General features: G+C 51.9%; 60 protein-coding genes. 18 read left to right on the forward strand and 42 right to left on the reverse strand.

What is annotated here, in order from left to right:
* Positions 1–543: 543 nt before the first annotated feature.
* Both A9165_RS09340 and A9165_RS09345 read left to right on the forward strand, forming a co-directional pair.
* A complete protein-coding gene (locus A9165_RS09340; protein ID WP_039925378.1) occupies positions 544–876 on the forward strand; it encodes a type II toxin-antitoxin system RelE/ParE family toxin in 333 nt (110 codons plus the stop codon).
* Entirely contained in the window at positions 863–1,177 is a 315-nt protein-coding gene (locus A9165_RS09345; RefSeq protein ID WP_039925379.1) for a DNA-binding transcriptional regulator, read from the forward strand. The genes A9165_RS09340 and A9165_RS09345 overlap by 14 nt, the downstream gene beginning before the upstream one ends.
* 142 nt (positions 1,178–1,319) lie before the next feature.
* Here the strand turns inward: A9165_RS09345 and A9165_RS09350 are convergent, their stop codons facing one another.
* Entirely contained in the window at positions 1,320–2,249 is a 930-nt protein-coding gene (locus A9165_RS09350; RefSeq protein WP_065955677.1) for a S41 family peptidase, read from the reverse strand.
* Between the two features lie 283 nt (positions 2,250–2,532).
* Between A9165_RS09350 and A9165_RS09355 the strand changes: the two genes are divergently transcribed.
* On the forward strand, positions 2,533–2,997 hold the full coding sequence (locus A9165_RS09355) for a CreA family protein (protein ID WP_039925382.1): 465 nt from the start codon (positions 2,533–2,535) through the stop codon (positions 2,995–2,997).
* A 303-nt stretch (positions 2,998–3,300) separates the two neighbouring features.
* The gene (locus A9165_RS09360) at positions 3,301–3,936 is read left to right on the forward strand and encodes an NAD(P)H-dependent oxidoreductase (RefSeq protein WP_008608933.1); all 636 of its coding nucleotides are present in this window, start codon (positions 3,301–3,303) and stop codon (positions 3,934–3,936) included.
* Between the two features lie 236 nt (positions 3,937–4,172).
* On the opposite strand, the gene A9165_RS09365 is transcribed toward A9165_RS09360, so the two are convergent.
* From A9165_RS09365 to xerD, 7 genes are all read right to left on the reverse strand, one after another.
* Entirely contained in the window at positions 4,173–5,144 is a 972-nt protein-coding gene (locus A9165_RS09365; protein WP_065955678.1) for a PA2778 family cysteine peptidase, read from the reverse strand.
* On the reverse strand, positions 5,144–5,527 hold the full coding sequence (locus tag A9165_RS09370) for a PA2779 family protein (RefSeq protein WP_040292143.1): 384 nt from the start codon (positions 5,525–5,527) through the stop codon (positions 5,144–5,146). The genes A9165_RS09365 and A9165_RS09370 overlap by 1 nt, the downstream gene beginning before the upstream one ends.
* Before the next feature lie 176 nt (positions 5,528–5,703).
* Positions 5,704–7,224 (reverse strand): lysine--tRNA ligase, encoded by a 1,521-nt coding sequence (gene lysS, locus A9165_RS09375; RefSeq protein ID WP_008608940.1) that lies wholly within the window; start codon positions 7,222–7,224, stop codon positions 5,704–5,706.
* 27 nt (positions 7,225–7,251) lie between these two features.
* A protein-coding gene (gene prfB / locus A9165_RS09380; protein WP_176714608.1) for a peptide chain release factor 2 occupies positions 7,252–8,350 on the reverse strand; the annotation gives its coding sequence in 2 pieces (ribosomal slippage) (positions 7,252–8,274 and positions 8,276–8,350; 1,098 coding nt in all).
* 113 nt (positions 8,351–8,463) lie between these two features.
* A complete protein-coding gene (gene recJ / locus A9165_RS09385) occupies positions 8,464–10,197 on the reverse strand; it encodes a single-stranded-DNA-specific exonuclease RecJ (RefSeq protein WP_065955679.1) in 1,734 nt (577 codons plus the stop codon).
* A 3-nt stretch (positions 10,198–10,200) separates the two neighbouring features.
* The gene (dsbC, locus tag A9165_RS09390; RefSeq protein WP_065955680.1) at positions 10,201–10,932 is read right to left on the reverse strand and encodes a bifunctional protein-disulfide isomerase/oxidoreductase DsbC; all 732 of its coding nucleotides are present in this window, start codon (positions 10,930–10,932) and stop codon (positions 10,201–10,203) included.
* A gap of 16 nt (positions 10,933–10,948) precedes the next feature.
* The gene (gene xerD / locus A9165_RS09395) at positions 10,949–11,845 is read right to left on the reverse strand and encodes a site-specific tyrosine recombinase XerD (RefSeq protein ID WP_369799955.1); all 897 of its coding nucleotides are present in this window, start codon (positions 11,843–11,845) and stop codon (positions 10,949–10,951) included.
* 197 nt (positions 11,846–12,042) lie between these two features.
* Between xerD and fldB the strand changes: the two genes are divergently transcribed.
* Entirely contained in the window at positions 12,043–12,564 is a 522-nt protein-coding gene (gene fldB / locus A9165_RS09400; protein WP_065955681.1) for a flavodoxin FldB, read from the forward strand.
* Here fldB and A9165_RS09405 read toward each other — a convergent pair.
* Entirely contained in the window at positions 12,553–13,278 is a 726-nt protein-coding gene (locus A9165_RS09405; RefSeq protein WP_065955682.1) for a tRNA1(Val) (adenine(37)-N6)-methyltransferase, read from the reverse strand. The two genes, fldB and A9165_RS09405, sit on opposite strands and share 12 nt — an antisense overlap.
* Before the next feature lie 68 nt (positions 13,279–13,346).
* Here A9165_RS09405 and srmB point away from each other — a divergent pair, with 68 nt between their 5' ends.
* Both srmB and A9165_RS09415 read left to right on the forward strand, forming a co-directional pair.
* Positions 13,347–14,567, forward strand: coding sequence for an ATP-dependent RNA helicase SrmB (srmB, locus tag A9165_RS09410; RefSeq protein WP_065955683.1), 1,221 nt, complete (start codon positions 13,347–13,349; stop codon positions 14,565–14,567).
* A gap of 151 nt (positions 14,568–14,718) precedes the next feature.
* Positions 14,719–15,777, forward strand: a complete 1,059-nt coding sequence (locus A9165_RS09415; RefSeq protein WP_255365687.1) for an LD-carboxypeptidase — start codon at positions 14,719–14,721, stop codon at positions 15,775–15,777.
* Here A9165_RS09415 and A9165_RS09420 read toward each other — a convergent pair.
* The 4 genes from A9165_RS09420 to A9165_RS09435 all read right to left on the reverse strand — a co-directional run bounded on the left by A9165_RS09420 (position 15,774) and on the right by A9165_RS09435 (position 17,737).
* Entirely contained in the window at positions 15,774–16,190 is a 417-nt protein-coding gene (locus tag A9165_RS09420; protein ID WP_369799956.1) for a GNAT family N-acetyltransferase, read from the reverse strand. The two genes, A9165_RS09415 and A9165_RS09420, sit on opposite strands and share 4 nt — an antisense overlap.
* A gap of 106 nt (positions 16,191–16,296) precedes the next feature.
* On the reverse strand, positions 16,297–16,743 hold the full coding sequence (locus tag A9165_RS09425) for an SRPBCC domain-containing protein (protein ID WP_065955685.1): 447 nt from the start codon (positions 16,741–16,743) through the stop codon (positions 16,297–16,299).
* 468 nt (positions 16,744–17,211) lie between these two features.
* Complete coding sequence (locus A9165_RS09430) at positions 17,212–17,484, reverse strand: Txe/YoeB family addiction module toxin (RefSeq protein WP_065955686.1); 273 nt, start codon at positions 17,482–17,484, stop codon at positions 17,212–17,214.
* Positions 17,465–17,737 (reverse strand): type II toxin-antitoxin system Phd/YefM family antitoxin, encoded by a 273-nt coding sequence (locus tag A9165_RS09435; RefSeq protein ID WP_065955687.1) that lies wholly within the window; start codon positions 17,735–17,737, stop codon positions 17,465–17,467. Before A9165_RS09435 ends, A9165_RS09430 begins: the two co-directional genes overlap by 20 nt.
* Positions 17,738–18,028: 291 nt before the next feature.
* On the opposite strand from A9165_RS09435, the gene A9165_RS09440 reads away from it, so the two are divergent.
* From A9165_RS09440 to A9165_RS09450, 3 genes are all read left to right on the forward strand, one after another.
* Complete coding sequence (locus A9165_RS09440; RefSeq protein WP_176714609.1) at positions 18,029–18,598, forward strand: hypothetical protein; 570 nt, start codon at positions 18,029–18,031, stop codon at positions 18,596–18,598.
* Between the two features lie 182 nt (positions 18,599–18,780).
* A complete protein-coding gene (locus A9165_RS09445; RefSeq protein WP_065955688.1) occupies positions 18,781–19,038 on the forward strand; it encodes a type II toxin-antitoxin system Phd/YefM family antitoxin in 258 nt (85 codons plus the stop codon).
* The gene (locus A9165_RS09450; RefSeq protein WP_065955689.1) at positions 19,026–19,328 is read left to right on the forward strand and encodes a type II toxin-antitoxin system RelE/ParE family toxin; all 303 of its coding nucleotides are present in this window, start codon (positions 19,026–19,028) and stop codon (positions 19,326–19,328) included. Before A9165_RS09445 ends, A9165_RS09450 begins: the two co-directional genes overlap by 13 nt.
* Before the next feature lie 400 nt (positions 19,329–19,728).
* Here the strand turns inward: A9165_RS09450 and guaA are convergent, their stop codons facing one another.
* Complete coding sequence (gene guaA, locus A9165_RS09455; protein ID WP_065955690.1) at positions 19,729–21,306, reverse strand: glutamine-hydrolyzing GMP synthase; 1,578 nt, start codon at positions 21,304–21,306, stop codon at positions 19,729–19,731.
* Positions 21,307–21,412: 106 nt separating this feature from the next.
* Positions 21,413–22,882, reverse strand: coding sequence for an IMP dehydrogenase (gene guaB, locus A9165_RS09460; protein ID WP_065955691.1), 1,470 nt, complete (start codon positions 22,880–22,882; stop codon positions 21,413–21,415).
* A 152-nt stretch (positions 22,883–23,034) separates the two neighbouring features.
* Between guaB and xseA the strand changes: the two genes are divergently transcribed.
* Genes xseA through A9165_RS09475 form a run of 3 tightly spaced genes read left to right on the forward strand, consistent with a single transcriptional unit; the run spans position 23,035 to position 26,244 of the window.
* Positions 23,035–24,372 (forward strand): exodeoxyribonuclease VII large subunit, encoded by a 1,338-nt coding sequence (gene xseA, locus A9165_RS09465; protein WP_065955692.1) that lies wholly within the window; start codon positions 23,035–23,037, stop codon positions 24,370–24,372.
* Positions 24,373–24,425: 53 nt separating this feature from the next.
* Positions 24,426–25,070 carry a DsbA family protein gene (locus A9165_RS09470; protein ID WP_065955693.1) on the forward strand — a complete coding sequence of 215 codons (645 nt, stop codon included), beginning with the start codon at positions 24,426–24,428 and terminating at the stop codon, positions 25,068–25,070.
* A 1-nt stretch (position 25,071) separates the two neighbouring features.
* The gene (locus A9165_RS09475) at positions 25,072–26,244 is read left to right on the forward strand and encodes a GGDEF domain-containing protein (RefSeq protein ID WP_065955694.1); all 1,173 of its coding nucleotides are present in this window, start codon (positions 25,072–25,074) and stop codon (positions 26,242–26,244) included.
* A gap of 42 nt (positions 26,245–26,286) precedes the next feature.
* Here A9165_RS09475 and A9165_RS09480 read toward each other — a convergent pair whose 3' ends face one another.
* Positions 26,287–26,577 (reverse strand): type II toxin-antitoxin system RelE/ParE family toxin, encoded by a 291-nt coding sequence (locus A9165_RS09480; RefSeq protein WP_065955695.1) that lies wholly within the window; start codon positions 26,575–26,577, stop codon positions 26,287–26,289.
* 17 nt (positions 26,578–26,594) lie between these two features.
* The gene (locus A9165_RS09485) at positions 26,595–26,837 is read right to left on the reverse strand and encodes a type II toxin-antitoxin system Phd/YefM family antitoxin (RefSeq protein ID WP_065955729.1); all 243 of its coding nucleotides are present in this window, start codon (positions 26,835–26,837) and stop codon (positions 26,595–26,597) included.
* A 139-nt stretch (positions 26,838–26,976) separates the two neighbouring features.
* On the opposite strand from A9165_RS09485, the gene A9165_RS09490 reads away from it, so the two are divergent.
* Positions 26,977–27,585, forward strand: a complete 609-nt coding sequence (locus tag A9165_RS09490; protein WP_065955696.1) for a gamma-glutamylcyclotransferase — start codon at positions 26,977–26,979, stop codon at positions 27,583–27,585.
* Here the strand turns inward: A9165_RS09490 and A9165_RS09495 are convergent.
* From A9165_RS09495 to trmJ, 21 genes are all read right to left on the reverse strand, one after another.
* Entirely contained in the window at positions 27,582–28,478 is an 897-nt protein-coding gene (locus A9165_RS09495; RefSeq protein WP_065955697.1) for a DUF4824 family protein, read from the reverse strand. The genes A9165_RS09490 and A9165_RS09495 overlap by 4 nt on opposite strands.
* A complete protein-coding gene (locus A9165_RS09500) occupies positions 28,471–29,565 on the reverse strand; it encodes a DUF2157 domain-containing protein (RefSeq protein ID WP_065955730.1) in 1,095 nt (364 codons plus the stop codon). The genes A9165_RS09495 and A9165_RS09500 overlap by 8 nt, the downstream gene beginning before the upstream one ends.
* A 98-nt stretch (positions 29,566–29,663) precedes the next feature.
* A complete protein-coding gene (locus tag A9165_RS09505) occupies positions 29,664–31,919 on the reverse strand; it encodes an arginine/lysine/ornithine decarboxylase (RefSeq protein WP_008950034.1) in 2,256 nt (751 codons plus the stop codon).
* Positions 31,920–31,929: 10 nt separating this feature from the next.
* The gene (gene der / locus A9165_RS09510) at positions 31,930–33,426 is read right to left on the reverse strand and encodes a ribosome biogenesis GTPase Der (RefSeq protein WP_065955698.1); all 1,497 of its coding nucleotides are present in this window, start codon (positions 33,424–33,426) and stop codon (positions 31,930–31,932) included.
* A 75-nt stretch (positions 33,427–33,501) separates the two neighbouring features.
* Positions 33,502–34,689, reverse strand: coding sequence for an outer membrane protein assembly factor BamB (gene bamB / locus A9165_RS09515; RefSeq protein WP_065955699.1), 1,188 nt, complete (start codon positions 34,687–34,689; stop codon positions 33,502–33,504).
* A 9-nt stretch (positions 34,690–34,698) separates the two neighbouring features.
* On the reverse strand, positions 34,699–35,328 hold the full coding sequence (locus tag A9165_RS09520; RefSeq protein ID WP_065955700.1) for a tetratricopeptide repeat protein: 630 nt from the start codon (positions 35,326–35,328) through the stop codon (positions 34,699–34,701).
* Positions 35,329–35,347: 19 nt separating this feature from the next.
* The gene (gene hisS, locus A9165_RS09525) at positions 35,348–36,613 is read right to left on the reverse strand and encodes a histidine--tRNA ligase (protein WP_065955731.1); all 1,266 of its coding nucleotides are present in this window, start codon (positions 36,611–36,613) and stop codon (positions 35,348–35,350) included.
* 92 nt (positions 36,614–36,705) lie between these two features.
* A complete protein-coding gene (ispG, locus tag A9165_RS09530; RefSeq protein WP_008608972.1) occupies positions 36,706–37,806 on the reverse strand; it encodes a flavodoxin-dependent (E)-4-hydroxy-3-methylbut-2-enyl-diphosphate synthase in 1,101 nt (366 codons plus the stop codon).
* Positions 37,806–38,744, reverse strand: a complete 939-nt coding sequence (locus tag A9165_RS09535) for a RodZ domain-containing protein (RefSeq protein ID WP_065955701.1) — start codon at positions 38,742–38,744, stop codon at positions 37,806–37,808. Before A9165_RS09535 ends, ispG begins: the two co-directional genes overlap by 1 nt.
* Complete coding sequence (gene pilW / locus A9165_RS09540; protein WP_065955702.1) at positions 38,731–40,449, reverse strand: type IV pilus biogenesis/stability protein PilW; 1,719 nt, start codon at positions 40,447–40,449, stop codon at positions 38,731–38,733. The genes A9165_RS09535 and pilW overlap by 14 nt, the downstream gene beginning before the upstream one ends.
* A 23-nt stretch (positions 40,450–40,472) precedes the next feature.
* On the reverse strand, positions 40,473–41,600 hold the full coding sequence (locus tag A9165_RS09545) for a bifunctional tRNA (adenosine(37)-C2)-methyltransferase TrmG/ribosomal RNA large subunit methyltransferase RlmN (protein ID WP_065955703.1): 1,128 nt from the start codon (positions 41,598–41,600) through the stop codon (positions 40,473–40,475).
* Between the two features lie 108 nt (positions 41,601–41,708).
* Positions 41,709–42,140 carry a nucleoside-diphosphate kinase gene (gene ndk, locus A9165_RS09550; RefSeq protein ID WP_008608976.1) on the reverse strand — a complete coding sequence of 144 codons (432 nt, stop codon included), beginning with the start codon at positions 42,138–42,140 and terminating at the stop codon, positions 41,709–41,711.
* A gap of 70 nt (positions 42,141–42,210) precedes the next feature.
* On the reverse strand, positions 42,211–42,549 hold the full coding sequence (gene fdx, locus A9165_RS09555; RefSeq protein ID WP_008608977.1) for an ISC system 2Fe-2S type ferredoxin: 339 nt from the start codon (positions 42,547–42,549) through the stop codon (positions 42,211–42,213).
* Between the two features lies 1 nt (position 42,550).
* A complete protein-coding gene (hscA, locus tag A9165_RS09560; protein ID WP_065955704.1) occupies positions 42,551–44,407 on the reverse strand; it encodes a Fe-S protein assembly chaperone HscA in 1,857 nt (618 codons plus the stop codon).
* A gap of 7 nt (positions 44,408–44,414) precedes the next feature.
* Positions 44,415–44,939 carry a co-chaperone HscB gene (gene hscB / locus A9165_RS09565; RefSeq protein ID WP_065955705.1) on the reverse strand — a complete coding sequence of 175 codons (525 nt, stop codon included), beginning with the start codon at positions 44,937–44,939 and terminating at the stop codon, positions 44,415–44,417.
* 18 nt (positions 44,940–44,957) lie between these two features.
* Entirely contained in the window at positions 44,958–45,281 is a 324-nt protein-coding gene (gene iscA, locus A9165_RS09570) for an iron-sulfur cluster assembly protein IscA (protein WP_008608980.1), read from the reverse strand.
* A 6-nt stretch (positions 45,282–45,287) separates the two neighbouring features.
* Positions 45,288–45,671 (reverse strand): Fe-S cluster assembly scaffold IscU, encoded by a 384-nt coding sequence (gene iscU, locus A9165_RS09575; protein WP_008608981.1) that lies wholly within the window; start codon positions 45,669–45,671, stop codon positions 45,288–45,290.
* Between the two features lie 27 nt (positions 45,672–45,698).
* Positions 45,699–46,913 (reverse strand): IscS subfamily cysteine desulfurase, encoded by a 1,215-nt coding sequence (locus tag A9165_RS09580; RefSeq protein WP_065955706.1) that lies wholly within the window; start codon positions 46,911–46,913, stop codon positions 45,699–45,701.
* Positions 46,914–46,932: 19 nt separating this feature from the next.
* The gene (gene iscR / locus A9165_RS09585) at positions 46,933–47,412 is read right to left on the reverse strand and encodes a Fe-S cluster assembly transcriptional regulator IscR (protein WP_065955732.1); all 480 of its coding nucleotides are present in this window, start codon (positions 47,410–47,412) and stop codon (positions 46,933–46,935) included.
* Between the two features lie 83 nt (positions 47,413–47,495).
* On the reverse strand, positions 47,496–48,299 hold the full coding sequence (gene cysE / locus A9165_RS09590) for a serine O-acetyltransferase (protein ID WP_008608985.1): 804 nt from the start codon (positions 48,297–48,299) through the stop codon (positions 47,496–47,498).
* 5 nt (positions 48,300–48,304) lie between these two features.
* A complete protein-coding gene (gene trmJ, locus A9165_RS09595; protein ID WP_065955707.1) occupies positions 48,305–49,048 on the reverse strand; it encodes a tRNA (cytosine(32)/uridine(32)-2'-O)-methyltransferase TrmJ in 744 nt (247 codons plus the stop codon).
* Positions 49,049–49,218: 170 nt separating this feature from the next.
* Between trmJ and A9165_RS09600 the strand changes: the two genes are divergently transcribed.
* From A9165_RS09600 to A9165_RS09610, 3 genes are read left to right on the forward strand one after another with little or no spacing between them, the layout of a single operon-like run.
* Positions 49,219–50,061 carry a class I SAM-dependent methyltransferase gene (locus A9165_RS09600; protein ID WP_065955708.1) on the forward strand — a complete coding sequence of 281 codons (843 nt, stop codon included), beginning with the start codon at positions 49,219–49,221 and terminating at the stop codon, positions 50,059–50,061.
* A 33-nt stretch (positions 50,062–50,094) separates the two neighbouring features.
* Positions 50,095–51,384 carry a phosphoribosylamine--glycine ligase gene (purD, locus tag A9165_RS09605; RefSeq protein ID WP_065955709.1) on the forward strand — a complete coding sequence of 430 codons (1,290 nt, stop codon included), beginning with the start codon at positions 50,095–50,097 and terminating at the stop codon, positions 51,382–51,384.
* A 55-nt stretch (positions 51,385–51,439) separates the two neighbouring features.
* Entirely contained in the window at positions 51,440–53,218 is a 1,779-nt protein-coding gene (locus A9165_RS09610; RefSeq protein WP_065955710.1) for an ExeM/NucH family extracellular endonuclease, read from the forward strand.
* Here A9165_RS09610 and A9165_RS09615 read toward each other — a convergent pair.
* Complete coding sequence (locus tag A9165_RS09615; RefSeq protein WP_065955711.1) at positions 53,215–53,607, reverse strand: MAPEG family protein; 393 nt, start codon at positions 53,605–53,607, stop codon at positions 53,215–53,217. The genes A9165_RS09610 and A9165_RS09615 overlap by 4 nt on opposite strands.
* Positions 53,608–53,742: 135 nt before the next feature.
* Between A9165_RS09615 and A9165_RS09620 the strand changes: the two genes are divergently transcribed.
* The gene (locus A9165_RS09620; RefSeq protein ID WP_008608991.1) at positions 53,743–54,639 is read left to right on the forward strand and encodes a phosphoribulokinase; all 897 of its coding nucleotides are present in this window, start codon (positions 53,743–53,745) and stop codon (positions 54,637–54,639) included.
* Between the two features lie 78 nt (positions 54,640–54,717).
* Here A9165_RS09620 and speD read toward each other — a convergent pair whose 3' ends face one another.
* The 3 genes from speD to A9165_RS09635 all read right to left on the reverse strand — a co-directional run bounded on the left by speD (position 54,718) and on the right by A9165_RS09635 (position 56,505).
* Entirely contained in the window at positions 54,718–55,524 is an 807-nt protein-coding gene (gene speD, locus A9165_RS09625) for an adenosylmethionine decarboxylase (RefSeq protein ID WP_065955712.1), read from the reverse strand.
* 72 nt (positions 55,525–55,596) lie between these two features.
* Positions 55,597–56,007: an OsmC family protein gene (locus tag A9165_RS09630; RefSeq protein WP_008950052.1), complete on the reverse strand. Its 411-nt coding sequence runs from the start codon at positions 56,005–56,007 to the stop codon at positions 55,597–55,599.
* A gap of 147 nt (positions 56,008–56,154) precedes the next feature.
* Positions 56,155–56,505 carry a DUF3802 family protein gene (locus A9165_RS09635; RefSeq protein WP_065955713.1) on the reverse strand — a complete coding sequence of 117 codons (351 nt, stop codon included), beginning with the start codon at positions 56,503–56,505 and terminating at the stop codon, positions 56,155–56,157.
* Between the last annotated feature and the right edge of the window lie 58 nt (positions 56,506–56,563).

A 56,563-nucleotide genomic window follows, 5' to 3' on the forward strand; every position in this document is an offset into this window, starting at 1 on the left:
ATCCTAATTGTCGCCGAACAGCCATCGGCGATATCGGGATAAGCACCTTTAGTATATGCCATGCCAGGTTTGCTGCAGAAAATGACGGGCTCTGAGCAATAAACCAAGCCCTCGAAGATTTAGCCTGACTTCGACTCCGGTATGCTTGCCGTACCGGAGTCGCCATCTGCGTTAGTGGGATATGCATCTTTAGTTGATATCGTGCCAGGTCTGTAGCAGGAAATGACGGGCGTTGAGCAATAAATCAAGCCGCGCAGATTGAGCCTGATCTCGACTCCGGTATGCTTGCCGTACCGGAGTCGCAACCTGCGATAGTAGAGTTGGCACTTTTCGTTGATGTGGAGCCTAGCTTGTGGCGGAGAAACGCCGCTTTGAGTTTGGAGCGGAAATTGCCCCCGCAACAGAATTTACATACGGAAGTCTGCGTTATACAGCATAACTGGACATATTTCTGGTTTTTTCTAATCCTGATTTAGATGCTATTGCCGGGATAAAGTAGAACTAATTCTTGTCATCTGTACGTTATTTGCGTACACTTTCTCTATGAAAAGTGTATTTGTCGAATCAACAATTTTTGAAAAGCACCGAGATGAATACCTCAGTGATGATGAGTACAGGCTCTTTCAAGCTGAATTAATGTTAAACCCACACTTGGGTGATGTGATTCAAGGTACTGGCGGTTTACGCAAAATTCGAGTTGCCAGCAAAGGTAAAGGAAAACGTGGTGGTTCACGGATTATCTATTACTTTCTCGATGAAAAAAGGCGTTTCTATTTGCTAACCATTTACGGCAAAAATGAAATGTCCGATTTAAATGCAATTCAAAGAAAACAATTAATGGCTTTTATGGAGGCGTGGCGCAATGAGCACTCGTGATTTATTTGCAGAGTTAAGCTCAGCTCTTGTTGAGGCTAAACAGCATTCAGAAGGTAAGCTGACCCTAAAAACACATCATGTGAATGATACGGGTGAATTGAATATCTCACCAGATGAAATCGTGAGCATTCGAGAGCAGTTTAATATGTCCCGTGGCGTCTTCGCAAGGTTACTTCATACGTCTTCACGCACATTAGAAAACTGGGAACAAGGTCGTAGTGTGCCAAATGGTCAAGCTGTTACCCTTTTAAAGTTAGTACAGCGTCATCCTGAAACGCTGTCATACATAGCCGAGCTATAACAAACGGCTGTTGTCGCTACTACGGGCTTGGGCTCCTGCTGATAACTAAAAGCTGACCTTTATGCCAACGTAGTGAAATGTCTGCAATTGGCACATACCAAAAAAATCGCGACTCTCTGTACGACCAAGCCTATACCAAGCCTCACTCCCCCCCAAAAGGCAGATGTGTATTAAGCGCTCCCCCACTCTGGCATTGCCGCATCACCCAATTTGCTGCAGTTTCCAATGGCCTTAAGGTTTCCTCGTCTGGCATAAGGCGAGTCTCAACTATCTCCCCATGCCTATCGACGGTAAGTGCTGTAGTAATATTGACCGAACCGCCGTTCGGCAAAGAAAAGGACGTATTTGCTGTGGCCACACCAGCAGTGGGCTGACCAAATACCCGCACATTCTGCTGACCTTGTAACAGAATAGGAACAATCTCACCCGAACTGGCACTAAAAGGCCCCACAATGATGGCGATGCGCCGAGCTGGATACGTCGGTTGCTCCGTTATCGCACTGTTAAGGTTATGACTTTCACCACGGTAGAAAATCTTGTTCTGCCACTTTTCAATTAACCGGGCTTCATCTTGTGCGCTCTTAAAGGAGCCCAGTAAGCCCTCCGTTAACAGCGGGCTCAGACCAACGAGGGTCGGCCACATATTACCGCCTCGATTATTTGAAAAATCCAGAATAATGCCGCAACGCGGTACCGATAATACACTGTTTAATTGCTCCCTCAGTGACCGGGTTACCGCCATAGCCTGCTGCGAAGTGCCCGACCAGGCGAGGATCCGGATGACTGGAATGCCAGCGACGGGCGTCCTGGTCTCAGACAATAGCTTCTCTGATTTCTGGTTCGAATTTTTTACGGTATCCGCAGTTTCACCTGTTGGCGGTATATAGCTGGAATGTCTGTCACCCAACGCTTCAAGGACAAAGCGGATCGCCGCCGGCTCTCCCCGACTTGTTAATAGCAGCTTAGCTTTAGTTTCAATCTGTGGCCAGTCGACCCGATCAGCATAGTAGCCATGCTGCTTTGCCAATTGCAGGGTAACGTCAAGGCTTGAACCCCGCTCAACAGCGGCCATTGTAAGTGAAGTGAACAAATAACAACAAACCAATAGCAGTCGCACTGTTGTCTCAAAATCAGTATTTAATTAAAAACTGATAAGTTAAACCATAAAAGGTCCCTCGTCTTTATTTAATGCGTTGTTAAATTTAAACGACGCGTCCAGACACGCTATCCAAAGCAAATTCAGTAGTTTTTTACCTGCTTTAAACTGCGGTCTGCTGCAAAACCACCAATTGCGCTATTATTGCCACTAACCACTGGGCTGGCAGCGGCCAGCAAAGCACACTAAGGAGTCTGGAATGCGGATACTAGGTTGCGTTTTATTGCTACTAACACTTACCGGCTGCAATAGAAATGAAGTAGGAGATGTGTCGTTGGGGCTCTTTACTACCAAAGATATCAAACTGGATGCCTTTACTGATCCTATCGTCAGCGGCGTAACCTGCCACGTATCCAGTATTGAGGCTAATCTGGATTTTTCAGATCCCTCTGACAGCGCCATCTCTTGCCGGCAAACCGGCCCCATTACCGCTGAGATGATTGCTAAAATCGATAAAAGCAAAAACGGTGAAGTGCTGTTCACTAAATCGAAAAGCGTATTTTTTAAAAGTATGAAAATCCGCCGCATCTACGATGCGCAGAATCAAACCCTGATGTATCTGTCTTACTCAACCAAGGAAACCTCGGGCAGCTTTAAGCATGGCCTGTCAACGGTACCACTGTGGGGGACAGAGGCTTATACCGCTTCGGGTGTTGCCCCTTAGGTTTGGTGTTCCTGTCACTATCGCAGCACCGACTCCGGTACGACAAGCATACCGGAGTCGTGATGCGGTGTAGCCTTGCGTTTGGTGTTTTTCTCACTATCGCAGGATCGACTCCGGTACGGCAAGCATACCGGAGTCGTGATGCGGTGTAGCCTTGCGTTTGGTGTTTTGACCCGACTCTGTTATAGCAAGCGTAGCGGAGTTGTGCTGATATTGGCGGCAAAAATCTTTTGGCGCTCACCTTGAAAGCGATTGCTGCTGTACCAATTTCAGCCAAACTGCGTAAGCTATCACGGAGATACCATGTCAAATATTGTTGAGTTATTAAACTGGCGCTATGCCACTAAGAAAATGAATGCTGCCGAGCAAGTGCCGGCAGATAAACTGGAGATTATCCTGGAGGCGATTCGCCTTAGCGCAAGCTCCAGCGGCCTGCAGCCCTATCAGGTGTTAGTTATAACGGATCCGGCAATCAAGCAGCAAATCCGTGCGGTGGCCTGGGATCAGTCACAGGTAACCGATTGCTCGCATTTGTTGGTATTTGCCGCCTGGGATAACTATACCGCTGAACGGATCAATATGATGTTTGATCTGGTTAATGAGCAGCGTGGCTTTAAAAACGAAGGCTGGGAAGCCTACCGGCAGAAACTGCTGGCGTACTATCCGCAGCGTCCGGCAGAGCAAAATTTTGAGCATGCTGCCCGTCAGGCTTATATTGGCCTGGGTTCAGCGCTGCTTGCTGCGGCAGAGCAGCAAGTCGATGCGACACCGATGGAAGGCTTTGAACCGGAAAAAGTGGACCAGATCCTTGGCTTGGCAGCCTCAGGTTTAAAATCGGTGCTGTTATTACCGCTGGGTTATCGCGCCGCCGAGGGTGACTGGCTGGTTAACCTGAAAAAGGTGCGACGCGCTAAAGACGAGTTTGTTTCCTACCGTTAATTTATCTATCACTATCGCAGGACCGACTCCGGTACGGCAAGCATACCGGAGTCGTGGTGCGGTGTAGTCTTAAGCTCAGTGTTCTTCTCACTATCGCAGCAGCGACTCCGGTACGGCTAGCGTACCGGAGTCGTGGTGCTGGGCTAGGTTTTTAGATAGCGGGCAAACCAATCCAGGGGGCGTTGCCAGGCCAGTTTGGTAGCGGCTGATGACAATTGACCGCGATGATGTGGTAGCTAGTGAGTCACACTACAGCTCGCTGTTGTCGCCTGAGCGGTAATTTGTTGCTCACTATCTATAATATTGGCATCGTCAGGCGCCAGCTGCCGCGCAGTTTGAATCAGTTCCAGCGCCTGCGCTTTGCAGCCCAGCTCGCTCAATACCAAAGCATAATTATTTAAATAGGCTGGTTGCTGTTTGGCCAGCGGCAGACCCTGAGCAAACCAGGTCGCAGCCTCGGCCGGTGCTAGTGCTAAAAAATGATTACCGAGTAAAAAATACGGTAGCCAGTAATCCGGCCACTGCTGGGTGGCGCTGATTAGCGCTGTTACACCAGCTGCAGTTTGCCGGGTTTGCAATAGATCCTGACAGGCTCGGGTATAAAGAAAGGGGTCGAGCAGCGCACTGGTGCGCCCGGGCGGCAACATCGCCAGTAGCCAATAGTTAGCTCTTTGCCAGGTGCGCTCAAAGGTAGTCAGCGGAAGCCGGTATTCGGCGGTGACACCGCTATGCAAAATCATCTCGCGCCGATCCAAATCATAGCCAATGACGACTGCGTAGTGCCATTGCGGCAACCAGCTAAGACCATTGTTTTGCAGCACAATTACCGGGATTTTCTCGTCAATTAGCTGCAGTAACAGGCTTAAACTGCCACGCTGTTCATAAGCGACAAAGCCCAGTTGGCGGCTGGCAGCGGCCATTTCAATTTGCAGGCTGCCCTGCAGCTCTGGCGTAAAGGTAAGACTGGCAATACTATCGGCGTTGTGCTCTACCCCATAATAGGCAGCCACTTCTGAGAGCGTGGTTGGGCCACAAAAATAGTCTTGCTGTGGATAAAAGGGCACTGCGCTCAGCAAGGCCTGACGGCTGATAGCCGGTGGCTCAGCCAGCAGTTGCCGGCTTTGCGGTGGGCTTTGACACCCTGATAACAGCAGCAGTAATAGCAAGAAGCCAGCCTTTAGGCTGGCCGCTGCGATTTGTGCCGACATTACCTGGAGCGGATAGGACGGATAAAGGGATAAACGTCGGTCAGACCCATAAGATCCAACACCGCCACAACCACCAGCACGGTGACGATAGTACCCACGACACCACCCGCCGGCATTTCATGTAACTGGCTATTCAGCGCTGCCAACTCCGCATCGGTCATATTGGCGATACGTTGCTCTGCGTCTTGCTGGCTAACACCCAGCTGCACCAGTTTTTGCTGCACTTCGGCCGTATCCAAAAACGACAATACCTGCTGCTTGTTGTAGTGGTGTTGCTGGCTGGCAAGCATTTGCTCAGAGCTGACCACACCTGCCGATACCTGACCCAAACCCAACGTCAGGCTGCTGGCGAGTAACGCCGCTGTAATTAGCTTATTTTGCATTTCGATATCCTTGTAGTTAATAACAGAATCTGCAACAGCAAAAACTAACATTACACTAAGCTGCTGAACGCTAACTGACTGAGATTAGACTAATTAAAACTAAGCTGCAAGGAAGGAGAACGGTCTTCGACAGCCACTGTGCCGAAGACCGGATAGCGCGCCTGGGCGCCTAAGGCTTACTTATCGTGATGCAAACGCATATGTGGGAACAGGATCACATCGCGGATCGAGGCCGCGTCGGCCAGCAACATCACTAAGCGGTCGATACCGATACCCTGACCTGCTGTTGGCGGTAAACCGTGCTCCAGCGCGGTAACAAAGTCTTCATCGTAGAACATGGCTTCATCATCACCAGCGTCTTTTTGCGCGACCTGCTCGCGGAAACGCTCGGCCTGATCTTCGGCATCGTTCAGCTCGCTAAAGCCGTTACCCAGCTCACGGCCACCGATAAAGAATTCAAAGCGGTCGGTGATCTCCGGGTTATCGTCGTTACGCCGCGCCAGCGGGGATACCTCAGCCGGGTACTCGGTAATAAAGGTCGGATGGCGCAGCTTGGTTTCTACCAGCTCGTCAAACACTTCCATTAAAATACGACCATGGCCATAGTTGGCTTTTACTTCAATGCCCAGCGATTTCGCCAGCTCAGCCACCGACTCACGGGTCGCCAACTGCTCTTTGGTAATTGACGGGTTGTAATGCAGGATCGACTCTGTCACCGACATCCGCGCAAACGGCTTACCAAAGTCAAACACCTCGCCCTGATACGGCACTTCAGTGCTGCCCAGTACGTCCAGCGCTAAGCCACGGAATAACTTTTCAGTTAAATCCATTAAGTCGTTATAGTCGGCATAGGCCCAGTAGAATTCCAGCATAGTGAATTCCGGGTTATGCCGGGTCGACACGCCTTCGTTACGGAAGTTACGGTTTAACTCAAATACCTTCTCAAAACCGCCAACCACCAGCCGCTTTAAATACAGCTCAGGGGCAATACGCAGGAACATTTGCATATCCAGCGCATTATGGTGGGTTTCAAACGGCCGTGCCGAGGCACCGCCCGGAATGGCTTGCAGCATTGGCGTTTCGACTTCTAAAAAGCCATGCTCGTTAAAGAAACGGCGGATATAGGCCACAGTTTTGCTGCGTACCAAAAAGGTTTTGCGAGATTGCTCGTTTGAGATCAGATCCAGATAACGCTGGCGGTAACGCGCTTCGTTATCAGTTAAACCGTGGAATTTGTCTGGCAGTGGGCGCAGTGCTTTGGTTAATAAGCGGATTTCCGTCGCCCATACCGTCAGCTCACCGGTTTGGGTTTTAAATAAGTAACCCTTTACGCCAAGGATATCGCCCAGGTCCCATTTTTTAAACTGGTCGTTATACAGGCCTTCCGGCAGGCTGTCGCGCGCCACATACACCTGAAACTTGCCGCCCATATCCTGCAGCGTACAGAAGCTGGCTTTACCCATAATACGGCGGGTCATCATCCGGCCACCCAGGCTCACTTCTACCTTGTTGGCTTCCAGCTCTTCTTTGCTTAACGCATCGTACTTGGCATGAATTTCATCAGAGATATGCGCCCGGCGAAAATCATTCGGAAAGGCAATGCCCTGCTCGCGAATCGCCGCCAGCTTATGTTTTCGCTCAGCAATCAGTTTGTTAACATCCTGAATTTCTTCATGTTGGTTATGCTGTTCAGACATTTGTTGATTCCTGAGTGAGTTAAAAAATTACAAACCGGCTTTTAAGCTGGCTTCGATAAATTTGTCCAGATCGCCATCCAGCACCGACTGGGTATTGCGGGTTTCTACCCCGGTACGCAAGTCTTTAATGCGCGAGTCGTCCAGTACATAAGAGCGGATCTGGCTGCCCCAACCGATATCCGACTTGGTATCTTCCAGCGCCTGCTTTTCGGCATTTTGCTTTTGCCGCTCAAACTCGTACAGCTTGGCGCGCAGTTGCTTATAGGCATTGTCGCGGTTTTTATGTTGCGAGCGGTCATTTTGACACTGCACTACGATGTTGGTTGGTAAGTGGGTGATCCGCACCGCTGAATCGGTCCGGTTAACGTGCTGACCACCGGCACCTGAAGCGCGGTAGGTATCAATACGTAAGTCTGCCGGGTTAATTTCGATTTCGATATCGTCATCGATTTCCGGCGACACAAATACCGAGGCAAAAGACGTATGGCGGCGGTTACCGGAGTCAAACGGGCTCTTACGTACCAGGCGGTGTACGCCGGTTTCGGTGCGTAGCCAACCGTAGGCGTATTCGCCGGTAAATTTAATGGTACAGCCTTTAATGCCCGCAACGTCACCATCGGTCACTTCGTATAGCTCGGGTTTAAAGCCTTTATCTTCACCCCAACGCAGATACATCCGCATCAGCATGCTGGCCCAGTCTTGGGCTTCGGTACCGCCGGAGCCAGCCTGAATATCCAGATAACAGTCGTTCTGATCATGTTTGCCAGAGAACATGCGGCGGAATTCCAGCAGCGCCAGTTGTTTCTCCAGATCGGCCAGCTCAGCTTTGGCTTCTTCAAAGGTCGCTTCGTCTTCGGCTTCGATCGCCAGTTCCAGCAAGCCCTGCACATCTTCCAGGCCCTGGTCCAGCTTGTCGATAGTACCCACCACCTGCTCCAGCGCCGAGCGCTCTTTACCCAGCGCCTGGGCTTTGTCAGGAGTATTCCAGATAGCGGCGTCTTCTAACTCGCGCGAGACTTCTTCTAAGCGTTCTTTTTTGCCATCGTAGTCAAAGATACCCCCGAAGCACATTGGTGCGTTCAGTAACATCTTTGATGCTGTTATATACCGGATTCACTTCAAACATGGGATAAACCGACCTGTAGGACGATAAAAAAATTGGCGCGGATTATAACAAAAAAACTGCCGCTACGGGCAGTTTTTAACAGCAATCTTCAACCAGGGCTTGTTGAGGTTTGCTTACAGGCCTTCCATATACCGCACGATCAACTGCAAACTTTGTTGTTCGCGATATTCGTTAATATCCAGCTGATAGGCCAGCCGCACCCGCTGAATATTCACATTGGGCCAGGCTTTGTTATCGGCATTAAACCAGATCGCATCAACCAGCTTGCCGCCGGGGCCTTTAAGCAGCATTTTTAAATGCCGATCGGCCAGCATTTTCTGGCTTAGAACCTGAAACTCGCCATCAAACACCGGCTCCGGAAAGGCCTGGCCCCAGGGCCCGGCATTTTGCAGCAGCTGGGCAAAACTGAGCTCAAAACACTCCGCCTCCAGCTCGCCGTCGGTTAACACCATGGCGGTCAGTTGCTCCGCTGTCAGGTATTTTTTTGCCGTCAGGTTAAATACCAGCGCAAAGGTATCGAGCTTGTCTGCGCTAATCGTTAAACCAGCTGCCATCGCATGGCCGCCAAATTTTTTAATCAGCCCCGGATACTGGGTTGCCATCTCTTCCAGCACATCACGGATATGTAAGCCAGTAATTGAACGCGCCGAGCCTTTTAACTCGCCGTTATCCCCCTCGGCAAAAGCGATGGTTGGCCGGTGAAATTGCTCTTTAATACGGCCGGCCAGAATACCAATTACGCCCTGATGCCAGTCGTGCCGGTATAAACACAGGGTTTCCGGTAAATTGCTGCCATCAAAGGAGAGCTGGCTCAGCAGTGCCTGCGCTTCCTGCTGCATACTTTGCTCGATACTGCGCCGCTCGGCGTTCAGGTTATCCAGCTCGGCGGCATACTGGCGCGCTAAACCTAAGTTTGGCGCCAGTAAACAACTGATGCCAAGCGACATATCATCCAAACGGCCCGCGGCATTCAGTCGCGGCCCCAGTGCAAAGCCAAAATCACTGGCAGTCAGTTTGGCCGCATCCCGATTGGCGACATCAATCAGCGCCTGAATACCGGGCCGGCATTTACCGGCGCGAATGCGCATTAAGCCCTGATGTACCAGGATGCGGTTATTGGCATCCAGCGGCACCACATCGGCGACGGTACCCAGTGCTACCAGGTCGAGCAATTCCGCCACATTAGGCTCGGTTAGCCCCTGTGCAGCAAAATAACCCTGGTCACGTAAGGTCGCACGTAATGCAAGCAATAAATAAAACGCCACACCAACACCGGCCAGCGCCTTACTTGGGAAGTTACAGCCGGGCTGATTCGGGTTAACGATAGCATCGGCATCCGGCAGCGTATTGCCCGGTAAGTGATGGTCAGTAACCAGTACTTTGACACCGGCACGTTTTGCCAGTGCCACGCCTTCGATAGCGGAAATGCCGTTATCAACGGTAATAATCAGCTCAGCGCCCTGCGCTACGACAATTTCGGCCAGCTCCGGCGTTAAGCCGTAGCCGTATTCAAAGCGGTTCGGTACCAGATATTCCAGATACTTAAAGCCAAAGGCTTTTAAGCCACTCATCAGCACAGCAGTGCTGGTGGCGCCATCGGCGTCGAAGTCGCCAACAATCACAATACGTTGCTGGCTGGTCAGCGCCTGCACCAGTAGGGCGCTGGCGCGGTCGATATCTTTTAGTTGCGTAAAAGGCAATAACGCTGAAGCCTGACGTTGTAGCTCACTGGCACAGCTGACGCCACGGCTCAGATACAAACGGTGTAATACCGGGTGCAGTGCCGGATCCAGTGCACTTTCAGCTTGCGCCGGTAATGGCCGGCGGCTGATCTGTTTTAGCTGCAAAGCTTAGCCTCCGCTACTTAGCTGTTGCAGTAAGGCTGCGGCTGGCATATAGCCAGGGATAATATTGCCATCCGGCAGGATCATCGCCGGGGTACCATTAATGCCAAAGAACTGGCCCAGCGCATACTGGCTGGCCACCGGGTTCTGACACATGGCTTTGGCAACGGCCTTATCGGCTTTTGCATTGTCCATGGCAGCGTTTTTATTCTTCGCGCACCAGACATGTTGCATTTGCAAGCCGGTTTCGGAGCCGACACCGGCCCGCGGATAGGCCAGGTAGCGCACCGTAATGCCGGCATTATGGTAGTCTTTCATTTCCTGATGTAGCTTGCGGCAATAGCCACAGCTTGGATCGGTAAACACATGCACCACATACTTCTCTTTTGGTGCCTTATATTCAATAACCTGATCTTTTTGCTCCAGCAGTTTTTGCTGGATTAGCGGTGCCATCAGCTGATCTTTCAGGTTAGTCGGTACCCGCTGCCCACGCACCGTTTGCCATTGCTGCAGATCCAGCACATTACCGGCAATCAGATAGCGGCCATCTTCTGACATAAAAAACAGCCCCTGATCGGTCAGCACCTGAGCAACCCCCGGCATCGGCGACGCTTTGACTTCCTGCACATTTAGGCCAACTTCTGATAACGCCTGGCTGATTTTCTCATTGGCAACCGCCGTTAGTGGCAGCATGGCGGCAACAAGTACCGATAACAGGGTTTTAACTGACTTTTTCATAATGCTTCCCACTCCGCTAACCGCGCGGATGATGTTGTTGATGCAATTGCTGTAAGCGCGCCTGCGCGACATGGGTGTAAATTTGTGTGGTAGAGAGATCACTGTGCCCCAGCAACATCTGCACCACCCGTAAATCCGCACCGTGATTCAGCAAATGCGTGGCAAAGGCATGCCGAACCGTATGGGGCGACAAGGTAGCCCGGATACCGGCTACTTTCGCATAAAACTTAATCCGATGCCAGAAGGTTTGCCGTGTCATCAGCTGTTGCCGGCTACTGGGAAACACCACATCACTAAGCTGACTTTGCAGCGCCGGCCGTGCTTCTTTTAAATAGCGGCTAAGCCAGTACTGCGCTTCTTCGCCCATGGGCACTAAGCGCTCTTTGCGCCCTTTGCCGAGCACCCGCACTATGCCCTGCTGCAAATACAGTTGTTGCATCGATAGTGTCACCAGCTCGGTTACCCGGATGCCAGTGGCATATAACAGCTCCAACATGGCTTTATCGCGAAACTGGATCAGTTCACTGATATCCGGCGCGGCCAGCAGGGCTTCAACATCCTGCTCCGACAGCGTTTTCGGTAAGCTGCTACCAATTTTCGGGTTAATCAGCTCAGTGGTTGGGTCTTGCGCAAGCTGCTGTTGTTGCACCAGATAACGATAAAAACGGCGCAGGCTGCTTAGTAGCCGCGAAGTGCTGCGCGGGTTAAAACCCTCGTCATAGCGTTTCGCCAGATAGCGGTTAATCAGATCACTGCTCACTGCCGTAAGATGCGGTTGCCCCTGTTGCTGGCAAAAACGGGCGAAATGTTTCAGATCCGTGCCATAAGCACTTAGCGTATGCACGCTGGCGGCCTGCTCCAGTTCCAGTTGTTCCTGAAACTGTTGGATCAGGTGCAGATTTTCGGCGGACAGCGGTGGTGTTGGCATGGCACGTCTTTTTAAATTCAGTGCCGCTAGTGTAACGGAGGCCCCCCTTAGGGAACAAGGGTTCTGATCTGCCAGCGAGCGGCAGCTACCCCAGCTTGCTGATGGGCGCAAGGCACATATTATGCTAAACTGCCGCCCGTTTTTAGCTTGTCATAACACTCTCGATAAAAAAGGTCCGCCAGATGAAGATTGGCTTGTTTTACGGCTCAACCACCTGTTACACCGAAATGGTGGCAGAAAAAATCCAGGCGCTGATTGGCCCGGAATATGTGGCGCTGCATAACTTAAAAGATACGCCGTTAACTGCGATGGCCGACTATGACATCCTGATCCTCGGCTTGTCGACCTGGGACTTTGGTGAAATTCAGGAAGACTGGGAAGCGCACTGGCCCGAGATTAATCAGGTGGATCTGAGCGGTAAAACCATCGCGCTGTATGGCATGGGCGATCAGCTGGGCTATGCCGAATGGTTTCAGGATGCGCTCGGTATGCTGCATCATGAAATCGCCAAACAACAGGTAAAACGGGTTGGCTTTTGGCCAAACCAAGGCTACGACTTTATCGCCTCAAAAGCGGTCACACCGGATGGCGAGTGGTTTTATGGCTTGGCGCTGGATGACGAAAACCAATACGAGCAAACCGATGCGCGGCTGGCGCAGTGGGTAGAGCAGTTATTGCTGGAAATTGCCGATTCAGAAGTTTAGGTAAAATGCCTGCAGCAGTTGCCGGTACGCTGCAGAATAGCCGCCGCTGCTATCATGGATCAGCAGCTGACTGATCTCAGTGTCAAGTTCAGTGTCAGCTTTAACCCAGCTTTGTAAATAGCGACTCACCGGCTTGCCGGCCTTGCTTTGTACAGCGCAGCGAGCCCGACACTGCCAACCTTGCTCTAGCGCAGCTTGCGCAAAAGCCGCCTGACTGCTGGCCGGTAAAATTAAACAAAACTCTCCGCCAGGCGCCAAACATTGCGCCGCTTTCTTTAACAACGCCGCAAAGGGCAAGCTATCGGTATGCCTGGCCTGTTGCCGCGTGGCATCCTGACTTGGCAGCGCATGCTGAAAAAAAGGCGGGTTAGAAATAATTAAAGCATAACGCTCGGCGGTGCTATAGGTTAGAATATCGCCCTTTATCACGCGAATAGCGTCAGGCCACGGGCTTAATGCCACATTAGCGGCAGCCTGGGTAGCAGCGCGGGCATCCAGCTCCACTGCCGTGATCGGAATTTGGCCCCCGGTGCGCTGTGCCAGCATTAAACTTAAAATGCCACTGCCACAGCCAATATCCAGCATGGCGGGTGTCGTCTGTAACGCGGTGGGCAAAGTTGCCCAGGCGCCCAATAACAGCGCATCGGTGCCGACTTTCATCGCGCAGTGCTGATGGCCGATATAAAATTGTTTACACTGAAAACCTGCTGACATAAGCCCTCCGGCGCGGAGTGTAACGCGCCAGCCGCTAATGTCACAATATAACAGCTTAAGGAAATAACATGAGTTTTGCCGAGTTCCAACTGGATGACGCCTTAAATCAGGCGCTGGAAAGTGCCGGTTTTGATCAGCCTACCCAAATACAGCAACTGGCGATCCCGCCGGCGCTGGAAGGCCGTGATCTGTTAGCCAGTGCCCCCACCGGTACCGGCAAAACCCTGGCTTTTGTGTTACCGGCGATTCAGTATCTGCTGGATTTCCCGCGCCGCGATCCGGGCTTTGCCCGGGTACTGGTGATGACACCAACCCGCGAGCTGGCGTATCAGGTTTACGATACCTTTAAACAATTCAGCCAGTTCACCACGCTCAATGTCGGTTTGATCACCGGCGGTATCAATTACGGCAGCCATAAAGATACGCTGGAAAAGAACAACGATATTCTGGTTGCCACCCCGGGCCGCTTAATTGAATATCTGGATGCCGAGAGCTTTCAGGCCGATGAAGTAGAACTGCTGATCCTCGATGAAGCTGACCGCATGCTGGATATGGGCTTTATCGGTGAGATGAACCGTATTGTGCTGGAAGCGCGCCGTCGCCGCCAGACATTCCTGTTCTCTGCCACGCTGGAAGGCGCTTCGTTAGAGCGCTTTGCCGAAAAGGCACTCAAAGAGCCGGAGCATGTCGAAGCCAACCCATCGCGCAAAGAAAAAGCCAAAATTTTGCAGTGGTGCCATCTGGCCGATGATGCCAACCATAAGCTGGCGCTGCTCACCCATATTCTGAAGCAGCCCGACGTGAATAAAGCCATTGTGTTTGTCAAAACCCGCGAGCGCCTGGCAACGCTAACTGGTCAGCTGGAAACTGCCGGTATTAAATGCAGCTGGCTGCAGGGCGAAATGCCGCAGGATAAACGCTTGCAGGCGCTGGCACGTTTTACCAATAATCAGGTACGGATTTTGGTAGCTACCGACGTGGCCGCCCGCGGGCTGGATATCGACGATATCAGCCATGTGATTAACTATGATATGCCGCGCAGCGCCGATGTGTATGTGCACCGCATTGGCCGCACCGGCCGCGCTGGTAAAAAAGGTACCGCGATTTCGCTGGTCGAAGCCCATGATATGGCGGTGGTTGGCAAGGTTGAGCGTTATACCGAGCAGCCGCTAAAGCGCCGGGTTATCGACGAGCTGCGACCAAAACATAAAGAAGCCAAGGTCACCAAGAAAAAGAAAAAACCGGGCCGGGTTGCCGCGAAAAAGCTGGCACCGAAAGCCAAAAAGTAAGCTTTGTCACTTGCCATTATGCAGCCCGGCCGCGCCCTGCGCCGGGCTTCCCTTCGAAAAAACGCCTGATTTTCCGCCATAGCTGCTGCATTTATTCCAAAGTTATGCTACCAATAGGAATAAATTATTACTAATAAGCATGGTGCCGCTGATGGACAAACGACAATTTCTAAAACACAGTGCGCTGGCATTAAGCCTGCTTCCGCTTACCGCCTGCGCTGTACCGGCTGGCGCAGCCACGGCCAGGCCGCAAGCTACTGGCCGCATTCTGCCAAAACCGCTGCGCAGGGGCGATACCGTGGGCTTAATCGCCTCATCTGCTGCCGTCGCGGATCTTGAAGATCTGGTGATCGCGCGCGAAACCCTGCAAGCCCTGGGTTTTAAAGTAAAAAGCGGCCGCTTTTATAACGAACGCCGTGGCCATTTAGCCGGCAGAGATGAAGACCGCGCCGCGGATCTGAACGCGATGTTCGCCGATCCGGAGGTTAAAGCCGTGATCTGTGCCCGGGGTGGCTCTGGCGCAGCCCGAATTTTACCGCTGCTGGATTATCAGATGATCCGCCGTAATCCTAAGCCATTGCTCGGTTATTCCGATATCACCGCCCTGCATAATGCCTTGCTGGCACAGTGCGGTCTGGTCAGTTTTCATGGCCCGAATGGCATTGGCAGCTGGAATGCCTTTAATGTCGATCAGTTTGAGCGGCTGTTCTTTAACCAAGAGCTGATGCAATACCAGAACGAGCAGGATCTGAAAGGCGAGCTGGTGCAACGCGAAAACCGTACCCGGGTCATTACCGGCGGCAAAGCACAGGGCCAGCTGATTGGCGGCAATCTGACGGTATTAACGGCACTGGCTGGCACGCCTTATCTGCCGGATTTTCAGGATAAGATTTTATTCCTCGAAGATATTGAAGAGCAGCCATACCGTATCGACCGCATGATGAGCACCTTAAAGCTAATGGGCGCGCTGGATAAAATTAAAGGCTTTATTTTTGGCGACTGTAACCGCTGTACTCCGGGCAACGGCTGGGGCAGTTTAACCTTAGATGAAATCTTTGCGGACTTTATAAAACCGCTTGGTATTCCAGCTTACCGCGGCGCCATGATTGGCCATATTCCAAAGCAGTTTATTGTGCCGGTTGGCGCTATGGCAGAAATGGATGCCGACGCCGGTACCTTCCGCCTGCTGGAGCCAGTGTTTCAAAGCTAACCGGCGATGGCCTCAGCTTGAGCTGGTACTGCCTGACAGCACCAGCTCATAATGGTCACCGCCTTGCCCTGATACAGCTCCTGCTTGAGTACCTGCCAGCCCAGGCGTTGATAAAACGCTGCCTGATCTTCGGTAAATAAATACAGTTGCATCAGCCCCAGCTGCCGGGCTTCTGTCATCACTTGCTGCACCAGCCATTTGCCAAGCCCTTTACCTCTTACCGAAGGTGCCAGATAAATATTGGCCAGCCAGGGCGATAACTCACGATTGGTTTGCATATCGTGCAGTAACAGCGAGGCGGTGCCTACCACCTGATGTTCATACACCACCACCCAACTGATCGGCAATTGCTGTTCATTTAAACTGGCGGCCAGATCGGCAGCAAAGTCGGCTTCGGTTTTTTCCGGAAACAGCGCGCCTCACTCCAGATAATGCCAATGCGCCAGCTCAGGGATCAGCTCAGGCTGTTGCTTAAGCAGGATTAACTTAGTTTGATTCATATCGTTGATTACAGCGCGATTAACGTTCAGCTAGAGTCTTTAGTTTTTGTAAGGCGTTAGGCCAGGCTTGCTGCATAAAGTCTTCGTATACTGGCGCAATTTCCTGTTCAACCCGCAACTCGGTACTGTCACCGCGAGAGGTAAAATAGAAGTTTTCATAGGCTGGCGCCCAACTTGTTACTTCGGCACTATCCAAATCATCCTGGCCGGCATAAACAAAACCCAAATGGCTGACCGAGATAAACTCCAACGGCCGGTACTCGACAATCTTTGCCACCATACCATTGCCATTTGGATCCAGAAAGCGGATGGTTTCACCCTGCTGCCAGTGCCCCTGATAGTAAGAGCCTTCGCAGAAAGCCGCAATCCACTCGCGATAAAGCTGCGGGTCAAACATCCGTTGCCAAAGCTGCGCTACCGGCGCCTGGATCACAATACTATGCTGTATAACTTTGACGTTACGCATGGCCGAAAGCTTCCCATTGTTATTATTGTCAGCAGTAAAAGTAGCATACCGCTACCGGCATGGGAATCTAAGGGCAAGATTAACGGCGCAACCACAGAGTACTCTGCGAAACGGTAGGCTTACGCCCCCCGCTACTGCGCCTGACTCCGGTATGCTTGCCGTACCGGAGTCACAATCTGCGATCTGGAGCAAAAAACCAATGTTGTCGTTTTGCTGTTGCTGCTATGTGGAACGCGGATCTGCTTTGGGTGAAATAGCAGCAAGCCTTTGCAACAGCCCTCGCTACTGCACCTGACTCCGGTATGCTTGCCGTACCGGAGTCACACCTGCGATCTGGAGCAGAAAACCAATGTCGTCGTTTTACCGGTGCCGCACTATGGAACATGGATTTGGTTTAGAGGGATATGGCACCAAGCCTTTGCAACAGCCCTGGCTACTGCGCCTGACTCCGGTATGCTTGCCGTTAGGCTAGGTCTGATCGTAGTGACCACCAATAGCGAAGATATAAATAGCTTTTTCGTCGAACCGATATACCAAACGATCTTTCTGAGATAACCGTTTTGACCAGAGGCCGGAGAGATTATGCTTGAGTGGTTCTGGCTTTCCTAAACCTGCAGCGGGATTGTTTGAACGCAGCATTTCCCTCAGTAATTTGCACAATGCCTTGTGCAATTGTTTATCTTTCTCGCGCATAGCTTCATACGCTTCCCAAGTGTTGCCTTCAAAGACCAGTGATCTCATTCATTTGCTCTTCGGTCGGAATATAGCCTTTACCACTGTCGTGAGTTTCAAGGGACCTAGCAATCTGTTGCATCAGATTTTGGTTCTGCAGTATATAAAGCGTTTCTTGCTCGCGCTCCCAGTCATCGGCACTAATCACAACGAACGCATCTCCGGCCCTTCTTGTTACCTTGAGCGGTTCGTGTCTGTTAATCACTTCTTCTACAACGCTTTTCATGTTGTCTCTAAATTTGTTTACGCTTATCGTATCCATAACGGCACCTTGATGTACGGAGTTACCGTACAAGTATATGTCAAGAACCTTAACAAAACCAAGGATAGCGACAGCTTTTTCGTTTCGGCTTTGCCGCTACTGCGCCTGACTCCGGTATGCTTGCCGTACCGGAGTCACAACCTGCGATCTGGAGCAGAAAGATACTGTAGTCGTAAAAGCGGATATTGGAGCTGTAACGCCGTTATATCGATTAGTCCCAGCCTTTGGTGGGACGAGGCAGTGATAGTCGCAGATTACAAAAAGAATCACACCACCAGCATAGCAAAACCAATGAGATGGTTTATTAGCATGGCGAGCGAGCCAAATGAAATGCCAGAAGCTTTTGAACGTATGCTATTAGCTTTAAAACATCATTCAAAGTCAGGGCTTTATCACAGTTACGCAAGATTTCCTGATGAAACTCACGATAGCACTCCTTTGATTGGCTTGGCAAAAGGGTTACGAGCTATTTTTTCCGGTTGGAATGCGGTACCTGGGGCTGATGTTATGCCTATGTCAGCACTGACAACATTCTATGAGAATAAAACTAAGGAATTCGGCTATAAATTTCCTTTGTCAGTTCACCAATTTAATGTGTATGGACTAAAAGCTGCATATGAAGACAAACCAGCATGGGGAATTGAGATTTTAGCAAAAGGTACTGAGGCTTTTCCTGACTCTGAAATACTATGGGATAGTTTAGCTACGGCTTACAGTTTGAACAAAAACTTACCTGCTGCGCTCATTGCATCTGAGCGAGCACTAGACCTGGCTATTGCAAATGATTCAATTTTTATTGGTGAAATCAAGGCGCAGAATTCGGGCTTGAAAGCTGAAAAAATGAAAACAGATAAAAATTAACGTGCGGTGTGGTCCTTCTAACTAAGAAAGCTAACAATAGAATTTTATCGCTAGCAAAAAGCGCTGGTTGCGACGTGAACCTGCTGCGCGGTTTTCCGCGCTAAATTTGGGCGTTAGCCGGGATTGCCTCACTCGAAAAATGATACTATAGTGTCACTTTGCACTTAGGACAGGTTGAAATTATGAAAGTTGAGTTAGTTACGAATCTGAAGCGCCAAGCTACCAAGATTCTGGCAGAGCTGCAACTGTCGAAAGAGCCTGTATTGATTACGGAGCATGGTCAGCCATCTGCATACCTTGTTGATGTGCAGGATTATGAATTTATGCAGCGGCGGCTTGAGCTGCTTGAGGGGCTTTCTCGGGGAGAGCGTGCGGTACTTGAAGGAAGAACGTATAGCCAAAGTGAGGCCAAAGAAAAAATGAGTAAATGGCTGAAGTAATCTGGACAGAGCCAGCACTCCAGGAACTCGATGCCATTGCAGAGTATATTGCTTTGGACAATCCTGCTGCCGCAAGCCACCTGGTGAAGGCTGTTTTCGACAAGGTAGAGCGTTTGGCGAATTTCCCCAAATCCGGACGAATTCCTCCTGAACTCCCAGATTCGGTTTACAGGGAAGTAGTGGTTCCACCTTGTCGCATTTTTTATCGTGAGGATGAGCAGCGGGTTTTTGTGCTCTTTGTCATGCGAGAGGAACGACACCTTCGTGCATTTATGCTGGAACACAGCTAAAAATCCGCGTCATTCGTGGCCTAAGGCCACGGCGACGCACACAAGTTAGCCACTACTTCACTCCAATCCCAATATCGCAGGATGGACTCCGGTACGGCAAGCATACCGGAGTCCCAGATCGGGGTTGCATTGAGATTGGTGCTGCTATCACTATCGCAGGATGGACTCCGGTACGACTAGCGTACCGGAGTCCTAGGTTTGCGGTAGCGTTGAGATTGGCGCTGTTATTACTATCGCAGAATGGACTCCGGTACGGCGAGCATACCGGAGTCCCGGATCGGGGTAGCGTTGAGATTGGTGCTGTTATTACTATCGCAGGATGGACTCCGGTACGGCTAGCGTACCGGAGTCCTGGATAGGTGTAGCGCTTAATGGCGCTAGGATTTTGACAACGCCAAAATCATTCCCATTCGATGGTTGCTGGTGGCTTGCCTGAGATATCGTAGACTACGCGGCTAATACCATTAATCTCGTTAATAATCCGGTTTGACACCTTACCCAGTAACTCATACGGCAGGTGTGCCCAGTGTGCGGTCATAAAGTCGATGGTTTCTACTGCACGTAGCGAAATTACCCAGTCGTACTTACGGGCATCGCCCATTACACCCACTGATTTAACCGGCAGGAACACCGCGAACGCCTGGCTGACTTTATTGTACAGATCGGCTTTATGCAGCTCTTCGATAAAGATCGCATCGGCACGGCGCAGTAAGTCGCAGTATTCTTTTTTGATTTCGCCCAGTACCCGCACCCCTAAACCTGGTCCCGGGAACGGGTGACGGTATAGCATATCGTACGGTAAGCCCAGCTCTAAACCAACTTTGCGCACTTCGTCTTTAAACAGTTCGCGCAGTGGCTCGACTAAGCCCAGCTTCATATGCTCCGGCAAGCCGCCGACGTTATGGTGCGATTTAATCACATGGGCTTTACCGGTTGCTGAACCTGCGGATTCAATCACATCCGGATAGATAGTGCCCTGTGCCAGCCATTTGGCATTGCTCAGCTTTTGCGCTTGTTCGTCGAACACTTCAACAAAGACGCGGCCGATAATTTTCCGCTTCGCTTCAGGCTCATCCACGCCGGCTAAGGCCGACAGGAAACGCTGTTCGGCATCGACTTTGATAATATTTAAACCAAAGTGATCGCCAAACATATCCATGACCTGCTTGCCTTCGTTGAGGCGCAGCAGGCCGTTATCAACAAAGACACAGGTCAGGTTTTTACCGATAGCGCGGTGCAGCAGCATGGCAACCACAGAGCTGTCGACGCCACCGGATAAGCCCAGGATCACCTGATCATCACCGATTTGCTGTTTTAAGCGCACCACCGCATCTTCAATAATCGAAGCTGGCGTCCACAGCTTGTCACAGCCACAGATATCCACCACAAAATGCTCCAGCATCCGCAGCCCCTGGCGGGTATGGGTGACTTCCGGGTGGAACTGTACACCGTAGAACTGCCGCGCTTCGTCCGCCATGGCGGCATGCGGGCAGGTTGGGGTTTGGGCAATAGTGGTAAAACCGGCCGGGATCTGTACCACTTTATCGCCGTGGCTCATCCACACATCTAACAAGGCATTGCCGTTAGCGCCGATATGATCTTCAATTTTGGCGAACAGTTCATTTGGCGCCAGCACTTCAACCTGGGCATAACCAAACTCACGCTCCTCTGAGCCCTGTACCTTACCGCCCAGCTGTTCTGCCATGGTTTGCATACCGTAGCACACGCCCAGTACCGGCACGCCCGCTTCAAACACATAAGCCGGTGCCCGTGGTGAGCCGGCTTCGGTAACGCTTTCCGGGCCGCCGGATAAGATAATACCGGTTGGATTAAAATCGCGGATTTGGGCTTCGGTCACATCCCAGGCCCACAGCTCGCAGTAAACGCCGATTTCGCGCACCCGGCGGGCAATCAGCTGGGTATATTGCGAACCAAAGTCGAGGATCAGAATACGATGATGATGAATATTTTTGTTCATAGTAACCTTGTATGCTCAGGCGGCTGGCTTGCGCCAGCCGGATTCGGGTATTGGCTTAACGAAAACGCCAAGCTAACCTAAACGCTAAATTTACCTAACCGCCAACTTAACCCAAACGGTAGTTCGGTGCTTCTTTGGTGATCTGCACATCATGCACATGCGATTCGCCCATGCCGGCGGCTGTCACTTTGACAAAGCTGGGCTTGGTACGCAGGGTATCGATATCCGGTGAACCGGTTAAGCCCATCGCAGAGCGCAGGCCACCCATTTGCTGATGGATAATGGTTTCAATCGGGCCTTTGTAGGCAACACGGCCTTCGATGCCTTCCGGTACCAGTTTTTCCGCGTTGTTGCTGCCCTGGAAATAGCGGTCAGAGGAACCGTTACGCTGCGCCATCGCACCTAAGGAGCCCATACCGCGGTAAGATTTGTAGTAGCGGCCCTGATAGAGTTCAACTTCGCCCGGCGCTTCTTCAGTACCGGCAAACATCGAGCCCACCATTACACAGTTAGCACCGGCCACTAAGGCTTTGGCAATGTCACCGGAGAAACGGATACCGCCATCGGCGATAATGCAAACGTTGGTGCCTTTTACCCCTTCTACTGCATCAGAAATGGCCGTAATTTGCGGTACACCACAGCCGGTAACAATACGGGTGGTACAGATTGAACCCGGGCCGATACCCACTTTAACCGCATTGGCACCGGCTTCGGCCAGCGCCTTCGCGCCTTCTGCCGTTGCCACATTACCGGCAACAATTTGCAAATCCGGATACTGGGCGCGGGTTTGTTTAACGCGGTCAATGACACCTTGCGAGTGGCCATGTGAGGTATCAATCAGCAGGATATCAACACCGGCCTCTACCAGGGCGGCGATGCGCTCGTCAGTGCCAGGGCCGACGCCCACTGCCGCACCGACCCGTAGCCGGCCTAATTCATCTTTACAGGCATTTGGCTTACTGGCGGCTTTGTAGTAGTCACGCACGGTGATCAAGCCTTTCAGTTTAAAGTGATCATCCACCACCAGTACCTTCTCGATACGGTGTTGGTGCATCAGCTTCAGCGCCTGTTCGCGTGGGGCATTTTCGTTTACGGTAACCAGACGCTCACGCGGCGTCATTACCTCGGTCACTTTCGCCTGCAGATTGGCTTCAAAGCTCATATCCCGGCCGGTAACGATACCGACTAATTCACCCTGTTTATCCAGTACCGGAAAGCCGGAGAAACCATGCTGCTGCGCCAGTGCCTGCACTTCGCGTACCGTCATCTCAGCAGAGGCCGTTACCGGATCAGATACCACACCGCTTTCGTACTTTTTCACTTTGCGTACGTTGGCAGCCTGCTCTTCAATGGTCATATTTTTATGAATAAAACCGATACCGCCTTCCTGCGCCAGCGCAATGGCCAGCCGGGCTTCGGTAACCGTATCCATAGAAGCAGATACCATTGGGATATTCAGCGTGATTGAGGCGGTAAGTTTAGTGCGTAAATCCGCAGTGTGGGGTAAAACACTAGAGTCTGCCGGTACTAATAACACGTCGTCAAAAGTAAGGGCTTCTTTGATGATCCTGAGCATTGCAACAATCTCGCTTTCTGGGTGAAATGATAGGGAATGTTGCGGTGCAATTTTAGCGCAAAGCGGGCTTTAGGACAAAGGCTTTTTTTCTTTTTGTCAGGTAGCCCCACTCTGGGTACACTAGGGGCCTGATTGCTCAACCGAATAACGCTATGCAAAACCCGGATATTTATACGGTATCACGCCTGAATTCTGAAGTACGACTGACGCTGGAGCTGCAGTTTCAGCAGCTATGGCTGGTTGGCGAAGTGTCAAACTTTGTCGCAGCCGCCTCCGGCCATTGGTATTTTAGCCTCAAAGATCAGGCGGCACAGGTTAAGGTAGCGATGTTTAAGCAAGCCAACCGCTATGCCACTGTCAGGCCGCAAAATGGTCAGCAAGTGCTGATCCGGGCCCGAATTAGTGTCTATGAGCCGCGTGGTGAATATCAGTTGCTGGCCGAATTTATTGAACCGGCCGGTGCTGGCCTGTTAAAACAACAGTTTGAGCAACTTAAAGCCAAACTGGCAGCCGAGGGCTTATTTGCCCCTGAACGCAAACAGCCGTTACCCGCCAATCCGCGGCGTGTAGGGGTGATTACCTCGCCTACCGGTGCTGCCGTTCGCGATATTATTACCGTGCTGGCGCGCCGGGCGCCGGGCATTGAGCTGATTATTTATCCTTGTCAGGTGCAGGGGGAAACCGCCGCCGCTCAGCTTCGAAATATGCTCAGCACCGCGATAAGACGCAACGAAGTCGATGTGCTGATTATCGGCCGCGGCGGCGGCTCGATTGAAGATCTCTGGTGTTTTAATGATGAAGCCCTGGCCCGTGCCGTGGCAGAGTGTCCGATCCCGATTGTCAGTGCGGTGGGCCACGAAATTGATTTTGCGCTAACCGATTTTGTCGCCGATGTGCGGGCCGCCACGCCCTCAGCCGCGGCAGAGCTGGTATCACCGGACCAAAGCCAGTATCTGGTGGCGTTAACACAGCTGCAGCAACGCCTTAGCCGCGCCATGCGCCGGCAACTGGCACAGCAGCAACCACGTTTAATGCAACTGCAACAACGGCTGCAGCAACTGCATCCACAGCGGCGGCTGGAGCAACAGCAGCAGCGGCTGGATGAATTGCAGCTACGTTTGCAACGGCGGATGCAGCAACACCTGCAAACCGCGCGGCGGCAACACAGTTATTTACAACAAAGCCTGCAGCACTTATCGCCGGCCAAAGCCATTAAGCAACAGCAACTGCAGTTACAGCAGCTGGCAAAACGTCTGCAGCAGGCGCAACAGCAACAGTTAAAATACAGCAGTCAGCAACTGGCCCGACTCAGTGCCCAGCTGCATACCGTTAGCCCACTGGCGACGCTGGCACGGGGTTATAGCATCAGTTTTGACAGCCAGCAGCAGGCGCTGACCAGTAGCGCGCACCTTAAGGTTGGCGATGCCATAAGTACCCGACTGGCGCGAGGGAGCTTTAGCGCAGTGGTGACACAGGTGGTAAAAGACTGAGCGAGCGGCGGCGGGTGTAAACCGGCCATGGTAACTATTTAAGAGGACACTGCATGACCACCCTGAAAATTGATCTGGTTTCTGATATCGCCTGCCCCTGGTGCGCCGTTGGCTATGCCCGCTTAGAGCGTGCGCTGGCCAGCCTGCCTGAACTTAAGATTGAACTGGAATGGCATGCCTTTGAGCTCAACCCGGATAAAAACGCGCCGCAAGAGCCGATCCTGCCAGCGCTAAGCCGTAAATACGGTAAATCCGAAGCCGAGATGCGGCAAAGTCAGGCTTACATTATGGAAGTGGCGGCAGAGCTTGGCTTAAATTTCAGCAAAATGCAGCAGCGCTTTACCTGCAATACCTTTGATGCACACCGGCTGGTGAAATGGGCAGAGTCGCAAGGCCAGGCGACAGCAATGAAAATGGCCTTATTCACCGCCTATTTTGGTGAGGCTGCCGATGTCTCCAGGCATCAGGTGCTGCTCGACTGTGTGGCTAAACTGGGGTTAGATGTGACAACGGCAGCGCAAATTCTGGCCTCAGATGCCCACAGCGAGCAGGTACAACAGGATATCGCCCGCTATCAGCATGCTGGCATTTCTTCCGTGCCGGCCTTTATTATCAATAATAAATACCTGATTTCCGGCGCCCAGGAGCCGCAACAACTGGCGGCAGCGCTGCGGCAGATCGCCGCTCAGGTAAGCTAGTATGCATCTGCCGACAGTTATCACGCTGGCGTTAACCACCAATTTAACTGTCGGTCTTTATCTTTATTTGCTGTACCGCCGCAAACCCAAGGATCGCTGTTTTAAGCTTTGGGCCTATTCGTGCGGCAGTTTTGTGTTGGGCTCGGCGTTAGTTGTGCTTCGGCCCTACCCGCTACCGTCTTGGCTTAGCTTCTTTATTGCCGATAGCCTGTTACTGTTGGCACCGGTTTATATACTCGCTGGCTTAGTGCAATTTTCCCGTTTCCGCTACACCAGAAAACGCCGCCAACAAGCAATTTGGCTGCTTACTCTGGCGCTGTTGCTGTTGTTACTCAGTTATCAGCATCCCGGCTTGCTTAGCCTGGTCGCCGCGACCTCGATCGGCATCACATTCTGCCTATGTGCGGGTTTGCTGCAAAAATCAGTGATCTCCGAACCGACTTTTACCCGTACCCTGCAATGCGTCTTTGTTAGCCATGCGATTGTGATGTTTATCCAGGCCACGCTGGTGCTGATTAATTGGCAGCAACTGAATCTGCATGGCTTGCCGGAGGCGTCAATTTACACCTTACTTAGCCATATTCTGCTGACAACGCTAACTGCTTTACTGCTGCCCTGGTTAAGCTTTTTAAAGTTGGAACGCAAACTGACGCTAAAATCGCAACGCGATGGTTTAACCCGGCTGGCCAACCGCGAGCATTTTTTCTATCAACTTGAGCGTTACTGGCGACAGTATCCGACAACCCCCGCTGCCGTTATGATGATCGATATCGATTTTTTTAAGCGTATTAATGATACTTTTGGTCATGCGGTGGGAGACAAGGCCATTGCAGCGGTTGCCAGGCTGTTGTCAAAGCAATTACGCAGCAACGATATTATTGGCAGGATTGGCGGTGAGGAATATGCCGCGCTACTTATTGATATCGATGAACAAACGGCGTTAAAAGTCGGGCAGCGCTTATGCCAACAAGTGGCACAACAACTGGTATGGCTTGACGAGGATCAGGTTAACCTGACCATCAGTATTGGTATGGTGCATGTTATCCCCGTGCAACATGATCGCAACGAGGCATTTAAACTAGCCGACAAAGCACTCTATGCCAGTAAGCAAGCCGGCAGAAACACGGCCACACTCGCACACTTTACCCCCTGCACCTTTGTCAAAAGATTATGACTATGGTTGCTATAAGTTGTGGCTACTGCTGTAACATTGCCGTTATTTCAAGTGATTTTGCGGCAGCTGTGGTTGTCCCAGGATCGCAACAATCAAAATAAAATCAGCTTCCTTTGTGAAATATGCTACATGTTTTCCAACTGGGAAATAGTAACCATCTGGGTAAATATCGGCACAATTTAACCCCAAATCGGGATTATCGGCCAGCATTTGCAAAGCGGTTAGTAGGGTTGCTTTGTATTTTTGCCATTGAGCGGCAGAATAGTTTTCAACGGTATAGGTTTTGATGCCCTGCAGATGCGCTTGGGCTAAGCTGCTGAGCTTATAACGCATAGGCTGCCTGAAAGTTTTTATAACGCACGAAGAAAGGTTTCGCCATCGACAGCTTTGCCTTGCGCCAGATCGTCTTGTGCAGCTTTAAAACAATGCTTAAGGTAATCTGCTTTCATCAGCTCAAGGGCTTCGAAGTCCCGGATAGACATAACGACAACGGTATCTTTGCTGTTTTTGCTGATCTTTATTGGCTCGCGCTGCGCGTTAAGCAGTAACTCACCGAAGTTTCTTTTGGCGTCATTAGCGGTTAAGGTTTGCATGGCAAAGAACCCGATTAGAAAACACAACCAAAGTATAGCAAATAACACGGAACAGGCTAAATAATCAAATCGTGCGATCTGCATTTACTCTACTTGAGCCTGCTAATGCAGCATTGTAACCATCTCAATCATGAGCGCTATGTCATATAACACCATTGCCTTAAACCAACAACGCCAACCCTTAGATCATCTGAATACGGTATGGCTGTTCGGTTATGGTTCTTTAATCTATAAAGCGGATTTTCCCTATCTCGCTTGCCGGCCGGCCTGTATTTATGGCTGGCAGCGCCGCTTCTGGCAAGGTTCGCACGATCACCGTGGTACGCCAGAGGCACCGGGCCGGGTTGTTACCCTGGTGAAAGCGGCCGCTAAGCGCTGTGTTGGTATGGCGTATCAGGTAACACCGGATACCTTTGCCCATTTAGATCAACGGGAGAAAAACGGCTATCTGCGCTTTTTTACCGAACTACACTGGCTGGATAACGCAGGTCCCCACTCCACAGCGGATAGCTCAGGCATCGAGCAAGGCGTGGTCTATATTGCCAATCCGGATAATGCCGCCTATTTGGGGCCGGCACCGGAAGCGGTGATTGCCCGGCAAATCGCCAAAAGCCATGGCCCAAGCGGCGCCAATAGCGAGTATTTGCTACAGCTGGCACAGGCACTGCGCCAGCTTAACGAACAGGATGAACATGTGTTTAAGCTGGAGCAGCTGCTGTTAGACTTACGGCAGCAACCAAGGGTTTAAAGCTCAGTCCCGCTGAGCGTCAACGCACCTAGCCAGGGCTCGGCAAAACGGCCATAGCGCACCTGAGCCTGAAAGCGGATTTTCTGTTGACGATTGGTATCCCGTGGCAAGTGTTGCGCATAAGGCTTGGCCACATATAACGACTCCACCGCCAAGCGGTTTACCAGCACCTCGGGCTGTTTTGGTGTTTTATCGTCCTGACACCAGGTATAGCTAAGCTGAATATCTGCCGGCACTATCAATAGCTGACCGGCCGTAGGCCCGCTATGTTTTGCCAGTGCTTGCTGTAATAAGTTGCGGTCGGCGGCCGCATCAATCACAAACAGCCGGGTTGCCTCCTCGCGGGCAACCCGCCATTGCTCTTCAGCACGTTGTTGCTGCTCCTGCCGGCGTTTTGCTGCTTCCTGCAGCCTGTCCTGTACCATGCTGGTATTTAACTCAGCAGCCGCTTCTGCTGCCAGCCGTTGCTGTAACGCAGCATAATATTGTTCTGCTTGTCTCAGGTAATCCTGATAACTCTGACCATTAAACTCCAGCAGTACCCAACCTGAGCGCTGTTGCCGCTGATAGCCATCCGCGCAGCTACCGAAATGAAAACTGGCAAACTGCGGCTGCTGCAACCTTAGGATACGTTGTTGCTGCCGAGACAAATATTGCCATTCATCCTCGCTTGGCATTGGCCCGGGTGTGGTCCAGATCAGATTAAAGCGTAATGATGAATCTTCTTTAGCCATACCCCAGTGGTATGGCAAGCCAAGCTCCCGCTCACTCAGCGTCAGCTCAGCCACAACCACACTGCGGTTTAGCCAGACTTTGCTAAGGATAAAGGCGTTGACGCCCAGTATGGTTATCACAGCCAACAGTAACAGCTTTTTTGCCCCTGGCTTAGACATGGGCCACCTCATCTGGCTTGGCTGCGGTTTGTACCGCCAGGCGTAACCGGTTAAAGATTAACAGTGCCAGAATGGCCGTCAGCCCCAACAGGAAAAAGAACAGGTACTTCGGTAACCAGTCCCACCACCAGTCAAAAAACTTGGTATACAGGAACAACGCGAAGAACACATTACCGGTGAGCATTAACTTTGCGGCCTGTTGCCGGATACCGTACAGCACCAGCAAGGCGCTGCAGACAAAACCCAGCACCTGATACAGCCCTTCAATGACGCTATGCGACCAGGGTAAATAACTGACACTACCCCAGTTCGCCAGGATCAGTATCGCGATAAAGAACACTACCGCCGCGAGGATCTGATAGATGGCAGCAAAACCATCGTAGCGCTGCTGCTTAAATTTAAGGGGTAATAAAAAGAATAACAGACTGGTTAACAGAAAATGTTCCGGATATTCGCCGGTCGACACCCAGTAACTGCCCATCCAGCTGCCAAAGCGGGCGCCAAGAAAAATATAACTGCAGAGCATACCCACAGCTAACAGTAACCGCAGGTTTAGTAAATACGCCAGCGTAAAGGCATAGAGCGCAAAGACGGCAAAGGCATTCGGCGATGCCGGTAAATTAAAAATACTGCCCAGCATGACGATATTCAGCACCCAGGCGGCGAAGGACACCAGAGCTGCCAGCTTGGCATAGTAACCGCTGGCATCGATACGCATGAGCCAGACCACCAGACCCAGGCTTAACAGCGGCGCACTGATTAAAAGTCCGACCTGGGCTGCGGTACCAAAGAAACCCCAATACTGATAGAACAGAAAAAACAAACTGGCAGCCAGCGCCAGTGCACCTAAGAAAGAAACGATTTGCATACCCAGCGAAAGATGCCGGGCCTTAATATTCAGATCGATATTCAGGCTATGCTGAAACTGCTGTAACAACGCATCGTGATAGTCGCGCACCTTGCCGGCCTGCAGCTCGGGCGGTAATAAGCCTTGTTCGGCCAGCAGTTGTTGCTCGGCGCGAAACGCCAGAATTTGGTCGACACGCTCTTGTGCCTGGGTTTTATTCAGCGGGGGTGAGCTACTCAATGCATCTGTCCCTGTTAGCGATGGCCGGGCAAAATTGCCACTGTTGCGTCCTTGCAGCATAGGCGAACTGTTGCCGGATGCAACAGTTCGCCACGACTTTACTCTAGCACCACATCAATAAAATACTTCACTTCACCGTCAACCGTTTCCCGTACTAAACCGTGCACGTCGGTTTCAAAGCCCGGGAACTCGCTGTTAAAGGCGCGGGTGAATTTCAGATAGTTGATAATGGTTTTATTAAAGCGCTCGCCTGGTACCATCAGTGGGATCCCAGGTGGATAAGGCGTTACCAGCATAGCAGTAACCCGGCCTTCGATATCATCAATCGACACCCGTTCAATTTCACGGTGTGCCATCTTGGCCCAGGCATCGGCTGGCGTCATCGCGGTTTCGATATTCGACAGATACATCTCAGTCGTGACCTTAGCCACATCGTACTTACGGTACATATTGTGGATGCGCTGACACAGATCACGCAGGCCAACTTTCTCATAGCGCGGGTTCTTGGCGGCGAATTCCGGCATCACCCGCCACATCGGCAGGTTCTGGTCATAGTCGTCTTTAAACTGCTGCAGCTCGGTCACCATCGAGTTCCAGCGCCCCTTGGTAATACCGATAGTAAACATAATAAAGAACGAATAGAGGCCGGTTTTCTCAATAATAATACCGTGTTCGGCCAGGTACTTGCTGACGATAGCGGCCGGAATACCGGTTTCATCAAACTGACCATGCAGGTTCATGCCCGGCGTAATGATGGTGGCCTTGATCGGATCCAGCATATTAAAGCCCGATTCAATCTCGCCAAAGCCGTGCCAGCTGTCCTGCGCGTGCAGCACCCACTTCTCGCGGTTACCGATGCCCTCTTCCGGCAAACGATCCGGGCCCCAGACTTTAAACCACCAGTCATCCTCACCAAACTCGGCATCCACTTTGCGCATGGCACGGCGAAAATCGATCGCTTCCAGTAAGCTCTCTTCTACCAGCGCCGTACCACCCGGTGGCTCCATCATCGCTGCGGCTACGTCACAGCTGGCAATAATTGCATATTGCGGGCTGGTAGAGCTGTGCATCAGGTAAGACTCGTTAAAGCGATGGGTATCTAAGCTGCGCTTTTCGGCATTTTGCACCAGAATTTGTGATGCCTGCGATAAACCGGCCAGCAGTTTATGCGTCGACTGGGTAGCAAACACCAGCGTATCTTCTGACCGCGGCCGATCTTTACCGATGGCATGCATATTGTGGTAGAACTCGTGGAAGCTGGCATGTGGCAGCCAGGCTTCATCAAAATGCAGCGTATCGATGGTCGAGCCCAGCTCCTGCTTAATCTCTTCCACGTTATACAGAATACCGTCATAGGTACTCTGGGTAATAGTTAGAATGCGTGGCTTTTTATTTTTCGCATTGCGGGCAAAGGGATTAGCCTCAATCTTCTTTGCAATGGCTTCGGGCGAGAACTCACTTTTCGGGATCGGCCCGATAATGCCGTAATGGTTGCGGGTCGGCATTAAAAATACCGGGATCGCACCGGTCATAATAATCGAGTGCAGAATGGATTTATGACAGTTACGGTCAACCACTACGATATCACCCGGCGCCACCACGGAGTGCCAGACCATCTTATTCGAGGTGGAGGTACCGTTGGTGACAAAGAACAGGTGATCGGCATTAAAGATCCGCGCCGCATTGGCTTCGCTCTCTGCTACCGGGCCAGTATGGTCCAACAGCTGCCCCAGCTCATCCACCGAGTTACAGACATCGGCGCGCAGCATATTCTCACCAAAGAACTGGTGGAACATTTGCCCCACCGGGCTCTTTAAAAAGGCCACGCCACCGGAGTGTCCCGGGCAGTGCCAGGAGTAAGAGCTATCCTGGGCATAATCCATCAGCGCAGTAAAAAACGGTGGCGCTAATGCATCCAGATATTTACGCGCTTCGCGGATAATATGCCGTGCCACAAACTCCGGCGTGTCTTCAAACATATGAATAAAGCCGTGCAGTTCACGCAAAATATCGTTCGGGATATGCCGGCTGGTGCGGGTTTCGCCATACAGGAAGATTGGAATATCGGCATTGCGTTTGCGCACTTCCTTCACAAAGGCGCGTAGCTCAGCCAGTGCCACATTCACTTCCTGCTCACTGCCGCTGCCAAACTCTTCATCATCAATCGACAAAATAAAACACGAGGCCCGGCTGGCTTGCTGGGCAAAGGCGGTCAGATCGACATAGCTGGTGTAGCCTATGACTTCAAAGCCATGGCTGCCGATGGCTTCTGCCAGATCACGGATCCCTGAGCCAGAGATATTTTCAGAGCGGAAGTCTTCATCTATTACAATGACCGGAAAACGAAATTTCATCGGGTGATCCTTAGTTCTTCTGTGCCAGTTTTTGCCGCGCTTTTAACAGCCGCTCACGCTTATACTTCTGCAGAGCCGTTTCCGTATTTTTCTTGGTTGGCGTAAAGGGGTTTTCGCCTTCGCGGAATTCGATACGAATTGGCGTACCCATCATCTGCAACGCCTTGCGATAATAGTTCATCAGATAGCGCTTGTAGGAATCCGGCAGATCTTTTACCTGGTTACCGTGAATCACGATAATAGGCGGGTTATAACCACCGGCATGGGCATACTTTAACTTCACCCGCCGTCCGGCAACCATTGGTGGCTGGTGATCTTCCTGCGCCATTTTCATAATCCGCGTCAGCAGCGAGGTACTGACCCGCTTGGTGGCAGAATCAAACGCCTCTTCCACCGACTCAAACAGATTGCCGACACCCGAACCATGCAAGGCCGAGATAAAGTGCAGCCGGGCAAAGTCGATAAAGCCCAGGCGACGGTCCAGCTCACGTTTAATTTCATCTTTCACGCTGTCGTTCAGGCCATCCCATTTATTGACCGCCAACACTAAGGAACGACCGGCATTAAGCACAAAGCCGAGGATGCTTAAATCCTGATCGGAAATGCCCTGCCGCGCATCCAGCACTAATACCACCACATTGGCATCTTCAATCGCCTGCAGGGTTTTCACCACGGAGAATTTTTCTACCATATCATCGATCTTGCCGCGACGACGTACGCCAGCAGTATCAATCAAGGTGTAGTTGCGGTCATTGCGCTGCATCGGAATATAAATCGAATCGCGGGTGGTGCCGGGCATATCATAGACCACGACCCGCTCTTCACCGAGGATGCGGTTGGTCAGCGTCGATTTGCCGACATTAGGCCGGCCCACAATCGCCAGTTTAATATGCTCGGAACGCAAGCGCGCCGCTTCGGCCTCGGCCTCTTCCTCCGTCATCTCTTTAAAATCGGCCGATTCTGCAAACTCAGCGTCTTCATCGGCTTCGCCCTCAACTGCCGCGGGCAGTTGCTGCTGTAAGAACGGCAGTAACGCCAGTTGCAGTAACGAGGTGACACCGCGACCGTGCGCCGCCGCAATTGGATAGACCTCACCCATACCCAAACTATAAAAATCTGCTATTGCGGTGTCGGCATCCAGGCCATCGGTTTTATTGGCGACCAGAAATACCGGCTTTTCGACTTTACGAATATGCGCCGCGATAGCCGTATCACCAACAGTGGCACCGGCACGGGCGTCAACCATAAACAGCACCACATCCGCTTCGGCAATGGCTTTTAATGACTGCTCAGCCATCTCCACTTCGATGCCTTGCTCATTGCCATCGATACCACCGGTATCGACCACGATAAACTCCATGCCTTCAAACTTTACCGAACCGTATTTACGATCGCGGGTCAGCCCCGGAAAATCCGCCACCAGGGCATCCCGGGTACGGGTCAGGCGGTTAAATAACGTCGATTTGCCAACATTGGCGCGCCCTACCAGGGCCACTACAGGTAACATGGTGTCAACCTCAAAAAATAACAAAACAGGCCTGACTCAGGCCTGTTTTCAGTTTAAAAGCGCAACCCGCCTGTTTTAAGGCGTTTGCAGTACGGTCAGCTCGCCATCGCGGGTACTGATCACCAGCACCTCGTTATTGCTGACCGGCTCACGGAAAAAGCCGGAGCTGTCAAAACTCTGCCTGGCAACAAAATCACCGCTGTTACGATCCAGCCAATGTAAGTTACCTTTATTGTCACCCACCACCAGGTAGTCTTTGTACACGGCCGGTCCGGTCAGGAAATGGCGGTGTAAACCGGTTTGGCTCCACAGCTCAGTACCATTGCGCCGATCGATGGCATAGATCCGTCCGACTGAGTCCACCAGATACAACACTGTGCCTTGCACTGTCATATTGCGGAAACTGGCGTAATCACGCTTCCACAGTTGCTGGCCACTGCGCAGTTCCAGCGCATGCAATTCACCATTAAAGGCGATGGTATAGATGGTTCCCGCGACCACTATCGGCTTGGCATCGACATCGACCAGCCGTGACAGATCGGTACTGCCTTTGGGCGTAGCAATATTTTCTTCCCAGGCCTGAAAGCCGCGATCGACAACTAACACACCAACCCGACCACTGGCCGTACCATAGACCACGCCACCGCTTTCAATCACCGGCTCACCTGTACCACGCAGCGTCAGTGGCGGCTGCTCGTTCTCGAAAATCCAGCGCTGTTCACCATTGTCTGAGCTTAGACCAACCAAGGCGCCAGTGCCTAATTTTGCGACCACAAAGCCATCACCGACGGCAGGGCTAACCAGCACCTCTCCCGGAACCTGTACCCGCCAGCTTAACTGACCTGTTTCGGCATTCAGTGCAACGACTTCGCCATTTTCGGTACCAAAATAGATATTACCGAAGCCCTGGCTAATGCCACCGGCAATGCGGGCATTGTCGGACGAGAAACGCTGACGTAGCTTCTGGATTGTCGATAGGGTGTCGTCTTTACGCAGGTCATAGGTCCAGAGCCGTTTGCCTGAGCTCAGCTCAAACGCCATCACCATACCTTCGCGGCTGGCCATATAGACCCGATCAGCATGAATTAGTGGCCTTAAGCCTGATTCATAATGCGCTACGCCCTTACCAACCTGAGCACTCCAGACTTTTTTCGGACTGATCTGATTTTGTACTTCTGGTAATACCAGCTTCTCTTTACTGGAGCAGGCAGCCAGCGTTAGGGTCATCAATACGACCGCGGCCTGTTTAACTGAAAATCTCATGCCGGCCCCTTAATTCGTCACAGCAACGTGCGCCAGCTCATCCAGCTTAATTTGTACCAACTGCGTATTTTGCGGTGCTTTGCTCAGTGCCAGCTGGTAAGCCGCTTTAGCGGCAGCCAAATCGCCACTTTGCTGCAGAATATCGCCTTTTAACTCGGCTTGTTGTGCAGCAAAGCTTTCCGGTACCGGCTGATTAACGGTGACCAGAGCAGCCGCCAGATCACCGATTTCACGCTGTACCCGGGCTAACCGTAACTGGGCAATGGCTTTTACCCCAGCGTCTTTAGTTTGTTGTTGCACCCAGCTCAGCTGTTGTACAGCCAGGGCTAAATCCCCTTTATTGACCGCTTCTCTGGCGGTCAGTAAGGCGGCGAAAATAGCATAATTGTTGGAGCCCTGAGCGGTAATAAAGCTTTGCGCCTGAGCGATCCATTCGTCGTCGCCGCCCTGCTGTTGCACTAGCTGGCTATAACTGCTGGATAAGGCTTCTGCACTGGCACGTTGCTCCGCCTGATAATAGCGCCAGCCATAGAGGGTGGCTAAGCCAATAACGACGCCGCCGACAATGGCTTTGCCGTACTCATTCCAAAAGCGTTTAATGGCCTCAACCTGTTGTTCTTCGCTATTATAAATTTCCACCTAACTACTCCGTATACTTTCAGGCCAGCTGCTGAGCGAGCTCGCTCAGCTTTAGCGTTTGTTGTGGCTTCTCTTCGCGCAACCATTTAATGGTAATTTCCTGCCGCGCCAGTTCTTCTTCGCCTAAAATCAGCGCTATGGCTGCGCCTGACTTATCTGCTTTTTTAAATTGTTTTTTCAGGTTACCGCCACCGCAGTGCAAGATAACACGTTTTGCCGGTAACTCGCTACGCAGCCTTTCGGCAACACTTATGGCGGCAAGTTCCGCAGTTTCCCCCACTGCCAGCAGATAAATATCCGCTTGCGCCGGTAAATCCGGTGCCAGGTTTAAACTTTGCAATAACAGGATTAAGCGTTCCAGCCCCATCGCAAAGCCAACCGCAGGGGTCGCCTTGCCACCGAGCTGCTCAACCAAACCATCATAACGACCACCGGCACAGACGGTGCCCTGGGCACCAAGCTCAGTGGTGACCCACTCAAATACGGTTTTGTTGTAATAATCCAGGCCGCGCACCAGTCGTGGATTAATCACAAACTCAATACCCGCTGCGGTTAAACGCTGCTGCAGCGAGGCAAAATGCGCTGCTGACTCAGCGTCCAGATGCTCAGCCAGTTTCGGCGCTTTAGTCAGCACCTCAGCCAGCGCCGGATTTTTGCTATCCAGCACACGCAGTGGGTTGCTATACAGCCGGCGCAAGCTGTCTTCGTCGAGCAAGTCTTTATGTTGTTCCAGATAGGCAACTAACTTATCGCGGTAGGCAGCACGCGCTTCATTGGAGCCGAGTGAGTTCAGTTCCAATTTTACATAAGGCGTTAAGCCCAATTTTTGCCAAATCCGCGCCGTCAGAATAATCACTTCAGCATCAATATCCGGCGTGGCAATACCAAAGGCTTCCAGACCAAACTGATGAAACTGGCGGTACCGACCTTTTTGTGGCCGTTCGTGTCGGAACATCGGGCCGGTATACCACAGCCGCTGTTCCTGATTATACAGTAAACCATGTTCATTGCCGGCGCGGACGCAGCAGGCGGTGCCTTCCGGGCGCAGCGTCAGACTGTCACCATTGCGGTCAGTAAAGGTATACATTTCTTTTTCCACGATATCGGTGACTTCACCAATCGAGCGTTTAAACAGCTCGGTCATCTCGACAATCGGAAAACGGATTTCGCTGTAACCATAACTGGCAGCGGTGTCGCGCAAGGTCGTTTCTACATATTGCCAGAGGGCACTGTCCTGCGGCAGGCAGTCATTCATGCCGCGAATTGCCTGGATTTGCTTCGACAAAATTTTGCTTCCATTTTGGGGCGCCGCAGCGCCCACATGCAATAGGTTAATAAAAAAGCGTGATTATAATCTGTAGTGGCTGAAATGTCGCCCTAGACTTGCTTTACCGCAATCCGCTGCTGCAAATACTGCCGCACCTGCTGCTCCAGCTGCTCGGCAATGTTATCATTATCCAGCCGCAGCTTTTGGCGTTCACCATTCAGGTAAAAGCCACTTTTTTTACTGGCACCGGCGACACCCAAATCCGACACTAAGGCCTCACCCGGACCATTTACCACACAACCGATTACCGAAACGGTCAGGGGCTCTACCACATCTTCCAGCCGCTGCTCCAGCTCGTTCATGGTTTTAATCACATCAAACTCCTGCCGCGAGCAGCTGGGGCAGGCAATAAAATTAATGCCGCGTGAGCGGATGCGTAGCGACTTCAGAATATCAAAGGCCACTTTGACTTCTTCCACCGGATCAGCAGCCAGTGAAATTCTTAGCGTATCGCCAATACCTTCGGCCAGCAGCATACCTAAGCCAATCGCCGACTTAACGGCGCCAGCGCGGGCGCCACCGGCTTCGGTGATGCCAAGATGCAAGGGCTGTTTAATTTGTGTCGCCAGTAAGCGATACGCACCTACCGCCAAAAACACATCTGACGCTTTCACACTAACTTTAAACTGATCGAAATTCAGTCGATCCAGAATATCAACATGCCGCATTGCCGACTCAACCAGCGCTTCCGGCGTCGGCTCGCGGTATTTTTCCTGAATATCGGCTTCCAGCGAACCGCCATTAACGCCGATGCGGATCGGGATATTGTGATCGCGCGCCGCATCAACCACAGCCCGGATCCGATCTTCACGACCGATATTACCCGGGTTAATCCGTAAACAATCGACACCATATTCAGCGACTTTCAGTGCGATGCGATAATCAAAATGAATATCTGCTACCAATGGGATCGGCGATTGCTGTTTAATCAGCTTAAAGGCTTCGGCTGCTTCCATTGTTGGTACTGATACCCGCACCAGATCGGCTCCGGCCGCAGCAATAGCCCGGATTTGCGCCACGGTAGCGTCAACATCGGTAGTACGGGTATTGGTCATCGATTGCACAGCGATAGGGGCATCGCCACCAATCAGTACGTTACCGACCTTAATCTGAGTACTGGGCCGGCGCTTAATCGGATTCTCTGCAAACATTATTCGTTTTGTCCTGACAACGTAAACTTGGCAACGCGGTTACCGGGGAAACGCGACATATCGTATGGCTGGTCATTTAATTCAATACTTACCACACCGGGATTACCCAGGGTAATCACAAAAGGCCCTTTGGCGTTAAGTTCCATTACATAGCCGGCTTGTTTAGTACCAAAAGCAATACGATCGCCGTTGGCATCCAACACATCAATCCAGCAGTTATCGCTAAAGGTCATCTTTAACCTGTCGTGTAACGACTGTGGCGGCTGTTCACTGACAGCACTGACCGCCTCCTCCTGCTGTAATGCCTGATTCAGCTGTTCCAGTTGCTGTTGTGCTGCCGGCGGTAAAGCCGTAACGTCAAGTTCGGTTAGCGTCTCTGCGACGGCAGTTGTTACTTCTGTTACTTCGGGCTCCACAGTAGCTACTTCAACCGCACCTGGCGGCGGTTCGCTAACGAGCAAGGGTGTTGGCGCGATCACTGTCTGTGCCGGGCCCGGCAAAGCGTCACTCTGTAACAGCTTGTTCTCGCGAGCACTTTGCCAGAACCAGACTGCTAATGACACCAGCAATACCAGCACAATTAACCAGGTAAGCCACATATAGCGCGCTTCGGTGCGCTGTTTTGCCGAGCGGTTTGAAAAAGTGCGCATAGTTTTCACCGGCGCGCTTTTAACCTGATGCTGCTGCTCAAACCGGATCAACAAGGCCTGTTCCGGTAGTTTTAAAAACCGGGCATATGACTTGAGATAGCCACGCATAAAAGTGGGTAAGATTGCCTTATCAGGCTGGTCCAATTCCAGGTTGTGTAAGATTTCGACCCGCAATTTCAGTTGCTGCGCAGCTTGTTCCAGGCTGAGTTGACGTTTTTCGCGTTCCTGGCGAAGCGTTTGACCAACACTTAGTTCCTGTGTTGGTGGGTTAAGGTCATTCTGGGTCATTGTTTATCGTAGCCGGATCGACAATATACAGCCGCTGGCCAATGGACAGACGGCTTTCTTCCGTCAGATTGTTCCAGGCCATAAAGCGTTCAAGGCGGATATTATAGCGGTATGAAATAGCAAACATAGTGTCGCCTTCCGCAACTTGATGAAAATAATTATCCACTGGCTGCGCTGCGGCCAAACGCACCGGCGGCGCCGCCGGCTCAGGTGGCGCATCATTCGGGCCAAGGTAAATCTTTTGGCCTACCCGCAGCCGGGATTGCTCGGTCAGATGGTTCCACTCCAACAGCCGTGGCAACAGGATATTATACTGCAGTGAAATACTGTGCAGCGATTCGCCGGCTGTAACCAAATGCACCGGAACTTGCTGCGCCGCTTCGGCTGAAGTGTCGGCATAACTTAACTGCCTGCTGGCTGGCATTCTGGCTGGCAGCTCGCGACTATCAGACGCTGTCTGATTGGCGGTTGTGGTCTCTGCTGCGTTAACTGCTGTCACCACCGGCTCGGCAGCGTTAGTCTGCGGTTCCGTTGTGGTTGCTGCTACGACAGGTTCGGCCGCGCTGCGCTGCGGTTCACTGGTTACTGCCGGCGTTAACTGGCGCTCTGCCGGTAAGCCTGTGCTGGGCGCCAGCGCTTGTACTTGCTGGCTTTGCTGATGCTGCTGATTTTGCAGGCTGCCAGCTATGGCTGAGGTCGAATGCGTTGGTCGCACTGTACTTGCCGCTACCGGTGTTGCCGGTGGCGGGCTGGCCGCTGCAGTTGCTGTTAACGCGTCTGGCTCAGCGGTTTTGCGCCGGATCCGAAGCTGCGGATTAGCCACAGGCTGTGTGGTATTCCGGGACGCAGTGGCCGGATTTTGCGGCATAAAATCAGCCAGCAAATGCTGCTTATAGCGTTCGCGCAGTTGCTCAAACTCGCTTTCCAATAAACGCTGCTGTAACAACAGCCGGGCTTCGTTGGTGTCGATGTACAGCGTAAGCAGTAATTGCTCCGCGTGTTTCATGGTCGACAAATCGCCCTGCTTCTCCGAGACCAGATAATTGAGCAGAGTACTGCGCGCGGACACCCGGCCCAGACGTTGAATACGTTGTAAGTCAGTTTTTGCTTCTGCCAGACTACCCATCGCATAATGCACCGAGGCACTGTTAATCAGGGCGCTGATGCGGGTACCGTTATGACTCAGCGACGAGGCCAGATAACCCTTCGCCCGCTCAAAACGATCCTGCTCTAACTGACAAAGTGCCAGGTTTTCATAGCTTTCAGCAACCCGGATGTAACCCGGTTTAGCAATGGCTGCCAACAACAGCCGTTCGGCTTCATCATACTTGCCAATCTGGCACAGGAAAGCGCCGTAGTTGTTATACGCATCCGCATTATTGGCATCACGGGCGATGGCCTGTTTATAGGCATTTTCTGCCTGGGCATGCTCACCAACCGTCTGATAATAAAATGCCAGAGCGTTATACACCTCTGGCAAATTTGGCGCCATCGCGCGGGCACGTTCCAGATTAAACAACGCCTGAGTGCTATCACCACGACGCAAGTAATTTAAGCCCAGCGAAATACGGGTTTTAGCCGCTTCAGTGTTATCCACATTGCGCTGAGTGACCTGGCGATCATTCGCCACTATCGTATTCTCTGACACACAGCCAGAGAGGATAAACAATGCCGTCAGCGCGGTTACCACAGGAAGTTTCTGCATTACCACTGGCCATCCATTTGTTGTTATTGCAGCACTTTTACCGCTATGTTCTCGCCTTTCTGCTGCTTTTTCAGTAAACGTTTCGTACGGTCGATGACATCACCGACCAACTGTCCGCAGGCGGCATCGATATCATCGCCGCGGGTTTTACGTACCATAACAGTAAAACCGTAATCTTGTAAGACCTTGTTAAAGCGATCAATCCGTGAATTACTGGATCTCTTATAAGGAGACCCTGGATACGGGTTGAACGGAATAAGATTAATCTTAGAGGGTGTATCTTTCAATGCTTTAGCGAGTTCGTGTGCCTGATCAGTACTGTCATTGATGCCTTCCAGCATCACATACTCAACCGTGACTTTGTCACTGGCTTTAGAGTGCTCAACATAACGGCGTGAGGCGGCCAGAAACTCTTCCATTGGGTACTTTTTATTAACCGGTACCAACTCATCACGCAGCGCATTATTCGGCGCATGCAATGAAATCGCCAAGGCGACATCAATCTTCTCGCGTAGTAAATCCAAAGCCGGTACCACACCTGAGGTACTGAGCGTGACGCGCCGTTTGGACAAGCCAAAGCCGTAATCTTCCATCATCAGTTCCATCGCCGGCACCACGTTGTTCAGATTGAGCAGCGGTTCACCCATGCCCATCATCACCACGTTGGTCACCGGTTTTTCACCAGTATCACCAAAGCTGCCGATAATCTGTGATACCCGCCACACCTGACCAATAATTTCTGAGACACTGAGGTTACGGTTAAAGCCTTGCTGCGCTGTAGAACAGAAAGAGCAGTCCAGCGCGCAGCCCACCTGAGAAGACACACAAAGGGTACGACGATCTTTTTCCGGGATCCAGACGGTTTCCACCTCCTGACCGCCTTCCAGCGCCATCACAAACTTGATGGTGCCATCAGCACTGTCCTGACGGGTGGCCACGACCGGAGCCTTAATCACGCAACGCGCCTTTAGCAGCTCACGGAGCTTTTTGTTGATATTGGTCATTTTGTCGAAATCATCGACACAGTAGTGATAAATCCATTTCATCACCTGATCAGCACGGAATGGCTTTTCGCCAAGACTGACAAAGAACTCTTGCATTTGCGACCGGGTCAGGTCCAGCAAATTGACGACTTCGCGGGTGTTGCTCATGCCAGTAAACTCCAGCTAACCAATATCAACAAAAAACTTTCTTCCTGCAGTGCTGAATGCACTAAGGGGGCTGCTGCCCCCTTAGTCTCTTTGCAGACAGCTACCGGATTAACGGGTACGGCTGCACAGCTCAGCTTCGGTGAAGAAGTAGGCAATTTCACGGGCCGCAGAAGCCGCAGCGTCTGAACCGTGAACCGCGTTCTCATCGATGCTGGCAGCGAAATCCGCACGTAAAGTACCGGCTAAAGCATCTTTCGGGTTAGTAGCACCCATGATTTCGCGGTTCTTACGCACTGCGTCTTCACCTTCTAACACCTGTACCATGACCGGGCCAGACGTCATAAAAGATACCAGCGCATTGAAGAATGGACGCTCTTTGTGCTCAGCGTAGAAACCTTCAGCCTGTTCCCGGCTTAAGTGTAACATCTTGGCAGCAACAATGCGCAGGCCAGCGGCTTCAAAGCGGCTGTAAATTGCGCCGATCAGGTTCTTCGCTACGGCATCCGGCTTCACGATAGAGAAAGTACGTTCTAAGGCCATGTCAGGCTCCTGTTAGTCTAAAGGGTTAAAATTTTGGGCGGCAAAGTATACGCTAAATTACGAAAAAAACCTAATGCCCTTCGCTAACCATATTGACAGTGTATTTCGGGATTTCCACCACTAAATCTTCGTCAGCCACAATGGCCTGACAGCCTAAACGTGATTCCGGCTCTAAACCCCAGGCTTTATCCAGCATGTCATCTTCCAGCTCTTCGCTGGGCGTCAGCGAATAAAAGCCCTCGCGGATAATCACATGACAGGTGGTGCAGGCACAGGATTTTTCGCAGGCGTGTTCAATAGCAATGCCGTTTTTCAGCGCCACATCGAGCACGGTTTCACCGGTTTTGGCATCCAGTGCAGCCCCTTCCGGACACAGCTCAGGATGAGGTAAAAATACGATCTGGGGCATGTTAAACCTCGTCTACCTTGTGACCCTGCAGCGCCAACCGGATCGATTTATCCATCCGCCGCGCCGCAAAATCATCTGTTAATTGGTTGGTGTGTTCGATCGCTGCTTTGATAGCAGCAGTATCGTCCTGTTGTTTCAATTCTGCCAGCTGGCGTAACGCATCACGGATGGTCGCCAGTTCATGCTCATTCAGTAAGGCGGCATCGGTCGCCAGCGCAGCACTGACCGCTTCCAGCACCCGCTCCGCCTCGACCTGCTGCTCGCGCAATAAGCGCTGCTGCATATCCTGCCGCGCATATTGCATCGAACCGCTAATCATCTGTGCCACCTGATCGTCGGTCAGGCCATACGAAGGTTTTACCTGAATACTGGCCTGGACGCCGGTTGATTTTTCCATCGCGCTGACGCTAAGCAGCCCATCGGCATCGACCTGAAAAGTAACACGAATATGGGCGCCACCGGCCGGCATCGGCGGAATACCGCGCAGCTCAAAGCGGGCCAGTGAACGACAATCTTCGACCAGCTCACGCTCACCCTGTACCACATGGATCGCCATCGCAGTCTGACCATCTTTAAAGGTGGTAAATTCCTGCGCTCGCGCCACCGGAATTACGGTATTACGCGGGATAATTTTTTCGGTCAGACCACCCATGGTTTCAATACCCAGCGACAGCGGGATCACATCCAGCAGCAGGGTTTCATTATCGGCTTTATTGCCGACCAGCACATTGGCTTGAATCGCCGCACCAATGGCAACCACCTGATCCGGGTCAATTGAGGTTAACGGCTCAGAGCCAAAGAAAGCGGCCACTTGTTGACGTACCAGGGGTACCCGGGTTGAGCCCCCGACCATTACCACCTTTAACACCTCATCGGTAGTTAAACCGGCATCGCGTAAACTCTGCCGGCAAGCGCGAATAGTTTGCTTAACCAGCGGGCTAATCAAGTCTTCAAATTGCTGGCGACTGACACTGCCACTTAACTGCTGGCCATCAGCACTAAAGCTGTAATCGGTACTATCACTGCTGGTCAGGCGTTCTTTAATCGCTTTCGCCTGTTGCTGATACTGCCGGCGGGCACTGGCCGACAGATTGGGTTGATCGTGTTGTTGCTGCAACAAGGCTACCAGCGCCTGATCAAAATCATCGCCACCCAGTGCCGAATCGCCACCGGTTGCCAGCACTTCAAACACACCGCGTCGTAAGCGTAAAATCGAAATATCAAAGGTGCCGCCGCCTAAATCATAGACAGCGATAATACCTTCCTGCCCTGAGTCCAGGCCATAAGCCAAGGCTGCTGCTGTTGGCTCGTTTAACAAACGCAGCACATTCAGACCGGCCAGTTTGGCGGCATCTTTGGTAGCCTGGCGCTGCGCATCATCAAAATAGGCCGGCACGGTGATCACTACACCGTTTAACTCACCACCAAGGGTTTGACTGGCGGTATTGGCCAGGGTCGCCAGAATTTCTGCGGAGACTTCCACCGGGTTTTTCACGCCGGCAGCCGTTTCAATCGCTACCAGGCCGCTTTGTTCAATCAACTGATACGGGAGCTTTTCCGTTAGCGCCAGTGTTTCCTGATAGCCTTTACCCATCAGCCGTTTGACCGATACTATGGTATTTTCCGGATCACTGACAGCAGCCGCAACAGCGGCCGAACCGACGACCACCTGCTTAGCGCCATACTGAACAACAGAGGGTACCATCGCCTCTCCCGCCTGATTCAGCAGCACCCTGGCTTCACCACTGCGTACTGTCGCCACCAGTGAATTGGTGGTACCCAAATCAATACCGGCAGCCAATTTATGTTGATGCGGCGCCGCGCTCTGGCCCGGCTCGGCAATTTGTAATAACGCCATAATGAATTCAGTCTTGTAGTTGCTGTTCGATTAACTCCAGCTCTTGCTGCAGTTTGTAAAAGAATTTTAGCTTGCGTACCAGTTCAGCTGCCAGCTGATCTTGCGCTGCCGTACCTGAGGCCAACGCCTGATGCAGTGCCCTCAGTAGCGCCTTACGTTGCTGTTGCAGTTCTTGCTCGATGTCATACAGCGCCTGTTCGGGATCCACTGCCGTAGCTAACTCGGCTAACTGTTCCCGCAGTTCCATTTGCTGCATTAAAAACGTCGGATCAGTAAAGCTGCGCTGTTCATTACTTAGCTTAATGCCGCGCAGTGCCAGCATATGTTCAGCGCGTAACAACGGGTGTTTCAGGCTATGGTAAGCATCATTAATATTAGCCGTTTGCTGCACAGCGAGCAGCCGGTCCCGCTCGGAACCGGCGGCGTAGTTGTCCGGATGAAAACGCTTCTGCAGCGCCAGATAGCGTGAGCCGAGCTCAGCCAGATCCAGCTCGAACTGCTCGGGCAGATCAAACAACTGAAAATAGTTCATCTTACCTCAGTGCCTGACTTATACCGTGAAGCTTTCGCCGCAACCGCACTCGCCGTTAACATTCGGATTATTGAATTTAAAGCCTTCGTTCAGCCCTTCTTTGACAAAGTCGAGCTGAGTACCATCGATATAGACCAGGCTTTTGCCATCGACCACCAGCTTCAGACCATGATCTTCGAATACCTGATCATCTTCATTCAGCTCATCCACAAATTCCAGTACGTAAGCCAGACCAGAGCAACCGGTGGTTTTAACACCGACCCGCAGCCCGACACCCTTGCCCCGGTTTTGTAAAAAACTGCCTACCCGCTCGGCGGCAGCAGCTGTCATCGAAATTGCCATCTGGCCTTAGCCTCCGCGCTTTTGTTTGTAATCAGCAATAGCGGCTTTAATGGCGTCTTCAGCCAAGATCGAGCAGTGAATTTTTACCGGTGGCAACGCCAGCTCTTGCGCTATGTCGGTATTTTTAATCTGCTGGGCTTCGTCCAGTGTTTTGCCTTTCACCCATTCGGTTACCAGTGAACTGGAGGCAATAGCACTGCCACAACCATAGGTTTTAAACTTGGCATCTTCAATCACGCCCTGTTCGTTAACCTTAATTTGCAGCTTCATTACGTCACCGCAAGCGGGTGCGCCGACCATACCGGTGGCAACACTGGGATCGTCTTTAGCGAAAGAACCAACGTTACGTGGGTTTTCGTAGTGATCAATTACTTTGTTACTGTATGCCATGATAATTACCTCTCTGCTGGCGTGCGCTTAGTGAGCGACCCAGGCTACAGTGTTTAAATCAATACCGTCTTTGTACATATCCCACAGCGGCGACATTTCACGCAGCTTGGCGATGGCCTCATGTACAATCTTGATGGTGTGGTCGATCTGCTCTTCAGTAGTAAAACGGCCGATACTAAAACGAATTGAACTATGCGCCAACTCATCTGACAGCCCCAAAGCCCGCAGCACATAAGATGGCTCTAAGCTGGCAGAGGTACAGGCAGAGCCTGAAGACACAGCGATATCTTTTAGCGCCATAATCAGCGACTCACCTTCAACATAGTTAAAGCTGACGTTGGTAATATTCGGTACCCGAGCCTTGGCATCACCGTTTAAAAATACCTGTTCAATATCTTTAATGCCGTTCCACAAGCGGTCACGCAGTGCGGTGATACGCTGCTGCTCAGCGGCCATTTCTTCTTTGGCCAGGCGGAAGGCTTCACCCATCGCAACGATTTGGTGTGTCGCCAGGGTGCCTGAACGCATACCACGTTCATGACCACCACCATGGGTTTGTGCTTCTAAACGGATACGTGGCTTACGACGCACGAACAAGGCGCCAATGCCTTTAGGACCATAGGTTTTATGGCCGGAAAACGACATCAAATCGACTTTCAGCTGCTGCAGATCAATCTCAACCTTGCCGGTGGCCTGAGCGGCATCAACATGGAAAATAATGCCTTTGCTGCGACATAATTCCCCTATCGCCGCAACATCCTGCACCACGCCAATTTCATTATTGACCATCATAATGCTGACCACAGTGGTATCCGGGCGCATCGCCTGTTCCAGCTTAGTCAGATCAACCAGACCATTGGCTTCGACGTCCAGATAAGTCACGTCAAAGCCTTCACGCTCTAACTGGCGCATAGTATCCAACACGGCTTTATGCTCTGTTTTGACGGTGATCAGGTGTTTTCCTTTTTTATGGTAAAACTCGGCGGCACCTTTAATTGCCAGGTTATTAGACTCGGTCGCGCCTGAGGTGAAGACAATTTCACGCGGATCGGCATTTACCAGCTCAGCAATTTGACTGCGGGCAATTTCTACCGCTTCTTCAGCCTGCCAGCCAAAACGATGCGAACGTGACGCCGGGTTACCAAACTGGCCGTCCATGGTCAGGAATTGCATCATTTTCTCCGCAACCCGTGGATCAACCGGGGTGGTCGCAGCATAGTCTAAATAAATGGGTAGCTTCATTCTTGGCTCCGTGTTGCGCTTATAGCTCACAGCTGACTTCAATATCCGTTGCCGGATTCTTAACTTTACGGCTTTGTTGCAAAGCGGTTTGCCGCACTTCTTCCTGATTGACCAGCTCTTCAAGGCTGATATTGGTCAGGAAGTCTTCAATTCGATGGCTCAGGTTGCTCCACAAGGTGTGGGTCAGACAGCGGGCACCGCCATGACAATCTGATTTGCCCTGACAACGGGTGGCATCGACCGACTCATCTACTGCCGCAATCACCGCAGAGACAGAAATCGCCGCCGCCGGCAGTCCCAGTTGATAGCCACCACCCGGACCACGCACACTGCTGACTAAGCCCTGCTTACGTAAGCGGGCAAACAACTGCTCAAGGTAAGACAAAGAAATACCTTGCCGCTCCGAGATATCAGCCAGGGGTACCGGGCCCTTTACGGCATGTAGTGCCACATCAAGCATGGCGGTAACAGCATAGCGGCCTTTGGAGGTTAAACGCATAGTCAACTCCTGTTGCAGAATGCTGCTATTGTACATTCCTGACTATTTTAGTCAAGTATAAACCTGACTAAAACAGTCAGGTATTAGGCACTGGCGCTCTCGTCTTCTTTACGCCGCTGCTCAGCAGCTCGTTGCTCTGCCAGCTTAAATTCGGCTTCGTCAATCTTCACCTGCGGCAACTCAGAACAGACATTGCCGCCCAGCTGATTGACGTTCTGACAAAGCTCGGTGACCTTGTTATCCAGAAAATGAATATGATCGAGTAAACTACCGATAGCATTGGCAACCGGATCCGGGTTATCAGCCGAGACTGCATAAGCATCAAAGCCAAACTTTTTCGCCATCTGCTGCCGCTGCGCTGAGGTTTCGGCATCGGCTTTCGCCACGATACGCCCCGGGATGCCAATAACGGTAGCACCGGCCGGCACATCTTTTACCACCACCGCATTCGAGCCGATTCGGGCATTTTCGCCAACATATAAGGGCCCCAACACCTTCGCACCGGCGCCAATGACCACCCCTTTCCCCAGGGTTGGATGGCGTTTGCCCGGGCTCCAGCTGGTACCGCCCAGCGTCACGCCGTGATACAGGGTGCAGTCATCGCCAATTTCAGCAGTTTCCCCGATCACTACGCCCATGCCATGATCGATAAAAAAACGCCTGCCAATCCGCGCGCCGGGATGGATCTCCACTCCGGTTAACCAGCGGCCAATGGTACTTAACCAGCGGGCCAGCCATTTCCAATTGGCTTGCCATAATTTATGGCTTAAGCGATGCAGCCAGATAGCATGCAAACCGGGATAGGTGGTTAATACCTCAAAAGTACTGCGCGCCGCCGGATCGCGATCAAATACACTGCGAATATCTTCTTTGATACCGGAAAACATGCCAATTACTCCTTATGAGTAGTCTGATCCACTTTTTCCAAGCGCAACATCGAGGTCAGGATACCGCGCAAAATATTATACTCAGCTTCTTCAGGTCGCGCCCGGGTGAATAACCGACGCAGCTTAGTCATCACCACCCCCGGATGCTGCTTAATAATAAAGCCGGTATGCGTCAGAGCCGTTTCCAGGTGCTGGAAAAAGTTCTCCATCTGTAACGAGGTCGGATAGGCAGTATTATCAGGTTCCGCTGTCGCCTCGCGCGCTGCCAGATACGCCATCCGCACTTCGTAGCAGAAAATTTGTACCGCCATCGCCAGATTCAGTGAGCTGTATTCCGGATTAGCCTCGATACAAACGTGGTAATTACACAGCTGCAATTCTTCGTTGCTCAAACCATTACTTTCGCGGCCAAATACCAGCGCCACCGGCGCGGTCTTAGCTTGCTGCACGGCTTTGATACCGCATTCACGGCTGGATAACATAGGCCAGCTCAGAGTACGGGAGCGGGCGCTGCTGCCTATCACCAGCGCACAATCAGCAATGGCTTGCTCCAGGGTGTCATAGGTTTGTGCCGCCGCCAGAATTTCACTGGCACCAGCCGCCAGCGCATAGGCCTGACCATCCGGTGCCGTCTTCGGCGCGACCAAACACAGCTGCGATAAGCCCATGGTTTTCATCGCCCGGGCGACCGAACCAATATTCCCGGTATGCGTCGTACCCACTAATACGACTTTAATCTGATCTAACATAGAGCGACCTGCACTAAAAAGGTCGGCTATTCTAACATAGCCAACAGGGGTTGTAGATTGAAATTTAGCAGTCTAGCCACCCAAACAATCAGAAGCAAGCCATTGCCAAAAGCCGCTGCATTTCGGCGGTTGCTTTGCTAAACTATCGCCACTTTTTGAAGGAGCTGTTGATGTTAACCCAACTGAGCCGAGTTCTGAGTCGCCCTACCCTGCTATTAAGCAGCCTGTTACTGTCATCTGCGGTGGTCGCGACCACCCCAATCGCCAGCCTGGAGCAGGCAATCAGTAATAACCCTCTGCGGTCTGCCGCCAATATGGCGCGCGATCAATACCGCAACCCGCTACCCACCCTGCAGTTTTTCGACGTTACCCCGCAAGCCACAGTGGTTGAGATCTCCCCGGGTGGCGGCTGGTATACCGAAATTCTGGCGCCGCTGCTCGCGGAGCAAGGGGTGTATTACGCCGCCCACTTTCCGGCCAGCGCCGAGGGCTATGGCCAACGCAGCCGGCAGGCCTTTGTGGAAAAGCTCTCTGCTAACCCGGCTTATAGTAAGGTAAAGCTAACCGAGTTTGCGCCACGCCCCGGTATTGAAATTGCCCCGGCGGGCAGTGCCGATGTCGTCCTGACGTTCCGCAATTTACATAACTGGTATATGGCCGGTGGTGAAGAGGCGATGCTAACAGCCTTTGCTCACTTTTACACAGCGTTAAAGCCGGGTGGCGTGCTGGGAATTGTCGAACATCGGTTGCCCGAAACCCAGCTGGATACTGACTGGACCCGCAGTGGCTATATGCCGGAAAGCCTGACTATTAAACTGGCGGAACAAGCTGGCTTTACGCTGGAAGCCCGTAGTGAGATTAATGCTAACCCGAAAGATACTGCCGATCATCCGGGTGGTGTCTGGACTCTGCCCCCAACCCTGCGGCTGGGTGAGCAGGATCGTGATAAATATCTGGCCATCGGTGAAAGTGACCGTATGACCTTAAAGTTTCGGAAACCTGCAACGCCCTGATCACGGGGCGTCCTGACTAAAACGGAAAAACTAATGAAAGTAATGGTAATAGGTGGCGGCGGCCGCGAACATGCTCTGGCTTGGAAAGCGGCACAATCACCTCTGGTAACTCAGGTGTTCGTGGCGCCGGGTAATGCCGGTACAGCCCTGGAAAGCAATTTGCAGAATGTGGCCATCGCCGCAGACGATGTCGATGCCCTGCTGGCCTTTGCACAGCAAGAGCAGATCGACCTCACTATTGTTGGGCCGGAAGCACCGCTGGCGAAAGGTGTCGTGGATCAATTCCGTGCTGCCGGCCTGGCGATTTTTGGCCCAACCCGTGCTGCCGCCCAGCTGGAGAGCTCTAAAGCCTTCGCGAAAGACTTTTTAGCGCGGCACCGGATCCCAACCGCCGCCTACCAGAACTTTACTGAAATCGCCGCGGCAAAAGACTATGTGCGCCGCCTGGGTACCCCCATTGTGATTAAGGCCGACGGTCTGGCTGCCGGTAAGGGCGTGATTATCGCCCTTACCGAAGCTGAAGCCTTCGCTGCAATCGACGATATGCTCAGTGGTAATAAGTTTGGTGATGCCGGCAGCCGGGTAGTGATTGAAGAATTCCTGACCGGTGAAGAAGCCTCCTTTATCGTGATGGTCGATGGTCAACATGCGCTGGCCTTCGCGTCGTCGCAGGATCACAAGGCACGTGATAATGCGGACAAAGGCCCGAATACCGGCGGTATGGGTGCCTATTCACCGGCTCCGGTGGTGACACCTGAGGTGCATGACTGGGTAATGCAACAGGTGATTTATCCGACGGTCCGCGGTATGGCGGCCGAGGGTAATGTGTTTACCGGCTTTCTGTATGCCGGCCTGATGATTGCGCCGGATGGCTCGGCAAAGGTACTGGAATTTAACTGCCGCTTTGGCGATCCGGAAACGCAGCCAATTATGTTGCGACTGCAATCCGATCTGGTGGCGCTGTGCCAGGCTGCTGTAGATGGGAAACTGGATCAGATGCAACTGGAGTTCAGTCCACAGGCCGCAGTGGGCGTGGTACTGGCCGCAGGTGGCTATCCGGATACCTATGCCAAAGGTAAGGTGATCGGCGGCCTGGAGCAAGCCGCGCTGTTACCAGGCAAGGTATTTCATGCCGGTACCGAGCTGAAAGACGGTCAGGTGCTGACTAACGGTGGTCGGGTACTCTGTGCTACTGCGCTGGGTGAGACTGTCACCGCCGCGCAACAAGCCGCCTATAAAATGGCTGGCGCGATTAGCTGGGAGCAACTGTATTATCGTACCGACATCGGTTACCGGGCAGTCGCGCGCGAACAACAAAAATAACCTTTAGCAAAAGTGTAAAAGGTGCTGCGGCACCTTTTTTTATCGGGATTGCAACATGAAAAAATCGTTATGGCTTAGCCTGGGTAGCCTGCTGTTGTTAACAGCCTGTCAGCAGGCTCCTGTTAGCTGCGAAGCCGCATCACATAGTATCGCGCAGGTTCAGGGCGGTGGATTAGAAAGCCCGCTACTCGGCCAACAGGTCAGTATTCAGGGCGTCGTGCTGGGCGTAGTCTATGCCGATGGCCCTATGCCCGGCCTGATGCTGCAAAGTCAGGTACCGGACCAGGATCCGCTGACGGCCGAAGGTATCTTTGTCGCGCTGAATAACGCCGGACAGTACCAGGTCGGCCAGTTGTTAAGCGTACGAGGTACTGTAGCCGAAGTCGAGCAGCTGACCAGCCTGATCGATGTTGAAGTGTTAAATGACTGTGGTAAGGCCGAACTGGCGCCGCTGAGTCTGACCCTACCCTTGCCAGCCGAGCTTAGTTGGGAAGCTTACGAGGGGATGTGGCTGCGGATCGAGCAGCCACTGGTAGTGACGGACAGCTATAATCTGGGTCGCTATGGTGAAATTATGTTGGCCGACCAGCGGCTGATGGTACCGACGCAGGTGGCAACACCAGGTGCCGCTGCACAGCAACTGGCCGCAGAAAATGACAGACGCAGTATTTTGCTTGATGACGGCCGTTATCAGCAAAATCCGGACCCGCTGCCATACCCGGACACCGGGCTCAGTGCTTATAACAGTTTACGGGTCGGCGATCAGGTACTGAATATTGAAGGGATCCTGCATCAGGATGAACGCGGTTACCGCTTGCTGCCAACAGCAAAACCCCGCTTTATCACGACTAACGCGAGGCCGGCTGCACCCGACAAAACCGCATCGGATGAACTACGTATCGCCAGCTATAACGTGCTGAATTTCTTTACCGGCCATGGTCAGGAAAATGCCTTCCCAACCCGGCGTGGTGCCCGTAATGCAGCAGAGTTAGCGCGCCAGCAAGCCAAGTTGGTGGAAGCGCTGCTGGCTCTGGATGCCGATATTATCGGCTTACTGGAGCTGGAGAATAATGGCTATGCCGAGGGCAGTGCCAGCGCGACCTTGTTAGCCGCCTTAAACGCACGCAGCAGCGAGCCGTATCAGCAGGTGGTACTCGCCGACGCACCGGGTAGCGACGATATTAAGGTTGGCCTGTTCTATCGGGCCAGCCGGGTAACAGCAGTGGGTCAGGCGGCCAGCCAAACTGCCGCACCCTTTACCCGTTTACATCGGCCACCGGTTGCGCAAAGCTTCCGGCATCACGCATCAGAGCAGGTGGTGACGGTGGCGATAAACCACTTTAAGTCAAAAGGCAGCTGTCCGAGAACCGGTAACGCCGATTACGCCGCGCAACGCGATCAGGGCGATGGCCAGGCCTGCTGGAATGCCGCCCGGGTTGAGGCAGCAACGGCGCTGCATCAGTGGTTAGCGACTACCCCAACCGGGGTAACCACGGCTTATCAGGTGATTATGGGTGATTTTAATGCCTACCGGCAGGAAGATCCGATCCGCTGGTTTGAACAACAAGGCTGGCAATATCTGGATGATGGTAAGGCAGCGTCTTATTCCTTTGTATTCAGAGGACAGAGCGGCTCACTGGACCACTTGTTAACGACGCCGGCGCTGGCAGAAAAGATGGTTAGCTTTACACATTGGCCGATTAATGCCGATGAGCCTGTGCTGCTGGATTACAGCACCCGTTTTAAACCCGCCAGTCAGCGTGAGCAACTGTTTGCGCCAAACCCGTATCGTTCCTCCGACCACGATCCGATTTTGGCGACCTTTCGCTTTTAAAGCCTTGCCAGTGCCAGCAGCATCAAGCTGATGGCACTGGCCATCGATGCCAACCAGATCAGGCTGCGCAGCGTCGCCCAGTTCAGCCAGTAACAGAACAGATAGCCGACTCGACAACCAACAAAACTCCAGGCCAACAGCTGCATCAGTGGTGTAACCTGCCCGACCGCCAGCACCATCAGCACGGCCACACTAAAGAACGCCAGCGCCTCAAAACTATTATAATGCGCCGCAGTGCAACGCTGACCGAAACCACTGAGTTGGCTTTGTTGCTGACGCGGATAATGATTGTCATAACCACCGGCGCGGTGCATAGCCCAAACCAGAGGCAGCTTTGCCAGATAAGGTAAAATGGCAATCAAAAATAACGGCATTAAGATGCCAGACATGCGAGGTTCTCCTGTTAAATTCCGGGTAATACCAGCTTGTACTTAAGCCAGCCATTTCGGATCAACAAAAAGGTGGGTTGCGTAAAGCCCTGTGGATCCGCTAAGGTACTTTTAATTCAGCTTCTGGTAAGTGTTATGTCGCATAAAAATCCTATCATTGCCGTTACCGGCTCCTCTGGCGCTGGCACCACCACCACCAGCAATGCCTTTAAGCATATTTTCCGCACCCTGGGCATTGATGCCGCCTTTGTTGAAGGCGACTGTTTTCATCGGTACAGCCGGCCGGAAATGGATGTCGCGATCCGTAAAGCGAAGGAAGAAGGCCGCTATATCAGTTACTTTGGTCCCGAAGCCAATGACTTTGGCGCCCTGGAAAACTTTTTTGCCAGTTACGCTGAAAATGGTACCGGCCGGATCCGTCACTATTTGCATACCTTTGACGAAGCGGTGCCTTATAACCAATTGCCCGGCACCTTCACGCCCTGGCAGGACCTGCGGCCAAATACCGATCTGCTGTTTTACGAAGGCTTGCATGGCGCCGCAGTGACGGAACAGCATAATGTCGCCCAGCATGTCGATTTGCTGATTGGGATGGTGCCGATCGTCAATCTGGAGTGGATCCAGAAAATTATCCGCGATACCTCAGAGCGCGGCCATAGCCGCGAGGCAGTGCAGGCCAGTATAGTCCGCAGTATGGAAGACTATTTTAATCATATTACGCCACAGTTCTCGCGCACCCATATCAACTTTCAGCGTGTGCCGACGGTCGATACCTCGAATCCTTTTAGTGCCAAGGATATTCCATCGCTGGACGAAAGCTTTGTGGTGATCCGCTTTCGCGGTATCAAGCATGTCGACTTTCCGTATTATTTGCAGATGATTGATGGCGCCTTTATGTCACGGGTTAATACGCTGGTGGTGCCTGGTGGCAAGATGGGGCTGGCAATGGAGCTGATCCTGACGCCACTGATTGAAGCGTTGATGCTAAAACGCCGGGATGCCCGCGGTCAGGGCTCCTTATTTAATATCTGAATTTAATATCTGGGCCTACGGGCGGCAAAAACAACACAGCCAGCATAACGCTGGCTGTGTAACTATCCGGTGTGACGCTTACTTAATTTCCGGCAGGTTACGGCCGTAAAAAATCTCTTTAATTTCACGGAACACTTTTTTCGAGATCTGTTTCTGCTCTTCCGGCGTCATCGAATCGGTGCCCATACCGAACAGGTAATTGTTTAAATCACCTTCTTTTAGCATCATCTTGGTATGGAAAAGGTTTTCCTGATAAACATTAACGTCAATCATCTGGAAAGCTTTCTTCGTATCCTCATCCATAAAGTTCTGGATTGAGGTGATCGGATGATCAATATAGTGTTTAGTACCACTGACGTCACGGGTAAAACCCCGCACCCGGTAGTCGATGGTGACCACGTCGGATTCAAAACTATGGATCAGGAAATTCAGTGCTTTTAACGGCGAAATAATACCGCAGGTCGACACTTCAATGTCAGCACGGAAAGTACAGATACCATCATGTGGGTGCACTTCCGGATAGGTGTGCACGCAGATATGGCTCTTATCCAGATGCGCCACCACCGCATCAGGCCGCGGTCCAGGGTTCTCTGAATTATCAGGATCAACCAGCACCGGCTCTTCGCTAACCAGAATAGTCACGCTGGCACCTTGTGGATCATAGTCCTGCCGGGCGATATTCAATATATTGGCGCCGATGATATCGACCACTTCAGTCAGAATATCTGTCAGGCGATCCGCGTTATACTGCTCATCAATATATTCAATATATTCCTGCCGATGCTGTTCCGTTTTGGCATAACAGATATCGTACAGACTAAAACTTAAACTTTTGGTCAGATTATTAAAACCATGCAGTTTCAGTTTTTCAAAAGGTTTAACCAATTTCTTTGCTCTCCGCTAACGACGCACCAGACGCCGCAGTTAACTTTCAGCCTGACCTTGCAGTCATTCTACTCATTCAGCCTGTTTAACACTGAACGAATGCGTTACCTTGACACTCTGAGCCAGCATAATCGAAACCGAACAGTACTTTTCTGCCGACAGGTTTACCGCCCGCTCCACCTGTTTTTCGCTTAAGTCGGTGCCGGTGACCACAAAATGCAAATGCAGCTTGGTGAACACCTTAGGCACAGTCTCTGCGCGCTCCGCAGACAATTGCACCTCGCAGTGCCGGACCTGTTGCCGTGCTTTTTGCAGAATACCCACCACATCAACCGAGGAGCAGGCACCGGCCGACATCAGTAGCATTTCCATTGGCGTGGGAGCAGTATTGCTGTCGCGATCGGCATCAAAAACCACGGCGTGGCCGCTGCCTGAACGCCCCAGAAAGGTCAGATTATTCACCCAGCTTACGGTAGCTTCCATCAGACTGTCTCAGCTCAAAAATAAGGCTCGATATTCTACGGAAAACTCGGTTAAGTCGCCAGCAAAATTATCAGCCGCACCGGGCTGCGTGGCCAGACTTAGAACAGTTTGAGCTTTGAAGGGGGCTGTTGCAGCGCTTAACGTGCCCTAATCAAACAGGGCAGCAATAGCGTTATCAAACAAATTTTTAATTAGCAGGGCAATTTCGTTAATCAGATCTTGCTGGTCCTGTGTGGCCGGCTTATCCAGCACGGAAGACAGGATCTCCTGAAAATCATACATAATGCCATCGACTTCACGGATAATCAGTGAGCGGTGGTTGGTTTCCAGTTCAGTGTGTTGGGTACAGAGGGTAATGATTTGTTCTGCAATCTTCTCTTCCAGCAGTACACCGATCGTTTTATTGGCCGGCGCAGTTGGACCTGTCGCGGTAAACAACGACAAATGCTCCGTTAAGAACTGGATCAGGTGTTCATAACCGGGTTTATCAATAACCATAGCCTACCTGTGCACCACTGATTGAGAAGCGACTGCCGGATAACTTGCCCGAACAGCG

Source organism: Alishewanella sp. HH-ZS (genome assembly GCF_001704375.1).
GTDB classification, from domain to species: Bacteria; Pseudomonadota; Gammaproteobacteria; order Enterobacterales; family Alteromonadaceae; genus Alishewanella; species Alishewanella aestuarii.

Coding starts and splice junctions, on each gene's coding strand:
- A9165_RS09450 (WP_065955689.1), top strand. CDS start 19,026: ATGGCTGAAGTAATCTGGACAGAGCCAGCACTCCAGGAACTCGATGCC.
- A9165_RS09415 (WP_255365687.1), top strand. CDS start 14,719: ATGGACAAACGACAATTTCTAAAACACAGTGCGCTGGCATTAAGCCTG.
- A9165_RS09370 (WP_040292143.1), bottom strand. CDS start 5,527: ATGCAAAATAAGCTAATTACAGCGGCGTTACTCGCCAGCAGCCTGACG.
- A9165_RS09405 (WP_065955682.1), bottom strand. CDS start 13,278: ATGTCAGCAGGTTTTCAGTGTAAACAATTTTATATCGGCCATCAGCAC.
- A9165_RS09350 (WP_065955677.1), bottom strand. CDS start 2,249: ATGGCCGCTGTTGAGCGGGGTTCAAGCCTTGACGTTACCCTGCAATTG.
- A9165_RS09355 (WP_039925382.1), top strand. CDS start 2,533: ATGCGGATACTAGGTTGCGTTTTATTGCTACTAACACTTACCGGCTGC.
- A9165_RS09610 (WP_065955710.1), top strand. CDS start 51,440: ATGAAAAAATCGTTATGGCTTAGCCTGGGTAGCCTGCTGTTGTTAACA.
- A9165_RS09470 (WP_065955693.1), top strand. CDS start 24,426: ATGACCACCCTGAAAATTGATCTGGTTTCTGATATCGCCTGCCCCTGG.
- A9165_RS09490 (WP_065955696.1), top strand. CDS start 26,977: ATGTCATATAACACCATTGCCTTAAACCAACAACGCCAACCCTTAGAT.
- A9165_RS09600 (WP_065955708.1), top strand. CDS start 49,219: ATGTTAACCCAACTGAGCCGAGTTCTGAGTCGCCCTACCCTGCTATTA.
- iscU (WP_008608981.1), bottom strand. CDS start 45,671: ATGGCATACAGTAACAAAGTAATTGATCACTACGAAAACCCACGTAAC.
- A9165_RS09445 (WP_065955688.1), top strand. CDS start 18,781: ATGAAAGTTGAGTTAGTTACGAATCTGAAGCGCCAAGCTACCAAGATT.
- A9165_RS09365 (WP_065955678.1), bottom strand. CDS start 5,144: ATGTCGGCACAAATCGCAGCGGCCAGCCTAAAGGCTGGCTTCTTGCTA.
- A9165_RS09580 (WP_065955706.1), bottom strand. CDS start 46,913: ATGAAGCTACCCATTTATTTAGACTATGCTGCGACCACCCCGGTTGAT.
- A9165_RS09440 (WP_176714609.1), top strand. CDS start 18,029: ATGAGATGGTTTATTAGCATGGCGAGCGAGCCAAATGAAATGCCAGAA.
- A9165_RS09435 (WP_065955687.1), bottom strand. CDS start 17,737: ATGGATACGATAAGCGTAAACAAATTTAGAGACAACATGAAAAGCGTT.
- der (WP_065955698.1), bottom strand. CDS start 33,426: ATGTTACCTGTAGTGGCCCTGGTAGGGCGCGCCAATGTTGGCAAATCG.
- guaB (WP_065955691.1), bottom strand. CDS start 22,882: ATGCTCAGGATCATCAAAGAAGCCCTTACTTTTGACGACGTGTTATTA.
- A9165_RS09495 (WP_065955697.1), bottom strand. CDS start 28,478: ATGTCTAAGCCAGGGGCAAAAAAGCTGTTACTGTTGGCTGTGATAACC.
- ispG (WP_008608972.1), bottom strand. CDS start 37,806: ATGTTTGCAGAGAATCCGATTAAGCGCCGGCCCAGTACTCAGATTAAG.
- hscA (WP_065955704.1), bottom strand. CDS start 44,407: ATGGCGTTATTACAAATTGCCGAGCCGGGCCAGAGCGCGGCGCCGCAT.
- guaA (WP_065955690.1), bottom strand. CDS start 21,306: ATGAACAAAAATATTCATCATCATCGTATTCTGATCCTCGACTTTGGT.
- A9165_RS09360 (WP_008608933.1), top strand. CDS start 3,301: ATGTCAAATATTGTTGAGTTATTAAACTGGCGCTATGCCACTAAGAAA.
- cysE (WP_008608985.1), bottom strand. CDS start 48,299: ATGTTTTCCGGTATCAAAGAAGATATTCGCAGTGTATTTGATCGCGAT.
- A9165_RS09630 (WP_008950052.1), bottom strand. CDS start 56,007: ATGGAAGCTACCGTAAGCTGGGTGAATAATCTGACCTTTCTGGGGCGT.
- A9165_RS09615 (WP_065955711.1), bottom strand. CDS start 53,607: ATGTCTGGCATCTTAATGCCGTTATTTTTGATTGCCATTTTACCTTAT.
- A9165_RS09535 (WP_065955701.1), bottom strand. CDS start 38,744: ATGACCCAGAATGACCTTAACCCACCAACACAGGAACTAAGTGTTGGT.
- lysS (WP_008608940.1), bottom strand. CDS start 7,224: ATGTCTGAACAGCATAACCAACATGAAGAAATTCAGGATGTTAACAAA.
- A9165_RS09340 (WP_039925378.1), top strand. CDS start 544: ATGAAAAGTGTATTTGTCGAATCAACAATTTTTGAAAAGCACCGAGAT.
- xseA (WP_065955692.1), top strand. CDS start 23,035: ATGCAAAACCCGGATATTTATACGGTATCACGCCTGAATTCTGAAGTA.
- iscR (WP_065955732.1), bottom strand. CDS start 47,412: ATGCGTTTAACCTCCAAAGGCCGCTATGCTGTTACCGCCATGCTTGAT.
- A9165_RS09545 (WP_065955703.1), bottom strand. CDS start 41,600: ATGAGCAACACCCGCGAAGTCGTCAATTTGCTGGACCTGACCCGGTCG.
- fldB (WP_065955681.1), top strand. CDS start 12,043: ATGAAGATTGGCTTGTTTTACGGCTCAACCACCTGTTACACCGAAATG.
- ndk (WP_008608976.1), bottom strand. CDS start 42,140: ATGGCCTTAGAACGTACTTTCTCTATCGTGAAGCCGGATGCCGTAGCG.
- dsbC (WP_065955680.1), bottom strand. CDS start 10,932: ATGAAAAAGTCAGTTAAAACCCTGTTATCGGTACTTGTTGCCGCCATG.
- srmB (WP_065955683.1), top strand. CDS start 13,347: ATGAGTTTTGCCGAGTTCCAACTGGATGACGCCTTAAATCAGGCGCTG.
- A9165_RS09425 (WP_065955685.1), bottom strand. CDS start 16,743: ATGCGTAACGTCAAAGTTATACAGCATAGTATTGTGATCCAGGCGCCG.
- A9165_RS09475 (WP_065955694.1), top strand. CDS start 25,072: ATGCATCTGCCGACAGTTATCACGCTGGCGTTAACCACCAATTTAACT.
- hscB (WP_065955705.1), bottom strand. CDS start 44,939: ATGAACTATTTTCAGTTGTTTGATCTGCCCGAGCAGTTCGAGCTGGAT.
- A9165_RS09345 (WP_039925379.1), top strand. CDS start 863: ATGAGCACTCGTGATTTATTTGCAGAGTTAAGCTCAGCTCTTGTTGAG.
- A9165_RS09505 (WP_008950034.1), bottom strand. CDS start 31,919: ATGAAATTTCGTTTTCCGGTCATTGTAATAGATGAAGACTTCCGCTCT.
- bamB (WP_065955699.1), bottom strand. CDS start 34,689: ATGAGATTTTCAGTTAAACAGGCCGCGGTCGTATTGATGACCCTAACG.
- A9165_RS09430 (WP_065955686.1), bottom strand. CDS start 17,484: ATGAGATCACTGGTCTTTGAAGGCAACACTTGGGAAGCGTATGAAGCT.
- pilW (WP_065955702.1), bottom strand. CDS start 40,449: ATGCAGAAACTTCCTGTGGTAACCGCGCTGACGGCATTGTTTATCCTC.
- A9165_RS09635 (WP_065955713.1), bottom strand. CDS start 56,505: ATGGTTATTGATAAACCCGGTTATGAACACCTGATCCAGTTCTTAACG.
- purD (WP_065955709.1), top strand. CDS start 50,095: ATGAAAGTAATGGTAATAGGTGGCGGCGGCCGCGAACATGCTCTGGCT.
- A9165_RS09620 (WP_008608991.1), top strand. CDS start 53,743: ATGTCGCATAAAAATCCTATCATTGCCGTTACCGGCTCCTCTGGCGCT.
- iscA (WP_008608980.1), bottom strand. CDS start 45,281: ATGGCAATTTCGATGACAGCTGCTGCCGCCGAGCGGGTAGGCAGTTTT.
- A9165_RS09485 (WP_065955729.1), bottom strand. CDS start 26,837: ATGCAAACCTTAACCGCTAATGACGCCAAAAGAAACTTCGGTGAGTTA.
- trmJ (WP_065955707.1), bottom strand. CDS start 49,048: ATGTTAGATCAGATTAAAGTCGTATTAGTGGGTACGACGCATACCGGG.
- fdx (WP_008608977.1), bottom strand. CDS start 42,549: ATGCCCCAGATCGTATTTTTACCTCATCCTGAGCTGTGTCCGGAAGGG.
- A9165_RS09480 (WP_065955695.1), bottom strand. CDS start 26,577: ATGCGTTATAAGCTCAGCAGCTTAGCCCAAGCGCATCTGCAGGGCATC.